Annotated in this window: 42 protein-coding genes, 1 tRNA gene and 1 other RNA gene (2 of these 44 only partly in view); 24 read left to right on the plus strand and 20 right to left on the minus strand. The window is 73.0% G+C overall.

Features of this window, described 5'->3' with window-relative positions; all coding sequences use genetic code 11:
- Window positions 1-81, plus strand: a tRNA-Leu gene (locus tag WMF34_RS46015); it begins 2 nt to the left of the window's first position.
- A gap of 181 nt (window positions 82-262) precedes the next feature.
- Window positions 263-1027: a DUF721 domain-containing protein gene (locus WMF34_RS46020; protein WP_044967415.1), complete on the plus strand. Its 765-nt coding sequence runs from the start codon at window positions 263-265 to the stop codon at window positions 1025-1027.
- Here WMF34_RS46020 and WMF34_RS46025 read toward each other — a convergent pair.
- From WMF34_RS46025 to purD, 4 genes are all read right to left on the minus strand, one after another.
- Window positions 918-1766: an FHA domain-containing protein gene (locus WMF34_RS46025; RefSeq protein ID WP_012241622.1), complete on the minus strand. Its 849-nt coding sequence runs from the start codon at window positions 1764-1766 to the stop codon at window positions 918-920. The two genes, WMF34_RS46020 and WMF34_RS46025, sit on opposite strands and share 110 nt — an antisense overlap.
- A gap of 3 nt (window positions 1767-1769) precedes the next feature.
- Window positions 1770-2648 carry an FHA domain-containing protein gene (locus tag WMF34_RS46030; RefSeq protein WP_012241623.1) on the minus strand — a complete coding sequence of 293 codons (879 nt, stop codon included), beginning with the start codon at window positions 2646-2648 and terminating at the stop codon, window positions 1770-1772.
- A gap of 199 nt (window positions 2649-2847) precedes the next feature.
- Window positions 2848-3297, minus strand: coding sequence for a hypothetical protein (locus tag WMF34_RS46035; protein ID WP_012241624.1), 450 nt, complete (start codon window positions 3295-3297; stop codon window positions 2848-2850).
- A 9-nt stretch (window positions 3298-3306) separates the two neighbouring features.
- Window positions 3307-4599, minus strand: coding sequence for a phosphoribosylamine--glycine ligase (purD, locus tag WMF34_RS46040; RefSeq protein ID WP_437991788.1), 1293 nt, complete (start codon window positions 4597-4599; stop codon window positions 3307-3309).
- A gap of 320 nt (window positions 4600-4919) precedes the next feature.
- Here purD and WMF34_RS46045 point away from each other — a divergent pair, with 320 nt between their 5' ends.
- Entirely contained in the window at window positions 4920-5360 is a 441-nt protein-coding gene (locus WMF34_RS46045; protein WP_044967417.1) for a deoxycytidylate deaminase, read from the plus strand.
- An 89-nt stretch (window positions 5361-5449) separates the two neighbouring features.
- Here the strand turns inward: WMF34_RS46045 and WMF34_RS46050 are convergent, their stop codons facing one another.
- Window positions 5450-6949 carry a sigma 54-interacting transcriptional regulator gene (locus tag WMF34_RS46050; protein ID WP_437991789.1) on the minus strand — a complete coding sequence of 500 codons (1500 nt, stop codon included), beginning with the start codon at window positions 6947-6949 and terminating at the stop codon, window positions 5450-5452.
- Window positions 6950-7249: 300 nt separating this feature from the next.
- Between WMF34_RS46050 and WMF34_RS46055 the strand changes: the two genes are divergently transcribed.
- Together WMF34_RS46055 and WMF34_RS46060 are read left to right on the plus strand one after the other, a co-directional pair.
- Window positions 7250-11617 carry a serine/threonine-protein kinase gene (locus WMF34_RS46055; protein WP_437991790.1) on the plus strand — a complete coding sequence of 1456 codons (4368 nt, stop codon included), beginning with the start codon at window positions 7250-7252 and terminating at the stop codon, window positions 11615-11617.
- A 55-nt stretch (window positions 11618-11672) separates the two neighbouring features.
- Window positions 11673-13154, plus strand: coding sequence for a hypothetical protein (locus tag WMF34_RS46060; protein ID WP_437991791.1), 1482 nt, complete (start codon window positions 11673-11675; stop codon window positions 13152-13154).
- Window positions 13155-13247: 93 nt separating this feature from the next.
- On the opposite strand, the gene ffs is transcribed toward WMF34_RS46060, so the two are convergent.
- Window positions 13248-13337, minus strand: an RNA gene (ffs, locus tag WMF34_RS46065) — signal recognition particle sRNA small type.
- Between the two features lie 305 nt (window positions 13338-13642).
- Here ffs and WMF34_RS46070 point away from each other — a divergent pair.
- Window positions 13643-14431: a hypothetical protein gene (locus WMF34_RS46070; RefSeq protein WP_437991792.1), complete on the plus strand. Its 789-nt coding sequence runs from the start codon at window positions 13643-13645 to the stop codon at window positions 14429-14431.
- Window positions 14432-14518: 87 nt separating this feature from the next.
- Here WMF34_RS46070 and WMF34_RS46075 read toward each other — a convergent pair whose 3' ends face one another.
- A complete protein-coding gene (locus WMF34_RS46075) occupies window positions 14519-15442 on the minus strand; it encodes a hypothetical protein (protein WP_437991793.1) in 924 nt (307 codons plus the stop codon).
- A gap of 104 nt (window positions 15443-15546) precedes the next feature.
- On the opposite strand from WMF34_RS46075, the gene def reads away from it, so the two are divergent.
- A complete protein-coding gene (def, locus tag WMF34_RS46080; protein WP_437991794.1) occupies window positions 15547-16122 on the plus strand; it encodes a peptide deformylase in 576 nt (191 codons plus the stop codon).
- A gap of 168 nt (window positions 16123-16290) precedes the next feature.
- Here def and WMF34_RS46085 read toward each other — a convergent pair whose 3' ends face one another.
- From WMF34_RS46085 to dnaK, 3 genes are all read right to left on the minus strand, one after another.
- A complete protein-coding gene (locus WMF34_RS46085) occupies window positions 16291-16716 on the minus strand; it encodes a TraR/DksA C4-type zinc finger protein (RefSeq protein WP_044970476.1) in 426 nt (141 codons plus the stop codon).
- A gap of 227 nt (window positions 16717-16943) precedes the next feature.
- Complete coding sequence (locus WMF34_RS46090) at window positions 16944-18971, minus strand: hypothetical protein (RefSeq protein ID WP_437991795.1); 2028 nt, start codon at window positions 18969-18971, stop codon at window positions 16944-16946.
- 235 nt (window positions 18972-19206) lie between these two features.
- Window positions 19207-21126, minus strand: a complete 1920-nt coding sequence (gene dnaK / locus WMF34_RS46095) for a molecular chaperone DnaK (RefSeq protein ID WP_012241636.1) — start codon at window positions 21124-21126, stop codon at window positions 19207-19209.
- A 450-nt stretch (window positions 21127-21576) separates the two neighbouring features.
- On the opposite strand from dnaK, the gene rpmE reads away from it, so the two are divergent.
- The 5 genes from rpmE to WMF34_RS46120 all read left to right on the plus strand — a co-directional run bounded on the left by rpmE (window position 21577) and on the right by WMF34_RS46120 (window position 25315).
- Window positions 21577-21783 carry a 50S ribosomal protein L31 gene (gene rpmE / locus WMF34_RS46100; RefSeq protein WP_012241637.1) on the plus strand — a complete coding sequence of 69 codons (207 nt, stop codon included), beginning with the start codon at window positions 21577-21579 and terminating at the stop codon, window positions 21781-21783.
- A 264-nt stretch (window positions 21784-22047) separates the two neighbouring features.
- On the plus strand, window positions 22048-23223 hold the full coding sequence (locus tag WMF34_RS46105) for a DUF1385 domain-containing protein (protein ID WP_012241638.1): 1176 nt from the start codon (window positions 22048-22050) through the stop codon (window positions 23221-23223).
- A gap of 62 nt (window positions 23224-23285) precedes the next feature.
- Window positions 23286-24380, plus strand: a complete 1095-nt coding sequence (gene prfA / locus WMF34_RS46110) for a peptide chain release factor 1 (RefSeq protein WP_012241639.1) — start codon at window positions 23286-23288, stop codon at window positions 24378-24380.
- Entirely contained in the window at window positions 24380-24967 is a 588-nt protein-coding gene (locus WMF34_RS46115; RefSeq protein ID WP_437991796.1) for a hypothetical protein, read from the plus strand. Before prfA ends, WMF34_RS46115 begins: the two co-directional genes overlap by 1 nt.
- A 9-nt stretch (window positions 24968-24976) precedes the next feature.
- Window positions 24977-25315, plus strand: coding sequence for a histidine triad nucleotide-binding protein (locus WMF34_RS46120; protein ID WP_012241641.1), 339 nt, complete (start codon window positions 24977-24979; stop codon window positions 25313-25315).
- A gap of 49 nt (window positions 25316-25364) precedes the next feature.
- Here WMF34_RS46120 and WMF34_RS46125 read toward each other — a convergent pair whose 3' ends face one another.
- The 3 genes from WMF34_RS46125 to asd are packed head-to-tail and all read right to left on the minus strand — an operon-like array spanning window position 25365 to window position 30546.
- Window positions 25365-27419 carry an FAD-binding protein gene (locus WMF34_RS46125; protein WP_437991797.1) on the minus strand — a complete coding sequence of 685 codons (2055 nt, stop codon included), beginning with the start codon at window positions 27417-27419 and terminating at the stop codon, window positions 25365-25367.
- Between the two features lie 20 nt (window positions 27420-27439).
- Window positions 27440-29827, minus strand: coding sequence for a methyltransferase domain-containing protein (locus WMF34_RS46130; RefSeq protein ID WP_437991798.1), 2388 nt, complete (start codon window positions 29825-29827; stop codon window positions 27440-27442).
- The gene (gene asd / locus WMF34_RS46135) at window positions 29824-30546 is read right to left on the minus strand and encodes an archaetidylserine decarboxylase (protein WP_437991799.1); all 723 of its coding nucleotides are present in this window, start codon (window positions 30544-30546) and stop codon (window positions 29824-29826) included. The genes WMF34_RS46130 and asd overlap by 4 nt, the downstream gene beginning before the upstream one ends.
- Window positions 30547-31098: 552 nt before the next feature.
- On the opposite strand from asd, the gene WMF34_RS46140 reads away from it, so the two are divergent.
- Window positions 31099-31944 carry an MBL fold metallo-hydrolase gene (locus tag WMF34_RS46140; protein ID WP_012241645.1) on the plus strand — a complete coding sequence of 282 codons (846 nt, stop codon included), beginning with the start codon at window positions 31099-31101 and terminating at the stop codon, window positions 31942-31944.
- Between the two features lie 56 nt (window positions 31945-32000).
- Window positions 32001-33482, plus strand: coding sequence for a sigma-54-dependent Fis family transcriptional regulator (locus WMF34_RS46145; protein ID WP_437991800.1), 1482 nt, complete (start codon window positions 32001-32003; stop codon window positions 33480-33482).
- A gap of 98 nt (window positions 33483-33580) precedes the next feature.
- Here the strand turns inward: WMF34_RS46145 and WMF34_RS46150 are convergent, their stop codons facing one another.
- The 4 genes from WMF34_RS46150 to WMF34_RS46165 all read right to left on the minus strand — a co-directional run bounded on the left by WMF34_RS46150 (window position 33581) and on the right by WMF34_RS46165 (window position 40112).
- Window positions 33581-34186, minus strand: a complete 606-nt coding sequence (locus WMF34_RS46150) for a hypothetical protein (RefSeq protein WP_437991801.1) — start codon at window positions 34184-34186, stop codon at window positions 33581-33583.
- Between the two features lie 143 nt (window positions 34187-34329).
- Window positions 34330-35895 (minus strand): hypothetical protein, encoded by a 1566-nt coding sequence (locus WMF34_RS46155; protein ID WP_437991802.1) that lies wholly within the window; start codon window positions 35893-35895, stop codon window positions 34330-34332.
- Window positions 35892-38747, minus strand: a complete 2856-nt coding sequence (locus WMF34_RS46160; protein WP_437991803.1) for a DUF4175 family protein — start codon at window positions 38745-38747, stop codon at window positions 35892-35894. The genes WMF34_RS46155 and WMF34_RS46160 overlap by 4 nt, the downstream gene beginning before the upstream one ends.
- 78 nt (window positions 38748-38825) lie before the next feature.
- A complete protein-coding gene (locus tag WMF34_RS46165; protein ID WP_437991804.1) occupies window positions 38826-40112 on the minus strand; it encodes a GNAT family N-acetyltransferase in 1287 nt (428 codons plus the stop codon).
- A gap of 170 nt (window positions 40113-40282) precedes the next feature.
- Between WMF34_RS46165 and WMF34_RS46170 the strand changes: the two genes are divergently transcribed.
- The 3 genes from WMF34_RS46170 (at window position 40283) to WMF34_RS46180 (ending at window position 45124) form a co-directional block, all read left to right on the plus strand.
- A complete protein-coding gene (locus WMF34_RS46170; RefSeq protein ID WP_437991805.1) occupies window positions 40283-42280 on the plus strand; it encodes a DsbA family protein in 1998 nt (665 codons plus the stop codon).
- Window positions 42281-42443: 163 nt separating this feature from the next.
- Window positions 42444-43649, plus strand: a complete 1206-nt coding sequence (locus tag WMF34_RS46175; protein ID WP_437991806.1) for a hypothetical protein — start codon at window positions 42444-42446, stop codon at window positions 43647-43649.
- A 143-nt stretch (window positions 43650-43792) separates the two neighbouring features.
- Window positions 43793-45124 carry a phosphoribosyltransferase family protein gene (locus WMF34_RS46180; RefSeq protein WP_437991807.1) on the plus strand — a complete coding sequence of 444 codons (1332 nt, stop codon included), beginning with the start codon at window positions 43793-43795 and terminating at the stop codon, window positions 45122-45124.
- Window positions 45125-45205: 81 nt separating this feature from the next.
- On the opposite strand, the gene WMF34_RS46185 is transcribed toward WMF34_RS46180, so the two are convergent.
- On the minus strand, window positions 45206-46621 hold the full coding sequence (locus tag WMF34_RS46185; RefSeq protein ID WP_437991808.1) for a hypothetical protein: 1416 nt from the start codon (window positions 46619-46621) through the stop codon (window positions 45206-45208).
- Window positions 46622-46981: 360 nt separating this feature from the next.
- Here WMF34_RS46185 and WMF34_RS46190 point away from each other — a divergent pair, with 360 nt between their 5' ends.
- The 6 genes from WMF34_RS46190 to WMF34_RS46215 all read left to right on the plus strand — a co-directional run bounded on the left by WMF34_RS46190 (window position 46982) and on the right by WMF34_RS46215 (window position 55197).
- Window positions 46982-47524, plus strand: coding sequence for an inorganic diphosphatase (locus WMF34_RS46190; RefSeq protein WP_012241655.1), 543 nt, complete (start codon window positions 46982-46984; stop codon window positions 47522-47524).
- Between the two features lie 409 nt (window positions 47525-47933).
- Window positions 47934-48062, plus strand: coding sequence for a hypothetical protein (locus tag WMF34_RS46195; RefSeq protein ID WP_269454222.1), 129 nt, complete (start codon window positions 47934-47936; stop codon window positions 48060-48062).
- 143 nt (window positions 48063-48205) lie between these two features.
- A complete protein-coding gene (locus WMF34_RS46200) occupies window positions 48206-49945 on the plus strand; it encodes a DUF1592 domain-containing protein (protein ID WP_437991809.1) in 1740 nt (579 codons plus the stop codon).
- A 51-nt stretch (window positions 49946-49996) separates the two neighbouring features.
- A complete protein-coding gene (locus WMF34_RS46205; protein WP_437991810.1) occupies window positions 49997-51328 on the plus strand; it encodes a DUF1552 domain-containing protein in 1332 nt (443 codons plus the stop codon).
- A gap of 100 nt (window positions 51329-51428) precedes the next feature.
- Entirely contained in the window at window positions 51429-52718 is a 1290-nt protein-coding gene (locus tag WMF34_RS46210) for a DUF1552 domain-containing protein (protein WP_012241658.1), read from the plus strand.
- A gap of 130 nt (window positions 52719-52848) precedes the next feature.
- A complete protein-coding gene (locus WMF34_RS46215) occupies window positions 52849-55197 on the plus strand; it encodes a methyltransferase domain-containing protein (protein ID WP_437991811.1) in 2349 nt (782 codons plus the stop codon).
- A 12-nt stretch (window positions 55198-55209) separates the two neighbouring features.
- Here WMF34_RS46215 and WMF34_RS46220 read toward each other — a convergent pair whose 3' ends face one another.
- Complete coding sequence (locus WMF34_RS46220) at window positions 55210-55662, minus strand: nuclear transport factor 2 family protein (RefSeq protein WP_437991812.1); 453 nt, start codon at window positions 55660-55662, stop codon at window positions 55210-55212.
- Window positions 55663-56124: 462 nt separating this feature from the next.
- Between WMF34_RS46220 and WMF34_RS46225 the strand changes: the two genes are divergently transcribed.
- Window positions 56125-56856, plus strand: coding sequence for a hypothetical protein (locus tag WMF34_RS46225; RefSeq protein WP_193790771.1), 732 nt, complete (start codon window positions 56125-56127; stop codon window positions 56854-56856).
- 69 nt (window positions 56857-56925) lie between these two features.
- On the opposite strand, the gene miaA is transcribed toward WMF34_RS46225, so the two are convergent.
- Window positions 56926-57671 carry the 3' portion of a tRNA (adenosine(37)-N6)-dimethylallyltransferase MiaA gene (miaA, locus tag WMF34_RS46230; RefSeq protein ID WP_437994713.1) on the minus strand. Its footprint extends 133 nt past the window's final position, so 746 of the gene's 879 nt are visible here — the last part of the coding sequence; its start codon lies off the right edge, out of view; it ends in the stop codon at window positions 56926-56928.

Consider the following 57671-nt stretch of genomic DNA (forward strand, 5'->3'; position numbering starts at 1 on the left):
CGAAGTGGCGGAATGGCAGACGCGGCGGATTCAAAATCCGCTGTCCGCAAGGGCTTGTGGGTTCGAGTCCCACCTTCGGTACCGAAAGCGCCCCTCACGATCGTTCGCCGCCAGGCAGCCGAGGGCGGGTGGTCCGTTCTGGCGGGCGATCGTCGTGGTCATAAGGCGGCGCCGTAGAGGCTGACCGTCCGTGACGCTGGGCGAGCCCGGACGGCGCGCTCTGCCGGAGCATGGCGCTGTCAGGCTGCTACGCTCGGCGCGCATGTCGCGTCGGAGCGGAGGTGGGATCGAACGGCTGGGGGCGCTGATCCAGCGCGGGTCCTCGCTCTCGGCGCCGGCGGAGGTCGACACCTCGCCGATGCCGTTCCGCGAGTGGGAAGCGGCCGTGGGGTCCCGGATCGCGGCGCGCGCGCGGCCGCTCAAGCTGGAGCGCGGCGTGCTCCACGTCCGCGCGGCGAGCTCGATGTGGGCGCAGGAGCTCTCGCTGCTCGGCGACACCATCACGGCGCAGCTCCGGTCGCGCGGCCTCCCGGTGCAGTCCCTCCGGTTCCGCGTGGGCAAGGTGGACCCGGTCGCGCGGCCGCCGTGGCGCGAGGAGGTCCGCCCGACCCCGAAGGAGGCGCCGCTCCCGGTCGAGGTGCGGCGAGAGCTCGGGAAGGTCGCCGATACCGAGCTGCGCGAGGCGATCGCGAAGGCCGCCGCGAGGAACCTCGGCTGGCAGGAAGCCGAGGCGGGCGCGCGTCCCCGCAACGCGCCGCCGCCGCTCCAGCCCTCCGCGGCGCCGGCCCCACGTGTGTCGCCGCCGCCTGCACCGCACGGGGCCGCTCGCCCGGCGCAGCCGGCTCCGCGCGTGTCGCGCGTGTCGCGCGCGTCGCCAGAGGCCGCCGCTCCCGCGACGCCCGGCGGCGATGCCGAGGCTACTTCGCCGCGACGAGGCGCTCGAGACCCTCGATCCGCTGCATCAAGAACCGCTCGGTCGGACCGAACGACGGAGCCATCCGGCGCAGGTCGTCGAGGTAGATCCTGAGCGGCTGGATATCGAGCGTCTTGACGCGCCGGACGACGGTGTAGAGCTCGTCGACGACGGGGCCGGGCAGCGGGCGGCGCGCGATCGTGAAGAGCTCGAACGCGTAGTTGACCCACGTCCCCTTGGTCGTGGCGCCCGCGAGGCGAGCCGCGTAGCGCGCGGCGAGCTCGGCGGCCGGCATCTCCAGCGGCACGTTCGTCCGCGCGCGGCTCAGGATGTCGATCAGCACCGTCTGCAGGATGCGCTCGGCCTCCTCGCTGCGGCCCATCGCCAGCGCCTTGTCCGCGAGGCTCGCGAGCAGGCGCAGCGACTGGAAGCCCTTGGATCCGCCGTCTCCCGTCGGGCTCGTGAGCTCCGTCGGGTCGTCCGACATCTTGCGCATCTCGGTCAGCGCCATCGCGCCGAGCGTCGCCGTCGCGCGACGGAACTCGACCCCGTAGGCGTCGTGGGGGCGCGACTCCTCCCCGCCGTAGAGCAGCATCTCCTGGCTGCCGATGATGATGCGGTCGCCGTCGGTCAGCTCGCGCTGGCCGGAGATGCGCGTGCCGTTGACGTACACGCCGTTCCTGCTCTCGAGATCGTGCAAGGCCACGCCGTCGTTGCGCACCTGCAGCGTCGCGTGGCGCCGCGACACCAGCGGGTCATCGAGCGAGAGCTGGCAGTCGCCGCTCCGGCCAATCACGAAGGGCCCTTCGGGGAGCTCGAAATCGTGCGCCAAGTACCGGAGGCGGAAAGGCATGGTCTATTTCAGTGCGCCGAGGCGCTCGAGCCCTTCAATGCGCTGGAGGATGAACCGCTCCGCCGGCGTACGCTCACCAGCGCGCTCGCGGAGCCGCTTCGCATAGCCACGGAGAATGGACATGTCGACGGCCTTCACCTTGCGCAGGACACTATACAGCTCATCGACGAGGTAGGCGGGGAGGAGGAGCTCGAGCCGGGTATTCAGCTCGAAAATATAGTTGATCCACGAGCCCCGACCCGTCGCCGCGGCGAGGCGAGCCGCATACATGCTTGCCTTCTCGACCAGCTCGGGCTGCACGGCGCCGACGCCCCCGTCCCGCGCCTTCGTGAGGATGTCGCTGAGCGAGCGCTGGAGGATGCGCTCGGCCTCGTCGACGCGCCCCAGGGCGAGCGCCTTGTCGGCGACGCTGCCGATGAGGCTGAGCGCGTGCACGCGCTTGTCCGGGTGCTGGGGGACGAGCCCGGGGAGCGACCTCCGGGAGGCGATGGCCGTCGCGCCGTCGTCCTCGCCTGCGGGCATCTCGCTCATGTCGACCGTGCGCGCGTTCTGCTGCCTCGTCCAGAGCGGCGCGCTCCGCGGCGAGTGCGCCGAGCTCGGCTCGATGGCCCCGAGCAGGAACATCTCCTGCCCCCCGATCGCGATCTTGTCGCCGTCCGACAGGACCTGGCGCCCCGCGATCCTAGCCCCGTTGATGAGCACGCCATTGCGGCTGCCGAGATCCTCGATCGCGACGCCGCCCTCACCGACGGTCAGCAGCGCGTGCCTGCGCGACACCAGCGGGTCGTCCAGCGACAGCTGGCAGTCCGCGCTCCGTCCGATGAAGAACTCGCCGAGCGGCACCTCGAGATCGTGGGCGAGGTAGCGCAATCGGATGCCCATGATCGAGCCATACCAACAGCCCAACAGGCCGTCAAAAGACAGCTTTCGGGCCGGGTAGCATTGGTTTGCAAGCCCACAAGAACGGCCGTGCAATCCGGACGGGACGTCCGCTTTCGTCTTACAGTATCACACCAGTTCTCGTCGTCGCATCGTCGCCGCATGGTGTCGCGCGGCGTTGCTACCGGCCTGGGCGAGGCCCTCAGGGGAGGCGAGAGAGGACCCGGAGCAGCCTGAGGAGGAGCCTTGGGTGCGCGACGAGGCCGTAGATCTTGAGCTCCCCGCGGGCCACGAGTCGCGCGAGGTCGCGCAGGGGGCCGCTCTGCCGGCGGTGCAGCACCCCCAGCTTCGGGAGGCGCAGCCAGCGGTGGAACGCGACGTCGGGGAGCCGGCGGAGCGCCGACTCGTCGCCGCAGAACGTGACGGACGGGATGCCGATGGCGCCGTCGTGGATGGTGAGCCGCCCGTGGTCGAAGCGCATCGTCATGGACGTATCGGCGTCCTGCGCGACGACGAGCACCGATCCGCGCAGCGCCCGGAAATCGGAGGCGCGCTTCGGGTCGCGCGCGAGGTGCTCGCGGATGAGCTGACCGAGGTAGGTCGCGAGCGGGTTCTCCTCAGCCCCTGGGGCGAGATCGACGATGGGTTCCATGGTGCCGCCTCACCCGGCCGCGCGCGCTCCGTCCACCCCGATGTCGCGGCGGAGCACCTTGCCGTCGAAGTCGATGGCGCCCGCGGCGCGGAAGGCGCGCTCCCGCGCCTCGGCGAGCGAGTCGCCCGCGGCGGTGACGGCGAGCACGCGGCCCCCCGCGGTCACGACCGCGCCGTCCCGCTCGGCCGTGCCCGCGTGGTTCACGAAGGCGCCCTCCACCGCCGCCGCGGCGTCGAGGCCGCGGATGACGTCGCCGGTCACCGGCGCCGTGGGGTAGCCGCGCGCCGCGAGCACGACGGTGAGCGCGTGGCGGCCGGGGGCGACGCGCGCCGCCCCGGGAGCGAGCGCGCCCGCCGCGGCAGACGCGCAAAGCTCGGCGACGTCGCCCTCGAGCAGCTCCATCAGCGCCTCGCACTCGGGATCGCCGAAGCGGACGTTGTGCTCGAGCAGGATGGGGTCCCCGGCGGGCGTGATCATCAGGCCCGCGAACAGCACCCCGCGGAAGGGCCTCCCTTCCGCCCGCATGCCGTCGATCGTCGGCCGGAGGATCTCGCGCTCGACGCGCGCGGTAAGGGCCGGGGTGACGCGGGCGCTCGGCGCGAACGCGCCCATGCCGCCCGTGTTCGGCCCGGTGTCGCCCTCGCCGACGCGCTTGTGATCGCGCGCCGCCGGCAGGACGAAGATCGCCTCGCCGTCGCTGATGGCGTGCACGCTGGCCTCCTCGCCCTGGATCGCGTCCTCGAGGATCACGGTCGCGCCGGCGTCGCCGAAGCGGCGATCCACGAGCATGTCCTTGGCGGCCGCGAGCGCCTCGTCGACGGTCGTCGCGACGACGACGCCCTTGCCGGCGCAGAGCCCGTCGGCCTTCACGACGATGGGCGCGCCGCGCTCGCGGATGACGCGGGCCGCCTCGTCGAAGGAGCGCACGATCCGGAACGGCGCGGTCGGGATCCCGTTGCGCGCGGCGAACTCCTTGAGGAACGCCTTCGACCCCTCGAGGCGCGCCGCCTCGCGGCTCGGCCCGAAGACGGCGACGCCCTCGGCGGCGAGCGCGTCGGCGACGCCGGCGCAGAGCGGCGCCTCGGGGCCGACGACGACCAGGTCGGCGCGCTCGCGGACGGCGAGCCGGCTCGCCTCGGCGGGCGACAGGGACGGGAGGTCGACGCGGCGGATCGGGGCGCGGCCGGCGCCCGCTCGCGCGTGGGTCCCGGCGTTCCCGGGCGCCACGATCACCTCGGCGACCGAGGGCGATCGGGCGAACGCACGCGCGAGGGCGTGCTCGCGCCCCCCGGAGCCGAGCACGAGGATGCGGCGATCTGACCTTCGGGGGGCGGCGGAGCTCACCCCCGCGCGCTACCACGCGCCGGGCCTCGCTGTCGAGGCGCCTCGCGCGGTCCCGTGCCCGCGGGGGGCTCCGCGGCGCCCGGCGTCGTGATAGAAGCGCCCGCTGGGCGCGCGGCGCGGCTCGGCCGGGGCCGCGGGCGCGCGCCGCCGGGCCCTTCGCGAGGGGACCGGAGGGCGGATCCCTGGACATTCTGGAGGGATCGGCGAGCGCGGGTCGCTCGGCGTCGAGGGGACGTCGAGGGGCGGCGGGCGCGGATCCCCCGTCGTGGAGGTGAGCGATGACGCATCGGGCTTCGTGGGATGAATATTTCATGCGCATCGCCGAGGTCGTCGCGTCGCGGGCGACCTGCGATCGGAAGCACGTCGGCGCGGTGATCGTGCGCGACAAGAGCATCCTCGCGACCGGGTACAACGGCTCGATCCGGGGGCTGCCTCACTGCGACGAGGACGGGCACCTGATCGAGGACGGCCACTGCGTGCGCACGATCCACGCGGAGGCCAACGCCATCATCCAGGCCGCGCGGAACGGGGTGCGGATCGACGGCGCGACGGTCTACGTCACGGCCTCGCCTTGCTGGGGGTGCTTCAAGATGATCGCGAACGCGGGGCTCTCGCGCGTCGTCTTCGGCGAGTTCTACCGCGACGAGCGCATCTTCCGGTTCGCCACGGAGCTCGGGATCGAGCTCGCCCCGCTGGAGCGGCGTGAGACGCCCGCCTGAGGTGTTGCGCGGGCGGCCGCTCGGTTGAGCGAGCCCTCGCGCAATCGACGCCAGATCGACGCCAGGTTGCGCGGCGATCTGCGCAACGCTCAGGCCTTGCGCGGCCGCGGCAGCCCGTAGACGCGGATCCGCTCGACCAGCGTGCGCCGTGAGATCCCGAGCAGCGCCGCGGCGCGCGTCTGGTTCCCCATGCACTGCTCGAGCGCCTGGACGATGCGCTCGCGCTCGTGGGCCTCCATGGCGTCGCGCAGCCGGGTGGGGCCCGGGTCCACGCCGTCCGGCGCGCTCTTCGCGCCGTCGGGCACGCTCCTCGCAATCGGAGATGCTGATGCTGACGCCGACGCCGACGCCGGCTCCGGCGCACGCGCGTTCGAGGGCGTCTGCGGCGGGCGCGCCGGAAGGGGCATGGCATGCGATGGACGGGTGGGATCGGCCAGAGAGGAGAGGAGCAGGTGCTCCGGCCCGATCGGCGCCCCGTTGGCGAGGATCACCGCGCGCTCGATCACGTTGCGCAGCTCCCGGATATTGCCTGGCCAGCTGTGGCGCTGGAGCGCGGCCAGGGCCGCGGGCGAGATCGGAACGAACGCGGCGCTCGCCTCGCCGGGGAAGAGCTCCTTCGCCGTGCGCTCCGCGAAGAGCTGCGCCAGCGCCGCGACCTCCCCGGGCCGCTCGCGCAGCGGCGGGATGGAGAGGGTCACGCCGTTCAGCCGGAAATACAGGTCCTGCCGGAACGCGCCGCGGCTCACCTCGGCCTCGAGGTCGCGGTGCGTGGCCGACACGAAGCGGACGTCGATCTTGATGGGGGTCAGCCCGCCGACCCGCATCACCTTCCGCTCCTCAATGACCCGGAGCAGCTTGGCCTGGATCGAGGGCGGCAGCTCGCCGATCTCGTCGAGGAACACGGTGCCCCCTTCGGCCGTCTCGAGCAGCCCCGGCTTCGCCCGGACGGCGCCGGTGAAGGCGCCGCGCTCGTGGCCGAACAGCTCGCTCTCGAGCAGCGACTCGGACAGCGCGACGCAGCTCAGGCGCAGGAGCGGGCGGCTCGCGCGCGGCGAGGCCCTGTGGATCGACTCGGCCAGCACCTCCTTGCCGGCGCCCGTCTCGCCGAGCAGGAGGATGTTGATCGGGCCGTTCGCGACGCGCTCGGCGAGCTCGTAGACCGCGCGCATCGCGTCGTCCTTGACGATGACGTCCTTGCCCGCGTCCCGCTCGCCGCCCTTCTGGCGGAGGACGACGCGCGCGGCGCCGAGGTAGATGACGTCGCCGGGCGAGAGCTCGACCGCAGCGCCGCGCGCGGGCGCGCCCTTGCCCACGTCGATCAGGCGCTCGGTCGCCGCGCTGCAGTGCCGGGCGCGCACGCGGGTCCCGTTGCTGCTGCCGAGGTCCTCGATCCGGAGCGGCGGGCCGAGGTGCAGCACCGCGTGCCGGCGCGACACCGAGGAGTCGGGGACGCAGATGCCGGCGTCCTCGTCCCTGCCCAGGACGACGCTGCCCGAGCCCGGCAGCTGCCGGGTGCTCATCGAGCTCTGGGTGATGATCAGGAGCTCGAGGGAGCCACCATCGCGGGAAAGGATCTCCGGCTCAGCCACATCGCACCCCAGAGTCGCGCCGGACGACGAGCGACGCCCTGCCGCTGCGCGCGTGCGATCCGTTCCGGGGACCGTTGCGGCAGCGTTCGCGGGACGGTCGCCAGGACCGAGGGCACGCCCAGCAGCCGGCTGCGTAGCACGGACGCGGGCGCAGGGCGACCGCCGTCGCGCTCGCCTCGCGCGCGCGGGGCCCGCGGGGCGTGGCGGTCGAGGTGGTCCAGCGCGCGCGGGGCAGCGATCGTCATCGCTGCGAGGCGGCGCGCTCCCGGCGCCGGGGCGCGGGCAGTAGAATTTCCGCGGATGATCGCGCGGGACCCGTTCGGCTGGGTGGGCAACACCATCGGCGGCAAGCTGCTGGTGGACGCCGTGGCCGGCGAGGGGACGTTCGGCGTGGTCTACCGGGCGACCCACCTGGGATTCCAGGAGCAGGTGGCGGTCAAGTGCCTGAAGATCCCCGCAGATCTCCTGCCGGAAGAGCGGCAGTCGCTGCTCGACACGTTCGAGCGCGAGGCCCGGCTGCTGCACCGGCTGTCGCGCCGGACGACGGGCATCGTCCAGGCGCTCGACGTCTCTGCCGCGACCTCGCCGGAGGGCTGCTGGACGCCGTACATCGTCATGGAGTGGCTCGAGGGAGAGACGCTCGCGCAGCACATCGAGGCGCGGCGGGCCTCCGGGCGCGCGCCGTACTCCGTCGACGAGGCGATCGAGCTCCTGGCGCCCGCGGTGGGCGCGCTCGCGATGGCGCACGAAGAGCGGGTCTCTCACCGCGACGTCAAGCCGGCGAACCTGTTCCTCGTCGAGACTCCCGGCGCGACGACGATCAAGGTCGTCGACTTCGGCATCGCCAAGGTGATCGACGCGTCGATGCCGCTGTCGAAGGCGCTCGCGGAGACGAGGCGAGCCGTGGCCGCGGCGCGGGGCGTGAGCCCCAGCGACACGACGCAGGTGCTCGCGACGTCGCCGACGTTGCACGTGTTCACGCCGCTCTACGGCGCTCCGGAGCAGTTCGAGCCGAAGCTCGGCGCGACGGGGCCCTGGACGGACGTGTTCGCGCTCGGGCTCGTGCTGCTGCAGCTCGCCTCGGGGAAGCAGCCGATCGACGGGCGCGATTGGGCCGAGCTCTACCTCGCCGCCGTGGACCCGCGCAGGCGGCCGTCGTTCGCGGGGCTCGGCGTCGAGGCGAGCCCCGCGCTCGAGGCCGTCGTCGCGCGGGCCGTCGCGGTCGAGCCCGCAGCGCGCTTCCGGGACGCGCGCGAGCTCGGAGAAGCGCTCGCGTCCGCGCGCGCCGGCTCCGCGCTCCGGCCGCCGGCGGCCCCGCTCTCCGCGATCTCGCCGAGGGCCGACAAGGCGTCTCCGCGGGGTCCGAGCGCGGCGCTCCTCGCCGCCCCGGAGCCCGCGGACGCCACGAAGGTCGCGGCGCCCGCGGGCGGGGCGACCTTCGCGGCGCCCGCGGGTGAGTACCGTGTCTGCACCGTGCTCTCCGCGGGGATCGTCGCCGGCGACGACGGGCAGGAGCCGCTCGATCCCGAGCAGGAGCTGGAGCTCCGCGAGGCGTGCCGCGAGCTCGTCCGCGAGCGCGTCGAGGCGCTCGGGGGCGTCGTGCAGGGCAGGAGCGAGGGCGTCGTCACCGCGCTGTTCGGCGCGCCGCGCGCGAGCGACAACGACGCCGAGCGCGCCGTCCGCGCCGGGCTAGAGCTCGCGTCGCTCGACGCCGGGTCGCTCCCTGTCCAGCTGCCGCCGCGCTGCCGGCCGAGGTTGCGGGTGGGCATCAGCACGGGGCGGCTGTTCGTGAGCGGCGCGACCGGGCGGGGCGCCCCGGTCGACGCCTCCGGCGAGGCCTTGAAGGCGGCCGCGCAGCTCCAGCAGGCCGCCGTGCCCGGCGCGGTGCTGATCGCGCAGCCCACGTTCCGGCAGGTGGCCGGGCTCTTCCAGGTCGAGCCGCAAGGCGGCGGCGCGCCGGGCTTCCGTGTGCTGAAGCTCGCGAGCGGATCGGGCGCGGGATCCGATTTCCTCGGCCTCGACACCCGCTTCATCGGGCGAGCGGGGGAGGTGCAGCGGCTCTCCGAGGCGCTGGAGACGGTCATCGCGGAGCGGCGCGCGATGTTCGTCTCGGTGATCGGCGCGGGCGGCGTCGGCCGCAGCCGCCTCCTCGCCGAGGTCCGGACGAGGGCGCTGTCGCAGGCGGAACCGTGCGCGGAACCGTGCATCGTGCTCGGCGCGGCGTGCTCGTCGCTGTCGATGGATGCGAGCTACCACCTCGCCGCGTCGCTCCTCCGCGCTCATTTCCGCGTCCAGGAGGGCGACGCGCGCGACGTCGTGCGGAGCATGCTCGCGAGCGGCGTCCTCGGCGTCGACGCCGGAGGCGAGGCCAGCGGCGCGCCGCACCCGCTCGCCCTGGAGGACGCGCTGGCGGAGGTCGCGGCCGTGCTCTGCCCGCGCCCGGCGGCGCAAGCCGCGCCCGCGACGGCGATCGTCCCTGACGAGGGCGGCGCCGAGGTGGCGAAGCGGGTGGCCGCGGCCGTCGCGATGCTGCTGCGAGCGATGGCCGCGCGCGGAGCCGTCGTCGTGCTGCTCGACGACATCCACTGGGCGGACGACGCCAGCCTCGACCTCTTCGACGATCTTGCCGTGCGCCTGTCGGACGCGCCCCTGCTGCTCGTCGGCGCGGCCCGGCCCGAGCTCTACGAGCGGCGGCCGCACTGGGGCGAAGGGAAGGCGAGCCACGCGCGCCTCGATCTCGGCCCGCTGCCGCGGCGGCACATCGAGGACATGGCGCGCGAGCGCCTCCGCCTCGTCGCGCGCTGCTCCGCCGAGGCCATCCGCGCCCTGGCGGAGCGCGCCGAGGGCAACCCGCTCACGCTGACCGAGACGCTGTACCTGCTCATCGACGCCGGCGCGCTCGAGCGGCGCCTCGGCGAGCCCTGGATCCTGCACGAGGAGCAGCTCGCCCGGCTCTCGTTGCCGGCGACGATCCAGGGCATCGTCCAGGCGCGGCTCGATCGGCTCGACGGCGAGGCGCGCGCGGTCCTGGCGCAGGCGGCCGTGGTCGGCAGGACGTTCTGGAAGGGCGCGATCGACCACCTCCGCGGCGCCGTGCCGCTCGACGGCGGCGGCTCGAGCACCGCGGACGTGCTGCGGCGGCTCCGGGATCAGCAGATCATCCAGGCGCGTGACGCGTCGACGTTCCCCGAGGACTGCGAGTACGTCTTCGCCGAGGCGGCGACCCAGGAGATCGCCTACGAGACGCTCAGCCTCAAGGTGCGCCGGGCCATGCACCGCGAGGTCGCCGCCTGGATCGACGGCGTCTCGGCGGGGCGCTCCCCTGCGCGCGCGCCGCGGGGGCTCGGGGAGGCGCTCGCGGCGCTCCACCATGATCGCGGCGGCGACGCGCGGAGCGCGGCGCTCGCCTACGCGCGCGCGGCGGCGAGCGCGTCGTCGCTCGGGCAGAACGCCGAGGCGCTGCGGCACTTCGAGCGGGCCCGGGAGATCCACGCGAGCGCGGCGGACGGCGCCCCGGCGAGGGGCTCCGCGGCGCGCGCCCCGTCGGCAGCCGCGCCGGGGGGCGACGAGCGCCGGCTGTTCGCCTGGCACGAGCGCGCGGCGCTGTTGCTCGACGTCGGCGACGCCCTCCGCAGGGCGGGCCGGCTCGACGAGGCGGAGCGCGCGTACCTCGAGGCGCGGGCGCGGATCCTCCGCGTCGAGCGGCGCGCCTCCGCCCCGCCCGGACAAGGCCCGGAGGCGGCGCTGTTCTGGGATGCGCGCGTGGATTTCCGCCTCGCCCTGGTGCTCAAGGTGCGCGGCGCGACGGCCGACGCGCGCGCGCTGGTCGAGCGCGCGATCTCGCTCGCGGAGCGCGGCGGCGCCGCCCCGGAGACGCTCCCCATGTACGGGCTGCTCGCGGCGCTCCACCGGCGCGCCGGCGATCTCGACGCGTGTCGCGCGGTCGCGCTCCGGAGCCTGCGCATCTGCCGGACGCTGCATCGAGGCGACGACCGCCGCCGCGCGGCGGCGTCGCAGCTGCTCCTCGCGCTCGGGACGGTGTTCTACTCGCGCGGTCGGCTGGCGCAGGCGGAGCGCTGCTACCGCCAGGCCGCGCGGGCCGTCGACGAGCGCGCGTACCCCGAGGCGCTGGGCTTCGCGCTGAACGGCGTCGCGGCCGTGCTGTTCGCGAAGGGCGATCTCGGCGGCGCGCGGGAGGTGTTCGCCCGAGCGCTCGCGCTGAAGGAGCGGCTCGGCGATCTCCAGGCGATCGCGTCGGGCCACAACAACCTCGCGGAGGTCGAGCTCCGCCTCGCGCGCCCGCACGCCGCGCTGGAGCACGCGCGGCGCGCCGTGAGGCTGGGCGAGCAGGCCGGCGCCGGCGCCGATCTCCCGGACGCGTACCGCAACCTCGCCGCCGCGCTGCTCGCGGCCGGCCACGTCGGCGAGGCGCTCGAGTCCGGCTGCGCGGCGCTGCGACTCGCCGAGGGGGGCGGCGGGCGCGTGTACCTCGCGGACGTCGCGCTCGGCCTCGCGCGGATCTGCCGCGCGGCCCGCCGCGACGCCTCGATCCGCACTCGCGCCGAGGCGGCCGTGGCGCAGCTCTCCGCCTCGCTGGCGGCGCATTTCGGGGACGGCGAGCTCGCGGCGCGGGCGGCCGAGTGCCGCGCGCTGCTCTCGGATCCCTGAGGCGCTGACCCTTTCTCGTCAGGTAGCGCGACGTGCCGCGCGGGAGACGTTCGTCATGATCAAGTCTTGGAATCAGGCAGCTATCGTTCTGACCGCCGCGGCGGCGCTCGGCTCGGCGGCGCTCGGGTGCGCGTCGGATCCCGCACCGCCGGGCGGATGCCCTGGCGCGCGCGCGGCGTCTGGCGCGTGCATCGGTGTCCCCGCGGGAGCGCTCTGCGACGGGGACTCCTGCGCCGCGTCGGTCGATTGCGCCGAGGTCATCGAGGTCTCGAGCGCCGCCGCGCTCTCGCAGGCCACCGAGGCCGCTCGACCTGGGGCGTGCATCGCGCTCGGCCCTGGCGCCTACGGCCCGATCGACCTGCCCCCCGGCGTGAGCCTGCTCGGCCGCGGCGCTGGCTCCGTGAGCGTCGCGGCGGTCTCGCTCGCGGCCGGCGACGGCGCCGTCCTCCGGGCGTTGACCGTGGGCGAGGGCGGCGTGCGGATCGCGGCCGGCGCCCGGGCGCGGATCGAGGCGGTGCGCGTCGTCAGCAGCGCGTCCGACGGCGTGACGCTCGGTCTCGGCGCGTCGCTCGACCTCGTCGCGTCGGAGATCGAGGGCTCCGCGCGGTACGGCCTGAGCGCGTTCGACGCCGGCCGCGTCTCCGTCGTGCGGTCCGTCGTCTCGGGCTCGCAGGGGCCGGGCCTGTGGGCGCAGTGCACCGGCGGCTGTGGCTGCGAGGCGCCGGTGGAGCTCCATGTCGAGGACGCGCTCGTCCGCGACAGCAAGGTGGTCGGCGTGTCGCTCGTCGGGGTGCGCGCCACGATGTCTTTCGTCGAGGTCAGCGGCAATGGCCTGAGCGGGTTCGATCCGAGCGGCGGCATCTCCGTGTCCGGCTGCTCGAGCCTCGACGCGGCGGCCCTCAAGGTCGCCGACAACACCGGGTTCGGTCTCCTGATCGATCGAGCGGACGCAGCGCTCGGCGAGAGCGGCGAGGGCTTCGAGGTGAGCGGCAACCAGCCCGGGATCTGGATCCAGCACACGACGCCGGAGCAGACCGTCCAGCTCACGGGAGGCCTGCTCGAGAAGAACCGGGCCATCGGCCTGGGGATGAGCGGCGACGCGCGCGGCATCATCATCGACGGCATGCGCATCGCCGGGACCTTCGCGGACTCGGCGGTGGTGAGCGCGGACGGCGGGCTCGCCCAGGAGGTCGTCGGCGACGGCGTGAGCTGGCAGGAGCGCGCGCAGGCCGCGATCTTCGGGCTCGTCCTGAGCGGCAACGGGCTCGAGTCCCTCAACCCCTCCATCAGCCCCTCCATCAGCCCGTCGCGCCGCGCGAGCGTGCTCATCGACGGCGACGTCGGTCTGGACAGCCGCCTCTCCGCCGTGACGCTGGAGGGCGGCGACGAAGCGGCGGGCATCGTGCAGCAGCGCCTGCCCGCTGACGGCATGAGCCCGCTGCGCGACGCGGATGTCCCGCGCATCGTGACGAGCCCGGAGGCGCTGTTCTCCGTGCCCGTCGCGCCCATCGCGCCGGCGGCGCTCGACGCCCCTTGAGGCCTGCATCCGCGCGGCGACGGCCCGGCTCTTCTGGGACCGCGCCCGAGGTGAGCGCGGGAGCGCGTCGGGCCCACAACGGGACCGACAAAAAGTAAGTGGGCCCGCCACACTCGCTTTCCGCTACCGTTGCTCCCTTCCGGGCCTGGCGGGGTTCACGGCGCGCTGTCGGCGGACCCATGAGGTCCAGGCGCTGTTGCCTGACGCAGGGACTTCGTAGTCGAACCTCGTCCCCATGTCGAGCCCCACGGCGCGCGCGGCGGCGATTCGTGGGCCATGGCGCCTCGACTCCCTCGCGAACGCGGCGCCGTCGCCCACGTCGCCCACGTTTGGTTCCCTCCTCGGAGCCATCGGGGGTGAGCGCGGTGCGAGCGTGAGCTGCGATCGGGGTGTGCAAAGGGTGGTGGTGTGAGCGCGGAGCGATCGACCCGGAGCGGCATCGGCCGGGACTTGCCTCGTTCAGGAAGCCCCGTACGCTTGGAGGTGTCGTGAATCCGTTCGATTCCGAGGACGAGGGACGGGGCAGCCGGCTGATTCCGGTGCTTCTCTTCATCGGCTCCGCGGCGCTGGCAGCGGCCGCGCTCCGGTTCGCCTGGCAGCAGCCGGTGATCATGTCGGCGGTGCTGAGCGTGGCACTCGTGTTCGCCGCGGCGCGCTGGCTCGCGCGCCGCAAGCTGCGCCGGCTGCTGCGCTCGGGCGACGTGGGCTCGGTGCTGCGGCGCTGGTCGACGTCGCTTCACCGCATCCCGCACCCCGCCACGATGGCGCCGCTCATGACGGCGACGGCGTTCGCGGCCTATGGTTGGGTCGAGAAGGCGCGCGCGGCCATGGCCGCCGCCGAGCGGGGGCCCGCGTGGGAAGCGGCCCTCGAGCACCGCCTCTTCCTCGACACGCTCCTCTGCACCTTCGAGGGCGATCGCGACATGGCGCTCGCGCAGGCGGGTCGCCTGGCGCGCCTCCCTCTCCCGGACATCAGCTCGCCCTTTCGCAGCCGGGTGGTCACCCTGCGAGCGGCGGCCGGCGCGCTCGCCCGCGCCTTCGCTCACACGAGCGTGCCGGGCGACCGCGCGCTGCTGGAGCGCGCGAGCGAGGCCAGCCCGCTCGTCTTCTGGGCCATGCGCTACGCCGCGGCCGTCGTCGCCATCGACGAGGGCGAGCTCACCCGCGTCGAAGAGCTCCTCGCCGACGCGCCCTCATGGCCCCAGGAGTCGACGTTCCGCGCCTTCCACGACGAGATCGCCGATCGCGCCGGCCTCCCCCGCACGGTGAGCGCGTAGCGGGCCGGTCATCGCGCGCGCCGCTGCGCGCGGCGTCGACCCGGAAGGCCGGTCCAGAGGGCGCGGCGTCGTCGCGTTCGCGCCGGCTCAGCCCTGGAACAGCGTGCGGAGGTAGCAATAGGCACGCGCCCCGGGGGCTGCGCTGGCCGGGTCTTCCGGCGCTTCCGGCACGAACGCGCCGAGCGCGCCGAGCGCGCCGCCGAGGGTGAACGTGCGCAGCATGATCCTCGCCTGCGTGCCCGCGAAGCACGGCTTGCGGTAGGCGACCTCCACCCTCCGGGCGAGCACCGCCGTGCTGTGGCCCTGCGCCGAGAGGCGTCGCAGCGCGGCCTCCGCGAAGAGCCGCGGGTACACGAGCGAGTTCACGTGCTGGTTCCCGTCCGTGTGATCCAGGCCGAACGCCACCGGGATCGGATCCAGGGTCGGCTTCGCGTCGAGCGGCTCCGCGCCCTCGGGCAGGCCCATCAACGCCTCCGGCGAGCGAAAGTCGTAGCGCTCGGGCGGCACCGCCGGCAGATCCGGGGACTCGAAGCGCAGCACCTTGCGCGCCTCCGGCGGCGCGAAGGGCCGCGTGAAGACGTGCTCCGCGAACACGCGACCGACCTGGATCGGCTCGCCCGCGCCGGGCGGCGGCGGGCCGTAGGTCCGGCTGCGGCGCCCGCTGGCCGAGAGCCACATGGCCAGGATCAGCCGGTTCACCTGGGAGGTGGCGTCCTCCGTGTGCGCCAGCTGGTAGCGGCCCTGCAGCTCCAGCGGCTCCCGCGTCGCGATCGGCCCCTCTCCGCCCTCGATGATGAGGCGGGTGAGGATCGGGACGATCCCTTGCGTGAGCATGAGCGCCTCGACGGGGCTCGCCCGCAGGAGCTTCACCCAGACCGCGGGCCCGAGGCCGTGCGGCAGCGCGTCCAGCATCACCTGTCCGTTCTGGCTGACGTCTTCGAAGCGAAGGTGCATGACGGCGGTCGCCTGCTGCTGCTCGGGGACGCAAGGCTCGTCAGGGAAGTAGTGCATGCCCCGTCTCCATAGCTGACGCCGCCGCGCGCCGCATGGACCAGCGCCTGGGCGCCGCCATGGCCGGCCAGGCCGGCGGCGCGCGTCCATGGTACGATCGCCGCGTGACGCTCCTGAAAATCGCCCACATCGGCAACCCTGTCCTCAGGCAGCGAGCGCGTGAGGTCACGGAAGAAGAGCTCTCGTCCCCTGCGATGCAGGCGTTCATCGACGATCTGGTGGAGACGATGCGCGACGCGAACGGCGCGGGCATCGCCGCCACCCAGGTCCATGTGCCGGTGCGCATCTTCGCCGTCGAGGTGCAGGACAACCCCCGCTATCCGTACAAGCCGAACATCCCGCTCACCATCGTGGTCAATCCGGTGATCGAGCCGCTCACGCAGGAGACGTTCGAGAACTACGAAGGGTGCCTGAGCGTCCCGAACCTGAGGGGTGTCGTCGATCGCACCACCGAGATCCGGCTCACCGGCCTGGATCGCGAGGGGAGGCCGATCGACCGCGTCGTGCGCGGGCTGTCGGCGGGCACCTTCCAGCACGAGAAGGATCACGTCGACGGCGTGCTCTTCGTCGATCGCGTGAAGGATCCACGGACGCTCTGCACCTGGGCGGAGTTCGACCGCTATCACAAGCAGCCCTTCGTCGAGCGCATCGTCCCGTTCATCCAGCGGATGGGCGGCTGAGGTGCGTCGTCGCGCGGGCCCTGCTCGCGCGTGTGATCGCTGCGCGGACCAGAGCGCTCGGCGCGAGCTCGAGCGCCCCCGTGGACATGCGCCTCCGCTAACGCGGGCCGCACGCCTCTCGCCCGCGCTGGCGGGGAGGGACGTGCGGTGCCTGCTGGCGGGGAGCGATCAGGCGCCGCCGCCGGTGCGTTCTTCGCGCTCGATCTGCTCCTGGTAGGCGACGCTGTAGCGCGCCCAGGGACGCAGCTTGAGGCGGCGGTAACCGATGGGCTCGCCGGTGCCCTCGCACATCCCGTAGCTCCCCTCCTTCATCTTCGCGAGAGCACGGTCGATCTCGGCGAGCACGCGGACGTCGCGCTCCAGGAGCTTCGACGTCAGCGACGTCGCGCCCTCGGCGTTGGCCTCGTCCATCTCGTCGCCCACCTCGCGCGAGATGTCGCGCTCCGCGTGCTGCCGCTCATCGATGTTGGCGACGAGGCTCGCCCGGCGCTCCTCGAGCGCCTGCCTGAGCTCGCCGAGCTGCTCCGGCGTCAGATCGGGCAGATCGGAGTCGTCCGTTTCGGGCGCCGCGCGGCGCACGGGCGGCCTCGGCATGGCGGCTGCCGTCGTGGCGGACGTCTCCGGCCGCGCCGGGCTCATTCCGTCGCGACTCGCACCTTCACGGTTGTTCATTGTTTCCTCTCATCTTTTCGGTGGCAATTCGCGTACCGATCTTGAACGTGGGCGGACGAAGCACGCGCGCGGCGCGGTGACCAGGGAACACGAACGAGCAGGAGCAGCCGCGCCAGCTTACTGGCTGTGGTGATAGCGCATCCACGAGCCTATGGCTTCGTGATGCCGGCCATTCGAAGCCCTGCCGCCACGAGCGCGCCGATGTCCTCGAGCACGGGCTTCGACACGTTGATCGAGATCTCGGCCCGCGGCGCGGCGCCGCCCTGCTGCTGGGTCGTGACGAACATCAGCCCTTCCCCTTTGTGGGGGAGCTTTGCCAGCGCTTCGCCGAAGATTCGGGCTTCCTGAGGCAGCGCCACCGGCGCCGCCCCGGGCTGATCCAGCGTCGAGAGCACGTTCTGGAACGTGCGGGTGATCGGGGCGAGCGTCGAGAATCCACCCCAGGCGAACTTCCCGGTCTTCAGCTTCTCGAGCCCCGGACGCGACGCGAGCGTCGCTGCGGCGGGCGCGCCCGCTTTCACCATGGCGAGCCGCCTCAGCAGGTCGCCCTTGTCGTGTCCGAAGGCGACCCACGTCGTCTTCTCCTCACCCATGACGAGGAGGTGGAGCGTCATCGTCAGCTTGGGCCTCTGCTTGCCCTTGGCGGCGGGGGTCGAGCCCGCGTCGTCGTCGAGCCGCGGTAGATCGCGGACGATCTGGATCTCGACGGCGAGCGACGTCTTCCCGAGCTCCTTCGGCGCCTGGACCGCCTTGACCGTCGGCAGATCCTTCGGATCGATGTCGATCTCCGGGAGCCGCTTGCGCAGCCCGGGCGTGTTGTAGGCGGTGACGGCGTTCTTCACGTACTTGATGAGCGCGTCGGGCGCCTCCTCGAACCCGAGCAGGTTCCAGCCGACGAAGCCCCCCATCATCTTGTCGAGCGCCTCGTTCGGCGTCGGCTTTCCGGCCTGGGCAGCGGCAGGAGGCGCGTCCGGGTACCCGTGGGCGGACACGCTCGGCCCCTGGTTGATCGGCAGCGCGAGGAGGTCGGCGAGCGCCTTGCGATCGGCGGGCTTGCCGATCTTCTCCTTCTCCAGCCACCCTTCGAGCATCTCGCGCAGCGTCTTCAGGATGCCGCCGTAGTGCGCCGGGTCGTAGCCGTGGTCGAAGAACGCGCCGGCGCTGTCCTTCGGCGCGCGCCAGTACAGCGCCGGCGCGGCCCCGGCGCGCTTCGCCCTGTCGGCCATCGTCTTGGCGATCCACGACGACTGGCCCCGGAGCTCCAGGGCAGCCGTGAAGTTCACGCAGGACTGGTTGTCGACCTGGAGATCGACGACCGCCTTGCTCGCGTCGTTGATGAGCGCCTCGAGCTCCTGCTGAACGGAGGTCGCCGCGTCGGTGAGCGCCCGGTCGAACTGGGGCTGCCCGATCGAGAGCTGGCTCTGCGCGAGGATCGGGAGCCCGCCGAGCTGCTGCTTCGCCATGCCGCCGAACTTCGTGCTGAGCGGGACGAAGCGGACCTCGCCGTGGAGGTCGCGCGCCTCGGGCGCGAGCGTCGGCAGCGTGCGCGCGAGGTACGGCCCGAGCGTCGTGACGTCGCGGTCCCGATCGCCGCAGAGGAGCCGCGCGGGCGCCGAGCCGGCGGACGCGGCGAGGAAGCAGCTCGATGACGAGGGCTCCTTGCCGCCGATCTTCCACATGCCGGGCTTCACCTCGGTGAGCGCGGCGCCCGCCTCGAGCGCGCCCCTCGCCCGCTCGAGCGACGTGAGCCCGAACGACACGGCCGCCACGGGCTTGCCCCGCTTCGAGCTGTCATCGAGCGCGACGATCAGGTGCACCGGCGCGTCGAGCGCGAGCACCGTGGCGAGCTGGTCCGTGTCGATGGAAGGGCTCACGAGCTCGCTCAGCACACCCGAGGAGAACGCCTGCGCGCCCGTCTCCGCGAGCGCCGGAGGCAGCCCCGCGCACGTCGCGATGCTCGACAGCGTGGCCGCGGGGTTGCTCCAGCGGAGCACGCCGACGATATCGGCCGGCTCGGCGACGGGCGATAGATCGAACGCCGGGCTGGTAGCGACCTGGGCAGGTCCGGCCTTGACCTCGCCCTGTCCTGCTGTCGGCGCGACAGGCGCGGGGGACGGCCCGCAGGCGAGGGAACCGGCCATGAGGACCAGGGGGGCGATCGGCAGGAGAGTTCGCATGAGCGCCGGTTATACGGCTCCCGGACATCCGAGTCGACGCCCAAGGAGCGCGCCGCGCAGGCGACGGCCGCGTGCGCCGCATGGCGCGCGGCGGTCGCTCCAAATGCGAACGAGCGCGGACGAATCCGCGCTCGTTGCGTTTGGCGCTTGCCGCTTGGCGCTTGCCGCTCGGCGAACGAGCGCGGAGGAATCCGCGCTCGTCGCACGCCGTCGAGGAGCGGGCTCCTCGCGGCGATCAGTTCGACTCTTCGAACTCCGCGTCGATGACCGAATCCTTCCCCTTGCCGCCGGCGGGGGGCGGCGGCTGGCCTCCCGGCGCGCCGCCGGGCGCGGCGCCGCCGCCGTCCTGCGGCGGGCCGGCCTTCTCGTACATGACGCTCGCGATGCGGTGCGCTTCCTTCTCGAGCTTCTCCAGCGCCGCGCTCACGGCCGCGTCGTCCTGCTTCTCGATGGCCGACCGCCCCTCGGCGATGATCCCGTTCAGCGCCGAGACGTCGCCCTCCGGCAGCTTGTCCTTGTTCTCGCTGATCGTCTTCTCCAGCGTGTAGCAGAGGTTATCGAGCTTGTTGCGCCGCTCGATCTCCTCGCGCCGGCGCTTGTCCTCGGCCTCGTGCGCCGCCGCCTCGTTGACCATCCGGTTGATCTCGTCCTCCTTCAGGCCGCCCGACGCGGTGATCGTGATGCGCTGATCCTTGCCGGTGGCCGTGTCCTTGGCGTGGACCGAGAGGATGCCGTTCGCGTCGATGTCGAACGTCACCTCGATCTTCGGCACGCCGCGGGGCGCCGGCATGATCCCTTCCAGGTGGAAGCGGCCCAGGGTCCGGTTGTAGCGGGCCTCGGTGCGCTCGCCCTGGAGCACGTGGACCTCGACGCTGGGCTGGCTGTCGGTCGCGGTCGAGAAGATCTCCTTCTTCTGGGTCGGGATCGTGGTGTTCCTCGAGATCATCACGGTCATCACGCCGCCGAGCGTCTCGACGCCGAGCGAGAGCGGCGTGACGTCGAGCAGCACGAGATCCTTCACGTCGCCCGAGAGCACGCCCGCCTGGACCGCGGCGCCGACGGCCACGACCTCGTCCGGGTTCACGCCCTTGTGGGGCTCCTTGCCGAAGAACTTCTTGACCGTCTCCTGCACGAGCGGGATGCGGGTCGAGCCGCCGACGAGGACGATCTCGTCGATCTGCTGCGGCGACTTCTTCGCGTCGGCGAGCGCCTTGCGGGTCGGCTCGAGCGTGCGGTCGATGAGCGGCCGGATCATCTGCTCGAGCTTCGCCCGGGTGAGCTGCTTCTGGAGGTGCTTCGGCCCCGAGGCGTCCGCGGTCAAGAACGGCAGGTTGATCGTCGTCTCCTGCACGTTCGACAGCTCGATCTTCGCCTGCTCCGCGGCGTCCTTGAGCCGCTGCACGACCATCTTGTCGTTCGAGACGTCGATGCCGGTGTCCTTCTTGAACTCGGCCGCGAGCCAGTCCATCACGAGGTGGTCGACGTCGTCGCCGCCGAGGTGGGTGTCGCCGTTGGTCGAGATGACCTGCACGACGTTGTCGCCGACCTCGAGGATCGAGATGTCGAACGTGCCGCCGCCGAAGTCGTACACGGCGATGACCTGCTCGTTCTTCTTGTCGAGCCCGTACGCGAGCGCGGCGGCCGTGGGCTCGTTGACGATGCGCTTCACGTCGAGCCCGGCGATGCGGCCCGCGTCCTTGGTCGCCTGGCGCTGCGAGTCGTTGAAGTACGCCGGCACGGTGATGACGGCCTCGGTGACCTTCTCGCCGAGGTAGTCCTCCGCGGCCTTCTTCAGCTTCTGGAGGACCTTCGCAGAGACCTCGGGGGGCGACATCTGCTTGCCGCGCACCGCGATCGAGGCGTCGCTGTTCTTGCCCTTGCTGACCGTGTACGGGACGCGCTTCGCCTCTTCCTGCACCTCCTCGAAGCGGCGCCCCATGAAGCGCTTCGCCGAGTAGATGGTGTTGGTGGGGTTCGTGACCGCCTGGCGCTTGGCGATCTGACCGACGAGCACCTCGCCCTTGTCGTCCCAGGCCACGACGGACGGCGTGAGGCGCGAGCCCTCCTCATTCACGATGACCTTGGGCTCCTTGCCCTCCATCACCGCGACGACGCTGTTGGTCGTGCCGAGATCGATGCCGATGATCTTGCCCATGACGTTGAACCCTCCGAGAACTGTTTGCGCGACGGCCTGATGACCACGGGGGGCGAGAAGACCCGACCGGCCAGCAGGGCTCAGCTGACAGCTGCCGCGAGCCACCGCTCCAGAGCCGTCAAAAACCGCTGGGAATCCGGATACTTTCGCCGAGTTTTCGCGAGCTCGCTGGCTCGCGACCGCGAAACTAACCATGTGCGCCCGAGCGTCAACGCCGCCTCTAGCAATTGCCGTGCGCGCGGGCTGGGGCCGCCCGGACCTTGACCGGAGCCCGGTCGCGCCGCACCTAAGGTGTCCGCGCTTCGCACCGCCAGCGGCGCAAACGATGCCGAGCGGGCCGGACCTGAACCGGACGAGAGACAGAAGAGCGGGCGCGTCCGAGGGGCTTCTTGCGGTCCAAGACGCGCTGAGCTATAGGCGCCCTCCCTCGCAACACCCGAAGGACTCACCATGAAGCCCGGCATCCACCCCGAGTACAAGGCCTCCACGATCACCTGCGCGTGCGGCGCCGTCGTCGAGACCCGCTCCACCCGCGGCAGCTTCACCACCGACGTCTGCTCCGCCTGCCACCCGTTCTACACGGGCAAGCACAAGATCATGGACGTCGCCGGCCGCGTCGACCGCTTCCGCAAGAAGTACGCGACCGCAGGCAAGTAGCCGGGCCGATCGTCCCTCTACCCCCGAACTCCCTTCTTTCACCGGATTCGCCCGTCACGCCGCGCCCGCCCGGGGCGTGGCGGATGGGTTGGTTCGCCTAGCGCCCGCTGGCCCTGCGCGGAGCGTGAGCGGCCGAGACGTCGCGCGCGGCGCACGCGGACCCGGACGCGAATGCGAACCTGACGACGTCGGCACATTCACCTGTGCGGCGCTGGTCGGTCGGGCCGATGCGCTGGCCGTGTTATGCGCTAGATTGGAACGCGTATGAGCGATCAGCCTGCACGTCCGTATATCGGCGGCCAAGCGGTCATCGAAGGGGTCATGATGCGGTCGCCGAGCTCGGTCGCGATCGTCTGCCGGCGCCGCTCGGGAGAGCTGGTCGTGCGCGAGCAGCCGATGACCGCCGTCTCGAAGGGGCCGCGCACCTGGCCTTTCGTGCGGGGGGTTGCGACCCTCGTCGAGTCGCTCCGCCTGGGATCCCAGGCGCTCCGCTGGTCCGCGGACCTCTACGAGCAAGATCTGTCGGCCGAGGAGGCGGGCTCGGCCAAGGGGCCCGAGTCGAAGCGCCCGAGCGCGGGGCAGGCGGGCGGGGTGAACCTCACCTCCCTGGCGCTCAGCATGGCGGCGATCGCGGCGCAGGACGTGGAGCCCGCGCAGGTCACGGGCGGCCCCGCCCCGGGCGGCAGCGCCGAGGGGAAGAAGCGCGGAGGAGGGATGGGCATGATCCCGATCCTCTTCGCGGTCCTGCTCTTCGTGGCGGCGCCCCAGGCCGGCGCCGAGCTGGTCAACAAGCTCCTGGGCCTCGGTCTCGAGGTCACGTCGCCGGCGTTCCAGGCGATCACCGGCGTGGCGAAGCTCGCCATCGTCGTCGGCTACCTCCTCCTGATCCGCCAGATCCCCGAGGTTCGACGCGTTTTCCAGTACCACGGCGCCGAGCACAAGGCGATCTCCACCTACGAGGCGCACGAGGTCCTCGAGGTCGAGAACGCGCGCCGGAAGACGGCCATGCACCCCCGCTGCGGGACGACGTTCCTGGTCATGGTGGCGCTCGTGTCCATCGTGGTGTTCTCGGTGGCCGGGGCGTCCCTCGGGGCGCTCCTGCCCAAGCTGCCCGGCGGCCGGCTCGTCGAGAGCGTCACGTTCTTCCTGATGAAGCTGCCGTTCCTCCCGCTGATCGCCGCGGTCACCTTCGAGATCCAGCGGATCTTCGCGCGTTATTGCACCACCGGCCCGCTCCGCGCGCTGCTCTGGCCGGGGTTCCTGGTCCAGAAGATCACGACGGCGGAGCCCGACGACGCGCAGCTGGAGATCGCCCTCGCGTCGCTCCGTGCGACGCTCTGGCGCGAGGCCTCGGTGGCCGCTCCTGTCCAGCCCGATCGGGTGTTCGCCGACTACTCCAAGCTGCTGGCCGACCCCGGCTACGCAGGCGCTCACGGCTAGCGCGCGCCGGCTCCGCCGGGCCCCTCGCCGCCGTCCAACCCCGCGTCGTCTTCGGATTGCAGATGCTACCTATCGCGAAACTCGAGGCGGTTCAGCGCCGCTTTCAGGAACTCGAGCACCTCATGTGCAGCCCGGCGGTGCTCGCCGCGCCGGCCGAGCTCCAGCGGCTCAACCGCGAGCGGACCGAGATCGAGCCGGTGGTCGTCGCCTTCGCCCGGATGCGGGACGTCGAGCGGCGCATCGCCGAAGATCGCGAGGCGCTGAGCGATCCCGACCTGTCCGAGCTCGCCCAGGCGGAGCTGCCTGAGCTCGAGCTCGAGCGCGAGCGGCTCGCCGCCGAGCTCGAGGTGCTCCTCCTGCCGAAGGACCCCAACGACACGCGAAACACCGTGATCGAGATCCGCAGCGGCGAGGGCGGCGAGGAGGCGGCGCTCTTCGCCGCCGATCTCTTCCGCATGCTCTGCCGCTACGCGGAGACGAAGCGGTGGAAGGTCGAGGTGCTCAACCTGAGCGAGGCCTCGGCCGGCGGCTACAAGGAGGTCGCGGCGCTGATCACGGGGCAGGACGTCTACTCCCACCTCCGGTACGAGGGCGGCGTTCACCGCGTTCAGCGGGTCCCCTCGACGGAGACGCAGGGGCGGATCCACACCTCGACCGCCACCGTGGCCGTGCTGCCCGAGGCCGACGAGGTCGACGTGCACATCGACGAGAAGGACCTGGAGATCTCGATCGCCGCGTCGGGCGGCCCCGGCGGCCAGGGCGTCAACACGACGAACAGCGCCGTGCAGATCAAGCACCTGCCGACGGGCATGATCGTGAAGTGCCAGGACGAGCGCTCCCAGCTGAAGAACAAGGCGAAGGCGATGAAGGTCCTCCGGAGCCGGCTGCTCGAGCTCGAGCAGCGCCGGCAGGAAGAGGCCCAGAGCGCCGAGCGAAGGACCATGGTCGGCACGGGGGAGCGGGCGCAGAAGGTGCGGACCTACAACTTCCCGCAGAACCGCGTGACGGATCACCGGATCGGCCTCACGCTGCACAAGCTCGACAAGATCATCGAAGGGGACCTCGAAGAGCTCATCGGCGCGCTGCGCACGCACCGCCAGGCGGAGCTCCTGCGGCGCGGCGGGCTCTCGGGGCCCGCGCTGGAGCCCGCCACGTGATGGGGGCGCCGTCCATCGAGAGAGGGGCGCCGCCCGTCGATCTGGAGGCGCTGCTCGTCGCGCTCGTGCTGGCGCCGTCGACCTTCTCGCGAAACCGCTTCTTCTCGCTGTACGCCGACCCGGAGGCGCGCCGGGTGCGGCGGCGGGCGGCGCTGCTCAGGAGCATCGTGCGGCAGCTGGTCGCCGGCGCGGACCGCGCCGGGCTCGCGCCCGCCGCGAGCGGCGGCGCGCTGCTCACCTACGACGTGCCGTCGCTCGGGTTGAAGCGCACCGCCGCGCTCGACGCCCTGGAGCTCGCCGTGCTCCGCATCGCGGTCGCGCGCGGGGCGGTCCCGCGGGCCGAGCCGCCGGGCGGCGGGGACGCCGCGCCGAGCTCGGCGACAGGCGCCGCCTTGCCGGATGAGCTCCTCCCCGAGCCGGCGGACACGTCGCGGATCGAGCGCGCGCTCGCCCGGCTGCTGCCCGAGGGGAAGCCCGGCGGAGCGCTGGAGTCTCCGGGCGAGGGGGAGCCGGCAGAGCCGGACCCCGGGACGAGGGCGATGCCGCGTGACCGGGCGCGGCGTGACTCGCAAGCACCCTGGGAGTAGGAGGCGGCCATGTGCATCTTCTGCAAGATCGCGAACAAGGAGATCCCGTCGAAGGTCGTGTTCGAGGACGAACACGTCATCGCCTTCCACGACGTGAACCCGCAGGCGCCCACGCACGCGCTCGTCATCCCGAAGCGCCACATCGCGGGCATCGCCCAGGCCACGCCCGAGGACGAGGCCGTCCTCGGCCGGCTGCTCCTCGCAGCGCGGCGGGTCGCGGAGCTCACCGGCATCGCGGAGAGCGGCTTCAGGACCGTGGTGAACAGCGGCGCGAACGCCGGCCAGACGGTCTTCCACATCCACGTCCACGTGATGGGTGGAAGGCCGATGGCCTGGCCTCCCGGCTGAACGCCGTCCGCGCCGTCCACGCTCCGAGTGAGCGCCGCGCCGACCGCGCTCAGCGGACGCCGCGGGCCGCGCTCACCGCCGCGTCGAGCCACGCCGCCTCGTCGTCGCGGAGCGACGGCTGCCTCGGCAGCGCGGCCGGCAGGGCGCGGGGCCGCGACGCGCCGTGGGCGCGGAGGTGCGCGGACGTGATGGCGCCGACGCGCCCACCGACGCCGAGGAACAGCGCGAAGAGATCCGGGCCCACCGCGCGCCGCGGGGCGGGCCGCACCGCGAGCTCGGCGCCGGACGCGAGCCGCGCGGTGAACCCGGCGACGAGGTGATCGACCGGATCGCTCCACGGATCCGGGGCGCCGGGCGCGCCCGCCGCGATCCACGCGTCGAGCGTCAGCTCGGGCGAGGTCGCGCCGAAGTCGATCGCCAGCGTGAGGCCGCGCTGCTCGAGGGCGCGCTCGATCTCGCCGAGGCGAGCGGTACCGGCGGCGTGCACGAGCATGGAGTCGCCGTCGAGCACAGGCGCCGCGGGCGGCGGCGGCAGCGGGCGGCGCGCGGCGGAGGACGCCTCGCGCGGGAGCAGGTTGCCAGGGTTCATGATGCCGGCGGGGTCGAAGACGCCGCGGAGCGCATGGATGACGTCGGCGCCGAGGCCGAGCTCGGCGCCGAGCCGCGGCGCCTTGCTCCGGCCGACCCCGTGGTGATGCGAGAGCGTCCCGCCGGCGTCGATCGCGGCGTCGAGGGCCGCCCGCCAGGCCGCGTCGTACTTCGCCTCGGCCGCCGCGACGCTCGGCGCGCTGCCGGCGAAGGTGAAGTAGATGCTGCAGCCGTCCGGGTACGCGTGGGACAGGTGCGCCATCACGAACACGTGGCGCCCGAGCGCGCCGCGCACCGCGCGGTAGAGCCCGTCGAGGCGCGACCAGGGCGCGGCGACCTCCATGGTGTCGCTGAACGCGCCGGCCATGAACACGGGCGCCTGGCGGTAGCTCACGCTGTAGCGGTGCGCGAGCCAGTGGCGCGCGGGCTCCTCGCCGAGCGGCCTGGCCCCGCCGCGCTCCGCGATCGCCGCGGCGCGGGCGAGGTCGTCCGCGCTCGCGCGCGCCGTGCCCTCGAAGATGAGGATGAGCGTCGCGCCGCGGAGCACGCGCGACCCGACGCCGTCGACGATCTGGTTGAGGAGCCCCGGCGCGCGCAGCAGGCCGCGCAGCACCGCGGCGCCGGCCCCGGGGCCGCGCGCGCCGTGCGCCCGCGCGGCCGCCCCGCCGGAGGATTCGTCGGCCGCGCCGGCGTGGGCGCGCTGCCGGCGCACGGCGCCCAGCCGGGCCATGAAGGAGTCGAACGGATCGTAGAGCCGAGAGACCGCCGGGCGGAGGCCGGCCTGGAACATCGCCCGCATCGCGTCCCATCCGGCCTCGACGCTGGGGAACGAGAACGCGGCGAACGCGCGCGCCGGCGGCGCCGGGTGCAGCCGGAGCGTCGCGGCGGTGACCACGCCGAGCACGCCCTCGCTGCCGATGAGGAGCGGCGTGAGATCCGGGCCTCGCGCGCGCCGATCGAAGCGGACGATCTCGCCGCGGCCGACGACGCACTCGAGCGACGCGACCATGTCCTCGATCTTGCCGTAGAGCCCGGAGCACTGGCCGGCGCTGCGCGCCGCGACCCAGCCCCCCACGGTCGAGCAGAGGATGGACGACGGAAAATGGCCGAGCGTGAAGCCCTCGGCGTTGAGCTCCTCCTCGAAGCGGATGCCGAGCGCGCCGGCCTCGATCTCGACCGACGGGGCCTGACGATCGAGCGAGCGGCGGCGGGAGAGCCGCTTGAGGTCGAGCACGACCGTGCGCTCGTCCGGCAAGACGCCGCCGCACACGCCCGAGCCCGCCCCGAAAGGCACCAGCGGGAGCCCCTCGTCCGCGCAGAAGCGCACCACCTGGGCGACCTCCTCCGCGGAGGACGGCCAGACGATCATCCCGGGCCGGTGCTCGGCGATGCGGCCCTCCGTCACCGCGAGGTGGTGCCGCGGCCAGAGATCGCGGGCGTAGGCGATCTGATCGACGGGGGAGGCGCTGCGCGGGATCCCCGGCAGCGCGCGCGCGATCGCGGCCTCGAAGCTCATTCGCGGGGAGCCCTAGCGCCTCAGCTCCGCTCGGCAAGGACGATGAGCCGCGGCGACTCGGAGCCGAAGAAGACGCCGGGGTGCGCAGGGTGTCCGGTCACCTCGGTGACCTTGAAGCCCGCCTCGTGGAGCACCTTGCCGAGCTCGTGCAGCCCGTAGAGGCGGAGCGAGTAGTCGAGCTCGCGCGAGCGGCCGTCCTCGAACATGACGGTGCGCTTCACCTTGAGCCTGCTCGTGAAGAAATCCACGTGCATCTCATCCATGCAGACGCAGCCGTCCCCCTCGAACCAGACAAGGCTCGGCTGGCGGGACGCCACATAGTCGCGGTTGACGATGTCGAGCAGGAGCATCCCGCCGGGGCGGAGGGCGCGGCGGATGCGGGCGAGGACATCCGCGTTCTTCTCGTCGTCGAAGTAGCCGAAGCTCGTCGACCAGCAGTAGACGCCGTCGAAGGTCTCCTCGAACGTCATCTCGCGCATGTCGCCCTGGAGGAAATTCAGCTTCTGGCCGCGGTCCTGCGCTTCGTCGGCGGCGCGGGCGAGCATGGCGAGCGACAGGTCGTAGCCGACGACGCTGTAGCCGCGGCTGGCGATCTCGATCGCGTGGCCGCCCGCGCCGCACGCGAGATCGAGGATCACCGCGCCCTTCTCGACGCCGAGCCGCTCCTCGATGAAATCGACCTCGCGGCGAACCACCTTGCTGTCGATCTTGTCGAGCGTGCGCAGGAAGTCGTCGCCGAAGAGCTCCTCCCACCACGGGCGCTTCCGGCGCGCGGCGGGCTCGGTCGACGGGCCGGAATCGTGCTCGGCCTGCTTCGCCGCGGGCGCCGCGGCGGGAGCGGCGGGAGCGGCGGGCCGCGCGGACGCGGACGGCTCGCCGTGCGACGAAGGCGCCGACACGGGCGGCGCAGACGCGGGCGGCGGCGGCACCGAGCTCGTGAACGTCGCGAGATCCGGCGATGCCAGCGCCTGCGCGCGCGGGCGCCGCGGCGGCAAGGGAGGCGGCGGTGGCTTCTTGGGGTGCGCGGCGTGCGGATCGGCCTGCGCGGCCGAGCCCGCGTCGGCGAGCTCGGCGTCGCGCTCGGGCTCGACCTCCTCGAGCTCGACCTCGGTGCTCCTCGGCGGCACGGTGATGCGCGTCGCGTCGCCCTGCGCCTGCTGGCCTTCGCCGCCCGCGGGGGAAGCGCTCGATGGCTCGGCCTTCGCCTCGTCGACGGGCTCGGACTCGGGCTCGACCTCCGCGACCTCGTCCGCGCCCGCCCCCAGCGGCCAGTCCAAGGGGCGCGCGTCGATCTCCGGCGCCGAGGCTTGCCTCCTGGACCGCCTTCGAGGCGCCGGCTGGAGGGCGTCGAAGGCGGCGTCGCGCGCCGTCGGCGGGCCCTCGGAGAGGCCTTCCTGGAACGAGTCGAGGCCCATCCCGGTCGGGACGTCGTCCGGCCGGATCCTGAACTGGAGCGGCGGCCACTCGTGCTCCGCCGGATCGGTCAAGAGCGGCGGTCTGGCGGGCTCGGGGGCCGAGGTGACCGGCGGCACCGGCGGCAGGTCCGACTCGATGCTGACAATCTGGAGCGGTCGGATCACCGCGACCGAGTCGGGATCGATGATGAGCCCGCTCGGCGCCGGCATCGGCGGCATGCTCGAGGATTTCGGCGACGGGCGCGGGACCGCACGGGGCGCGACCAGCTCGGCCAGGTTCGTCGCCGCGGCCGTCGCCGCCGCCGGCTTGCTGGGGGGCCTGGATCCATCCAGCGCGGGCTCGCTGGGATGCCTGGGCGCCTCGAGCGCCGGGTAGCTGGGCCGCCTCTCGGAGGCGCTCGGCCACCCGTCGTCGTCCGCCTCGTCGAGCGCGCGCGAGCGCTGCGCCGCGGCATCCTCGGGCACGGTGGCGCGGTCGTGCGTGGCGACCTGATCGTCGCCCTGCTGCGCTGCGTCTCCGGACACGTTCACGAGCCGCCGCGAGCGCCGTCGTCCGGTCTTCGCGCCCTCGCCGCGCTCCACCTCCGCCGCCCGCTCCACCTCCGTCGCGAGCGACTGCCAGGACCGCCTGGAGCCGGGGCTCATCGGCAGGGGAGCGCCGTGCCGCGAGCGCTCCGTGGGCGGTCCGGCGATCCGCGGGTCGAGATCGAGGTCCGGGATCTCCGCGATCTGCCCGCTGGAGCCCCCGTCCGCGATGCCCGCGACGACATCGAGGCGCGGCAGCGGCGTCGTCGTCGCGAGCTGCGGGCGCGCGCTGGGCGAGCGCTCGGGCCGTGGAGCGGACGCTCGCGCGGGGAGCGAGCCCTGCTCTCCCTGCGGCGCCGGTGCGGCCGCGTTCCCTGCCTCGCCCGGCAGCGGCGCGCCGGGCTCTCCGGAGGCGCCGCCTTCCTGGGCGGGCGTAGCCAGGGGGTTGCGCGGCCGCTCGCTCGTCATCGCTGGCCCCCTCCGTCCAGCGGCTCTCCGTAGAGGATCGGCCCAGGAGCCCTGCTCCAGGGCGGCGCCACCCCGCGCTCCACGAACATGACCGCGGTGGATCCGAGGTGGAACTTGCCGATCTCCTCGCCGCACGCCACCGGAAGGGCCGGCGAGATCGTGTGCAGGCCGAGCGGCACGTCGCGCGCATCGACGGCGCTCACCGTGATCCGTCCGACGATCATCGCGCCCACCATCACCACCGTAACGCGCCCCTGGCGCTCCGTGTCGATCACGATCGCGACGCGCCGGTTGCGCGCGAAGAGGCCCGGGACGTGGCGTTCCCCGATCGCGTTCACCGGGAACAGCTCCCCCGGCATCGAGCGGATGAGGCTCACCCGCCCGGCGACGGGCGAATGGACCCGGTGGTAGTCGCGCGGCGACAGGTAGACGATCGCGAACTGCCCGCCGTCATAGCGCGTGGCTTCCGCGGGGTCGCCCACGAGGTCTTCCACGCGGTAGGGCTGCCCTTTGATGGTCAGCCGCCCGCCCTCGGTCACGGGGCCGATGTCTTCGACCCGTCCGTCGGCAGGGCTGGTGATGGCTCCGGGATCGGAGCAGACAGGGCGCATCCCCTCGCGGAGCTTGCGCGTGAAGAACGCGTCGAAGCTCTCGTAAGGGCTCGTCAGCACCTCGGCGGCGTCCATGTCGACGCGGTACGCGCGCGCGTAGAGCTTCACCACCGTGTTCAAGACGGCGGCGGGTGCCCTGGCGTCGCAGAGGCGGCCAACGGCCCGGGTAATGCGCTCTCGCGGAAGCACCCGCAACAGCTGTGCGGCGGCGTAGGTGGCAACGGTCATTGTGCGGAGCAGCGGTAACGATGCGGGAAAGAGAGCGGTGCAGGAATGCTAGGCCTCAGGAAGGACCTTGGTCAACGCTCGGGTCAGACGAACCTTCCAGCGTTGGCGCGGTCCCCAACCAGCGAGGGAGCTCAGCCTTGACGCGACGCACAGCGCGATCCGAGGCGCGACGCCAGGCCCGTCCCCCGCGACCCACGTTTCTCCACGTCGCTGCGAGCGCGTCAATCGCGAAGCGCCGCTCCGCGCAAATGGGGGCGCGAGGGCCCGCAGGCCGTCCCCTCGACGCGCTCCATTCTGAAGCGGCGATCCGGACCTCGCGCTGCAACTTCGATCGACCTCCGCGGGCACAGCAGAAAAGTGAAGCGATTTCAAGAGCCTGCGTCCTGGCACGCCGCTCGCTCTCGCTGAAGAGCGCCGAGGAGGCTCGCAACAATGATGGAGATCAAGTTCTGGGGAGTTCGCGGGAGCATCGCTTCGCCTGGGCCGGAGACGGCTGCGGTGGGCGGAAACACAAGCTGCGTGGAGGTTCGCTGCGGATCGTCGCGGATCATCCTCGATGCAGGGACGGGCGTACGCAAGCTCGGAGATGCGCTGCTCCGGGAGGGACCGGTCGAGGCGACGGTGCTGCTGTCGCACCTGCACTGGGACCACATCCAGGGCCTGCCGTTCTTCGTGCCGGCGTACCTGCCGAGCTCGCGGCTGTCGATCGTGGGCAGCGCGCACGGGGTCGGGAGCCTCCGCGAGGTGCTCTCGACGCAGATGGCCGCGCCGAGCTTCCCCGTCCGCATGGACGAGCTCTGCGCGCAGATCGCCGTGCGGGAGGCGCGGCCGGGCGAGGCGTTCGACGTGGGCGAGGTCCACGTGCGGATCGCCAAGCTCAACCACCCGGGCGGCGTCCTCGCCTACCGCGTCGAGCACGAGGGCCGCAGCGTCGTTTACGCGACCGACACCGAGCACTACGCCTGCGTCGATCCGGCGCTGCGCGCGCTCGCGGACGGCGCCGACGTGCTCATCTATGACGCGCAGTACACCCCGGAGGAGTACCGCGGCGACGGCGGGCGCTCGAAGGTCGGCTGGGGGCACTCGACGTACGTCGCGGGTGCGGAGATCGCGCGGGCGTGCGGCGCGCGGAAGCTCGTCCTGTTCCACCACGACCCGCAGCGGACGGACGCCGGCGTCGCCGAGATCGAGCGCCTCTCCCGCGAGCTCTTCCCTGGCTCGGTCGCCGCGCGCGAGGGGCTCTGCATCCACGTCGAGGCCCTCGCGCGGGCCGCGTGATGACCCGGATGACGACAAGCGCGGCGCCCTCTATGCTGGATGCTGCTCCGCTATCCATGTCGCGCCTCTCGCTGCTCGTCGATCTGGCCTCCCTCCTCGCCCGGGAGGTCGACTTCGACGCCCTCCTCGGCACGGCGTGCGAGCGGCTCGCGAAGGCGCTCCGCGCCGACCGCGCGACGATCTGGCTCGTCGACGCCGAGCGCGGCGATCTCGTGACGCGCGTCGCCCTGCTGCCCGAGCTCCCCTCGCTCAGGCAGCCGCTCGAGCGCGGCATCGCCGGGCACGTGGCCACGACCGGGCAGGTCGTGCGCGTCGACGACGCCTCGCGCGACCCGCGCTTCGATCCGTCGGCGGACCGGGCGACGGGCTACACGACGCGCTCGATGCTCGTCGTGCCCATCCGCGAGGACGGCGCCGCGCCGGTCCGCGGCGTCGTCCAGCTGCTGAACCGCGCGGGCGCGCCCTTCGACGAGGAGGACCAGCGCTACCTCGTCGCCCTCGCGACGCAGCTCGCCCGCGCCCTCTCGCTGACGACGCTCCGCGCCGCCGAGGGCGGCGGCCCGGGGGTCGTGCTGCAGGGGCCGTTCAACCGGATCGTCGGCCGGAGCGAGCGGCTGGCCGCCGTGTACGAGAAGGTCCAGCTCGCGGCCCAGACCGACGCGACCGTGCTGCTCCGCGGGGAGACAGGCACCGGCAAGAGCCTTTTCGCCCGGGCGATCCACGTCAACTCGCGGCGCCAGACGAGGCCCTTCGTCACCGTCGACTGCACGACGCTGCCGGCGCAGCTCGTCGAGAGCGAGCTCTTCGGCCACGAGCGTGGGGCGTTCACCGGCGCGGACCGGCGCGTGCCGGGCAAGGTCGAGCTCGCCGAGGGAGGCACGCTGTTCCTCGACGAGCTCGGGGACCTGCCGCTCGACATCCAGGGCAAGCTCCTTCGCTTCCTGCAGGACCGCTCCTTCGAGCGCGTCGGCGGTCGCCAGTCGCTCCGCGCCGACGTGCGCGTCGTGTGCGCCACGCACTGCGACCTCGAGCGCGCGGTCGCCGAGGGGCGCTTCCGGAAGGACCTCTACTACCGCGCGCGCGTCGTCGAGATCGATCTGCCGGCCCTGCGCGAGCGCGGCCCCGACGACGTCGAGACGCTGGCCCGGCACTTCGCGGACGTCTACGCGACGAGGTACGGCAGGCCGTCGCCGGGCTTCGATCCGGACGCGCTCCGCCACCTCCGCGCTCATACGTGGCCAGGCAACGTGCGCGAGCTCGAGCACTGGGTCGAGAGCGCCATCGCCCTCGCGCCGGACGGCCGCATCTCCGCGGGGCACCTCCCGACGCGCCGGGGCGAAGGCGCCCCGCCGCACGCAGCCGCGGCGCCCGAGGGCGACGCGCGGGTGGCGCTGCCGCTCGGGCTCACCCTCGACGAGGTGACGCGGCGCTACGTCGAGGCGATGGTCCGGGCGTGCGAGGGGAACAAGACGGAAGCGGCGAAGCGGCTCGGCGTCGGCAGGAACACGCTGGCGCGCGCGCTCCGCGCGAAGCACTGAGGCCGCGCGAAGCACTTAGGCCGCGCTGAGCGCGCGACCTCCTCCGGCCCGGCGCCCGCGCCGCGCGCGGCCCGCAGGCGCGACGCTCTTCACCCGGGTCACCCCGGGTCCACCGGGAACGTCAGGCCGATCCCGGCGATCGCCGCGACGGCCGAGGTCTTCCACCTCCCGGCCGGGCCGGCCGAGAGCAGAGGGCGCGCCAGGACGAGGTGCAGCTCGAGGAAGCTGCGCAGCTGGAGGTGCCGCGCGATGCGCCACTCGGCGCCGCCGCGCGCGCCGGAGGTGAGCAGCCAGAGGACGTCGCCTTCCGCCTGGGTGACGCTCTCCGGGACGGCCGCGCGGACAGCGCCGAGCTGGAAGACGTTGCACAGGAAGACGTCGTCCCGGTGCCTGCAGAGCGACATGACCCCCAGCCCGGCGCTGATGCGCCGCGGCCCGGCGCTCGGCAGATCGCTCGGCGGGCCGCCCAGCGCGACGAGCGCCCGCGCCTCGAGCGACATGGACAGGTCGGACCAGCGGAGAGCGGCGGCGGGCGAGAGGCCGAGGCCCGCCGTCGGTGTCAGGCCAAATGCCAGCACGGAGGACGCGCTGAACTCGCTGTGCACGCGCGGCTCTGGCGCGCGCTGCGCGCCGTGGGCGTAGGCCGGGGCCGGCAGGGCGAGGCCCAGCGCGATCATCAAGGGGATGCGACCAGGGTTCGGCATCCCGCGCACCGTAGGAGCGCGCTCCGGTGCGACGGAATCCGGAGCGGGCACCCTCGCGAACAAACCGCCGCTCGCGCGCCATTGCGTCGAGCGGCGCTATTTCCTCGGCTGGCCGTCTTTTTTTGGATCTCGGATGCGACGGGCTAGCGCGCCCTGCGGCGCGCGGCCTCGCAGAGGGCCGAACGGAGGGGATCGCCGGGGAGATCGGGCGGCAGCTTCTCCTCGCAGGCCACGTCGGGGTTCAGCGGATCGAGCGCCGTGCCCGCCGAGAAGGCGCGGTCCCCGTCGGGGCCTCCGTGGAGCAGCCCGTGCAGCGACCACCACCGGCCGTAGCGGCTGTGCACGTCCTCCACCCGCTCGACGAGGGGCGAGGCGCTCGCGCGCTCGCCCGACGCCAGCAGCGCGGCGGCGAGGAAGCAGCGCACCGCCGGCTCGTGCGGCGCGAGCGCCTGCGCGCGCGCGTGCTGGACCGCGGCGGCGGTGTGGTGGCCGCGGTCGTGGAGCAGCTGGCCGAGCCGCACCCGCTTGCTCACCTCCTGCCGGTGCGGCATGTCCGCGCCGGGCGCGAGGTCGGGCGGCACGTCGGCCGGCACGCTGGCGAGGTAGGCGCGCCAGCGCTTGTCCCAGGCCGCGAGGTCCGCGCCGGAGATCTCGGCGATCGCCCGCTCGAGGTCCGCGTCGCTGCTCGCGTCCTTGAGCCGGCGCAGGAGCTGCGGCAGCGCCGTGTCGCCCGCCTCCCTCGTCCAGTAACGGATGAAGCTCGCGACCTCGGCGAACACGACCGCCGCCTCCTCCGCGCTCGGGAGCATCGCGATCGAGGGGCCGATCTTGTCGAGCGGACGCCCGAGGCCCCTCTGGATGCCCAGGAAGGCGATCGCGTCCGCGGACGGTACGTCGTCCAGCGGGTCGGGCTCGCGCCAGCGGACCTCCTCGCGCTTGGCCACGCCCTCCTGCAGCCACAGCGGGGCGTTGTCGCGCGTCCCGCGCGACAGGGCGAGGTGCGTTATCTCGTGCGCGAGCGTGTCCAGCCAGGGGTAGCCGCTCGGCGGGGCGCGCGGCGAGAGCATCGTCACCCGCCCCCACTTGGCGATGGCGACCGTGCCCGTCGTCCGCGCCGCCTCCTCGGGCAGCCCCGTCATCGCGGAGAGCGTGAACTGATCGCGGACGAGATCGATCCGCAGCGGCCGGAGGAGCTCGACGCCGAGGTCCTTCGCGAGCACGTCGCGCGTCCTCGCCGCGACGTCGACGAGGAGCGGCACGAGCGCGCGATCGTCGTCGTCCTGGAGCCGCACCCAGACGCCGCGCTCCTCGTCGTTCACGACGACCGTCGCCGCAGTGGCCCGGGCGCAGCCGCGCGCGATGTCCCCGAGCGCCGCGCCCTCGGCCGTCGCCGCGAGATCGGGGCGCGCGAGGATCGCCGAGGCGGCGTCGCAGTCGCCCTCGTAGATGGCGAGGCGGCCGCGCTCGAGCGCGAGCGCGAGGTCCGCCGGATCCGCGTCCTTCAGGGCGTCCCGCGCCGCGGGGACGTCGATCTCCAGGATCGCGGCCCGGGCCCGCGCCGCGCGATCGAGATCGCCGACCGTGAGGCGCCCGGATGCGGTCGCCGACGCCGTCGCGAGCCCGGCGAGGATCGCGGCCCGGAGGCCGCGCCTCGCGATCGCCGCCGCCCCGCGCCGAGCCGAGGCCGCTCCGCCGCCTGTGCGTGTCATTTCAGGAGCCCCTCCGCGTAACGCTTGACCGCCTCTCGCAGCCGCGGCTCCGAGGTCCCCCCGAGCCCCTCGAGCACGCGACGGCGGAACTCCTCGGGGCCCTTGTGCTTGTCCTTGTCCGGGATGTCGGCCTTCCTCGCCATGTTCCGATCCCCTTCCGACTCGGCGTCGCCTTCCTGACCCTGGTCCTCGCTGCGCGACATCTCCAGCAGCCGCTGCGCGTCGCGCTGGCGCTCGTTGCCGCCCTCGCCGTCCCCCTCGGCGAGGGCGCGCTGGGCGTCGCGCATCGCCTGCTCGGCCTCGTCGAGGCGATCGAGCATCTCCTCGGGCATGCGGCCGTCGCCACGCTCGCCCCGCTTGCGGAGATCGCGCGCGCGGTCAGCGAGCGACCCCTCGCGCTGGCTCGACTTCCCGAGGCCGTCCCGCGCCCGCTCCGCCGCCGCCTGCCGCAGCTTGCGCAGCGCCTCCTCGGCCCAGGCCAGCTCCTCGGCGAGCGCCTGCTGCGCCTCGCCGGCCTCGCGAGCGGCGCGCTCCTCGGGGAAGAAGCCGCCGGCCTGCGCGCCGAGCCGCTTCGCGTCGCCCAGCGAGCGCATCGCGCCCCGGCCGCTCGTCACCGCCTCCTCGGGGCGGCCCTGCTCCAGCGCGCCGGCCATCGCCTCGGCCTGCTCCCGGCCAGCCGCCGCGGCGGACTCGGCCGAGCCCGGCGCCGCGCCCGGCTGCGGCAGGTCCCGCACGGCCTCTCGGATCGCCTCCGCGTGCTTCTTCGCCTCCTCCCGGAGCGCCGCGATGTCCTCGGGCCGCGACGCGCGCGAGAGCTCCTCGGCGACCGCGTTCGTCTCGGCGGCGTGATCGCGCGCGAGCTCCTCGAGATCCCGCTCGCTCTGGGCGACGCTCTCGTCGGCGTTCGACGCGTCCCCGGGGTCAGGCCCGCGCGGCGCGCCCGACTCGACGCCGCCGCGGCCGCCGCCGCCGAACGAAGGCTCCGGCCGCCTGAGGCGCGCCGCGAGGTCGCGCGCCGCAAGCTCGGCGTGCAGCCAGTCGCTGGCGCCGCGGGCGCGCGCGATCCGGCGCAGGTCGTTCGCGACGATCTCGCCGAGGTCGAGGCCGAGCTCGCCGAGCTTGCCGAGCTCGACCCCCCCGCCGCCCAGCACCGCGACGGCCGCCTCCAGGCGGACCTCGCCGCCCTCGCGGTCGCCGTTGTCCAGGAGCTCGGCCGCCGCCGCCGCCTCGTCCGCGACGTCGGCGAGCCGCTGCGCGACGGCCCGGGCGTCGCGGTGGCCCAGGCCGCGCAGGCCGGCGTCGAACGCGAGCAGCGCGCCCTCGGTCTCGTCGAGCAGCTCCTGGTGCGCCGCGCGGGTCGTCGACTTCCGCTCGGCGGCGAGCGCCGCGTCGAGCCGGGCCAGCTGACCTCGGGCGAGCGACGCGATGCGCCCCCGCACCCGCAGCCCGCCGTGATCCGCGGCGAGCGCCGCCTCGACCGCCGCCTTGGCCGTCGCCTGCACCTCGGCCTCGCGCGCCGCGTGTGCTGCGGCGCCGCCCGCCTCCGGCGTCCTCTGGCCGATGCGGTCGGCGAGCAGGTCGGTGAGGGCGTCGCGGGCCTTCACGAGCGCGGCGTAGCGCCGCGCCTCGGGCTCGCCGACCTGCGGCGGGACGACCAGGATGGCCTCGCTCCTGCCCCACTTCGGGCCCTCGATCGGATCGTTGTCCCGCGCCTCGATCCGCACCTCGACGGGCACGTACGTCCTGCGGAAGAAGGGATCGCGCGCCCGGAGCTCGTAGCCTCCGCGGTCGACCTTCGCGTCCGCCGCCGGCCGTGAGAGCACCCGCCGCTCCTCCTTCGCTCCGGCGCGCAGGACGAGATCGACCTCGCGCAGGCCGTGATCGTCGGTGATCTCGTAGCGGAGCGGGATGCTAGGCTCGTCGAGGAGCTTCACCGTGCGCGGCGCGCCCTCGAGCGTGACGCGCGGCGCGTCGTCCGGGATCGACACGACGCGCTGCGCGTCGGCCTGCCGGACGCGCACCTGCCCGAAGCGCGCGGCCGCCTGGAGGGTCGTCGACTCGCCGAGCGTCCAGCGGGCGACCACGCTGCCCTTGCCGTCGTCGACGAACGGCACCTCGGCGCCGCCGTCCGTCAGCACGAGCGCGCGCCCCGCGCGGACGGGGCGGCCGCGCACCGTGATCACGGTCCCTCGGGGCTGCATCGTCGGGGCGAACGGCAGGAGCTCCTCGGCGCCCTGGTGCAGGTACTCGGGCGGCGCCGCCGTCATCTCGACCTCCTCGATCCACGGCAGATCGAGGGGAGCCTCGCCGCGGCGGGCGGCGAGGACGTCCAGCCCCTCGACGACGCGCGACGGCTCGATCGCCGCCGCCGCGAGCGCCGCCGCGCCGAGGGCGAGGCCCGCGCTCGCCCACCGCGTCGCTGCCTGGCGCGCGCGCTCGACGACGCGCGCCTGCGAGGCGCGGCCGAGCAGCCGCCGGAGATGCAGGCCGGCGAGCTCCGGCGAGCCGACGCGATCGTCGGCGGCGGCGCGATCCGCGAGCGTGAGCGCCCGCAGGGTGGCGGCGCCGAGCGCCTCGTCCGTGCGACCGATGATCTCGCGCACCGTGCGCCGGGCGTCGCCGCGCCGCCGCCGCACGAGGATGGCCCGCGCGGCGATGGCCGCGAGCAGCAGCGCGAGCCCGGCGCCGGCGAGCCCGCGGGCGAGCGGCGACCCGACGCGCGCCACGTGCGCCGCGCCGAACAGCCCTGCGCAAGCGGCCGCGGTGAGCGCGCGGCGCGCGGAGGGGCCCACCTCCGCATCCCAGACGGAGCGCAGCCGCGCGATGGACAGGGCCGGCGCCTCGTTATCCATGAAGAGGCAAGGGTAACCGGCGGGAGGAGGTGGTCCAGCGGATCGGTGGGATCCCCCGGGAGGCGGGAGCCCGGGCGATCAGACGTCGAGCTCGCCGTCGGTCATGAACCAGCTCTCCGCGTCGAGCAGCACGCGCCGCAGCTCGTCGGGGAAGGCGGGATCGAGGTGGACGATGAGCCACCGCGAGCCGACGTTCGGCGGGTGGGGGCGGGAGAAGAACCCGAGCGCCCGCAGGCGGGCGCTGAGCGAAGGGGGCGTCACGAGGAGCATGCCCACGGAGACGTGCCCCTCTCGCCGCATCGCCTGGCAGAACTCGAGCAGCAGGGCGTCGAACGTGGGGCCGTTGTCCTCGCAGAACAGGTCGCAGAGCTCGACCTTGTTGTTCCGCACCGAGTAGACGGCGTAGCCGAGCAGCCGCCCGTCATGCCTGTCGAGCATGCAGAAGAAGCGGTATCGGACGTCGCCGAGCTGCGCATAGCGCCAGTTCAGGAACCGGGCGCTCCGCTCGCCGGCGACCGGCCAGGGCTTCGCCCGCGACCACAGCCCGTCGAAGCGGTGATCGGCGGCGTCCACGAGCTCGGTGCGCACGCGGCTCCCCTTCGCGAGCAGCGCGGCGGTGTCCCGGAGCGCCATCGAGGCGTCGAGGGCGCTGCCCGCGGCCCGGACCAGGAGGTTGTCCGGCTTCACCGTCGCCCGCTGGACGGCGCGCTCCGCCGCGGTCGACAGCGCCTGCGCGAGCGGGGCGGGCGGGGCGCCCGGCTCCGCCGCCTCCCAGAGCGCGCGCCAGCGAGGGTGGGGGACCGCCGACGCGGCCCGCTCGGCGACCCGCTGCACCACCGCGCTCACGGTGCTCCGCTGCTCGCCTGCCGACGAGGCCGCGAGCTCGTTCAGCTTGTACGCGGCCATGAGGGGCCGGACCCAGATGATGGAATCGGCGATCTTCTTGTAGCCGGCGCGCTGGAAGATCGGGAATGAGGCCTTGTTGGGGAAGCCGAACACGAAATCGACCCCGGCGTCGCGGCAGCCCCTCGCGAGCTCTCGCTGGATGCTCATGGCGGCCCCCGCGATGCGGTGCGCCTTGGTCACGCCGAAGTCGCCGAGGACGCCGGCCTTGAGCTTGCGCCCGTCGACGACCAGGTCGCGCGGGTAGAACGAGCCGCTCCCGATGATCTCCCGCTCCGGTCCGTGAAAGCCCATCCAGGTCCGCGGGGGGCCGGCCGGGTTCTGCTCCTGGAACCAGCGCATCCGCCGCTCCACGAGCTCCTGCGACACCTCGCCGTGGGCGAGGTTCTCTTTCCAGAGCTGCGCGAGGACGTCCCTGTGCTCTTCCGGCTGGACGCGGGCGGCGCTGTAGACCTTCTCCATGGCTTTCCGGTGCGCTCTCCTGGCGCGGCAGAGCGGCGCGCCGCGCCCGTCATGGCCGAAGGCGGCGAGGGCGTCAATCGCGCCTGGCGGCGCGGCGAGGCGTTCCGCGCTGGGCACAGCGACGCCCGCGCGGCGAAGGCGTCATCGCGGAACCGGAGTACACTCGCGCGATGTCTCGCCGCGCCATCGCCGCCGTCGCCTGGCTCTCGTTGCTGTTCGTCCTGGCTTGCAGCTCCGCGCTGCCGCCGCCCCCTCCAGACGCTTCGCAGGCGAAGAGCAGCGGCGCCCCAGCGCGGCAGCCGGGCCCAGCCGCTGATCCGGGTGCGACGCTCGATGACGAGGTGATGGTCGCGGACGGCGACCCCGGTCCTGTGCCGGTGACCCGCGCGGACCCGGCGCGCGGCAGCCGGCTCGCGCCCGTGACGATCGTCGTGTTCTCCGACTTCGAGTGCCCCTTCTGCAAGCACCTGGGCGGCACGCTGCGGCAGCTGGAGCAGCGGTACGGCGCGGAGCGGCTGCGGGTCGTGTGGAAGAACTTCCCGCTCGCCTTCCACAAGCAGGCTCGGCCGACCGCCGAGGCCGCGATGGCGGTGTTCGCGCACGCGGGTCCCAGGGCCTTCTGGGCGTTTCACGACGCCATCTTCACGGCCGACGAGCGGCTCTCGCCGGAGGTCCAGGCCACCGCGCTCCGGCGGGCCGGCGTGACCCCCGGCCAGATCCCGCAGCTCGTCCAGCAGAGCGGGGCGGCGCAGAAGGTCGCCGCGGACATGGCGCTCGCCGGGCGGCTCGGCGTGAACGGCACGCCGGCGTCGTTCATCAACGGCGTCCTCCTCGTCGGCGCGCAGCCGGCGGAGCGGTTCGCCGAGATCATCGACGCGCAGCTCGCCGCGGCGCAGGCGCTCCGCGCCGAGGGGACGCCGCCGGAGAAGATCTACGCGGCGCTCGCGAAGAAGAACTTCGCTCCTCCTGCCGAGGAGCACGACGACGCCGATGATGAAGAGAGCGACGGCGGCGTTGTGCACCTCGTGCCCGTCGGGGACTCGCCCGTGCGCGGCGCGGACACGGCGCTCGTCACGATGGTGCTGTTCAGCGACTATCAGTGTCCGTTCTGCAGGCGGGTCACGCCGACGGTCGAGAAGCTCAGGGCGCAGTACGGCGACAAGCTGCGCGTCGTCTGGAAGGACCACCCGCTCCCGTTCCACCCCCGGGCCGAGCCCGCTGCAGAGCTCGCGCGCGAGGCCCGCGCCCAGAAGGGAAACGACGCCTTCTGGCAGGCCAACGATCGCCTCCTCGCCGGCGAAGCCGCCCTCGACGACGCCGCCCTCGAGGCCGTCGCCGCGGACCTCCGGCTGAACGTCGCCGCGGTGAAGCGCGCCGTCGCCTCGCACAAGCACGCCGCCAAGATCGAGGCCGACGTGGATCTCGCCGACGATCTCGGCGCCCAGGGGACCCCGCACTTCTTCATCAATGGCCGCAGCCTCGTCGGCGCGCAGCCGATCGAGAAGTTCCAGGCGATCATCGACGAGGAGATCGCCAAGGCGGAGGCGATGGTCGTGGCCGGGACGCCGCGCGCGAAGGTGTACGAGGCCATCCAGAAGCAGGCGGTCCCGCCGGCGCCGCCGCCGAAGGTGTCCGTGCCGCCGGCGCCCAAGGGCCACCCCAGCAAGGGCGCGGCCGCGGGCAAGGTGGTCATCCAGGCGTTCTCCGACTTCCAGTGCCCTTTTTGCGCGCGCGCCGCCGCCACGATGGACGAGCTCATCAAGGCGTTCCCGGGCAAGGTCCGTGTCGTCTACCGCCACCTGCCGCTTCCCTTCCACCCGGAGGCGCAGCTGGCCGCCGAAGCGGCCATGGAAGCGCTCGCGCAGAAAGGGCCGGCCGGCTTCTGGAAGATGCACGACCTGCTCTTCAAGGTGAGCGACGCCTCGAACCTCGACCGCGCGGCCCTGGAGCAGCACGCCGCGAGCCTCGGGCTCGACGCGGCGCGCTTCGCAAAGGCGCTCGACGAGCACACCCATCGCGCCGCGGTCGAGGCCGACGCGCAGGCCGCGCGGAGCGCCGGCATCACCGGGACTCCCGGGTTCGTGATCAACGGTTACCTGGTCAGCGGAGCCCAGCCGCTCGCGAAATTCAAGAAGGTAGTTCGGCGCGCCCTCAGCGAAGCGAACTGAACACGACCTGAACACGCGCGACACCCGCGTCCCGGCGGCGCGCGCTCCGGCTCCGGGCTCCAGGACCTGCGCTCCGAGCGAGATCTGGCGCTCGGCTCACCATGTCCGTTTCCCGGGGCGCCTCCATCGATATCGCGCTTCGAGCTCGTGATAGCCTGTCGCAATGCCCAAACCGCGCGGTCGAGGGACATCGGCCGAACCCAGGCGCACCGTCAAGGTATCGAGCGGATCCGCGCGCGCGCGGCGTCATGGCAAGGCGGGCGAGCGCGCGGGCGCGAAGGCGGGCCCGCCGGCCGCGCTGCGCGACGGGCAGGAGCGGGCGCCCGCGAGCTCGCGCGCCAGGCCCAGGAAGGCGAAGGGCGCGACCTCGCTCGTGGAGGCCGCCGTCGCGAAGCGACCGGCAGCGCCGGGCAAGCGCGCGGCGGCCGAGCCACCGGCGGCGCCGAGGATGCGCGCCGCGAGGGCGCGCGCCGGCGAGCAGGCCAGCGCCGCGCCGCCGAAGCGCCGACCCCGGAACGCGAAGGCGAAGAGCGGAGCGGACGACGCGGAGTTCTCGCCGCCCCGGCCGCCTGAGCTCGACTGGGACGACACGCCGTCCGAGGGCGCCGAGGAGGCCCTCGCCCAGCGCTGGGCGGCGCGGGGGGAGGAGCTCTTCCAGCAGCTCGAAGGTCACGGCGCCGCGCTCCACGAGTACCGCGCCGATCTCAAGGAGGGGCGCTTCGTCTGGATCGCGCCGAGCGGGCGCGTGTCCGCCGAGGCGAGCGCGCGCCTCCTGTGCAGCTGGTCGTGCGCGACCTCGGTCCTGATCATGGCGTGGGCCGACCCGCTCGCCAGCGGCGCCGGGATCGCGCGCATCGACGGGATGCCCGCGGAGCAGGACGGCATCGACGAGCAAGGCGCCTGGCAGATCGCGATGAGGGCGGCCGACGCCTGCGACGCCGCCTACCTCTATCGCGTGTCCTCGCCGCAGGCCTGGTACTTCCTTGCGCTCGACGGGCTGACGTTCTCACCGAAGCGCACCTCGTTCCATCCGGGCGCGCCGGTCTGCCTCGTGCTGCGCGCCATCGGCGAGGTGCGCGAGGCGATCGCGTCCCGCGCCGAGCCCGCCGACGTCGTGCGCGACAGGATCTCGGCGCTCAGCGACTCGCTGTTCCACCAGGCCAGATATGCCTATCGCGACACCGATTGGGTCGCGCGCCTCGATCGGACCGGCTCGTGCCTCTCGCACCTCGCGAAGCGCATCCCACGCGCGGGCTTCAGCGCGATCGCCGCGGGCCAGCGCATCGACGAGTGGCTCGAGCGCGAGCTCGCGGTCGAGCTGATCAACGCGCTCTCGCTGATCGAGGACGAGTGGAGCCTGTTCGGTTGATGGAGCGCTGACGGGCGCGGCCTTGCCCGTATCGCGGTCGACCCCCGCCCCTCCTCGCGTCGCGCGCGGCCGAGCCCGCGCCGCGCGCACCTCGCGGCACCGCTCTTGAAGGGTCTCAGGAGCGGACGTGAGGGGAGGGGGCGATGGGGCGAGCGAAGCTGTTCGAGGATCGGAGGGACGCCGGGCGCAGGCTCGCGCAGCTGCTCTCGGGGTACAGGAGCGAGGCGCCGCTCGTGCTCGCCCTGCCGCGCGGCGGCGTCGAGGTGGGCTACGAGGTGGCGCGCGCGCTGGGCGCGCCGCTCGATGTGTGGATCGTGCGCAAGCTCGGCGCACCCGGGCAGCCGGAGCTCGGCGTGGGCGCGATCGCCGAGGGGGGCGAGGTGTACATCGATCGGGGCCTCGTCGGGCTGCTGGGGATCTCCGAGGCGGAGCTCGCCGAGATCGCGGAGCAGCAGGCCGCCGAGGTGGAGCGCGGGGTGCGCCGGTACCGGGGCGACAGGCCGATGCCCCGCGTCGAGGGGCGGACGGTGATCGTCGTGGACGACGGCATCGCGACCGGCGGGACCGTGCGGGCCGCGCTGCGCGACCTGCGCAAGCGCTCGCCGAGGCGGCTCGTGCTCGCCGTGCCGGTCGCCGCGCCGTCGAGCCTGTCGTCGCTCAGCCGCGAGGTCGACGGCGTCGCTTGCATCGAGGAGGACCCGGGCCTCCAGGCGATCGGCGCCTACTACGAGGATTTCTCGCAGACGTCGGACGACGTCGTCGCCACGCTGCTCGCCGAGGCGCGGCGCGAGGTCCCGAGAGCGGAAGGGGCGGAGCGGCCCCTCTTCGTCGAGGCAGGGACGGCGGCGCTGCCCGGGGACCTCGCGATCCCGGAGAGGGCGGGCGGCCTCGTGATCTTCGCGCACGGCAGCGGCAGCAGCCGCAGGAGCCCTCGCAACCGCTCGGTCGCGGAGGCGCTCTGGAGGTGGGGGCTGGCCACGCTGCTCTTCGACCTGCTCACCGACGAGGAGGAGGCGGAAGATCGCCGGAGCGCCCACCTCCGCTTCGACGTCGATCTGCTCGCGCGGCGGCTGCTCGGGGCGACGGACTGGGCGCTCGCGCGCCCCGAGCTCCGTCACCTCGCGGTCGGCTACTTCGGCGCGAGCACCGGCGCGGCGGCCGCGCTCATCGCCGCGGCGGCGCGGCCGCGCGTCGTGGGCGCCGTCGTGTCGCGCGGCGGCAGGCCCGACCTCGCGGGCGCGGCCCTGGCGATGGTGCGCGCGCCGACGCTGCTCATCGTGGGCAGCGCGGACACCGAGGTGCTGGCGCTGAACCAGGCCGCCCTCGAGGACCTCGCGGGCCCGCGCCGCCTCGCCGTCGTGCCTTCCGCGACGCACCTGTTCGAGGAGCCGGGCGCGCTCGCGGCGGTCGCCCGGCTCGCCGGCGAGTGGTTCGCGCAGCACCTGATCGCGCGAGGAGCCGAGGCGAGGGCGTGACGCGCCGGCCGGCGGCCCGCGCAGGCCGAGGCGAGCGCGCCGCCGGCCGCCGCCCGGCGCGAGCGCTGGCCGGTGCGGCGCCTACCTGGAGAGCCAGACCGTGTACGCGTGCGGCATGAACGGCGCGTCGTCGGGATCGAAGGGGAGGCTCCGGATCATGCTCCCCGCGTTGACGCCCACGACGAGCAGCCCCGAGAGCCCGTCGAGCCCCACCACCGTGCGCTGCGCGCGGCTGCTGCCGAAGACGCCGGCCACGTCGACGCGGCCGGCCTCGGCGCCCTGCGCGTCGACCTTCACGATCGCCCAGCGGAACAGCGCGGGCAGCTCCCAGTCGGCCACGAAGGTGATCTCGGCCGTCCTGAGATCCGGCCGGGCGGCCGCGTTCTCCGCCGAGAGATCGAGCCAGAGGTACGTCGCGCCGGTCGGCTCGATCGGGCGCAGGGGCGCGACCCGCCGCGGGAGCGTGGCGTAGGGCAGCGACCACTCGAAGCGAACCCGGCCGAAATCGCCGAAGCGCGCGGCGTCGGAGAGGTGCGCGCCGTCGCTGCGGCTGCCCAGGAACGCTCGCGCGATGGCGAACTCGAGGAGCAGATCGTCGAGGTCCTCGCCGCGGGATCGCAGCGACGCCCGGAGCGCGTCGAAGGTGTCGGGCTCGGCGTGGAAGCGCGCCGCGCCCGCGGGCGTGGACTGCGCCGCGATCGCGAGCAGCGACGTCGCGACCTGCGCCGGCGTCCCGGTGCCGTACGCGTCGTCGAGGTACCACGGAAAGAGCAGGCCGCCGTCGAGCGCGCCGAGCGCCGCGCCGGTGAGCGCCCGCTCGGGCGCCCGCTGGAAGGCGTCGACCGCGGCGAGCTCCTCGGCCGCGCAGGGCGCCGCGATGGCGGCGAGGTAGCTCGCCGTCATGGCGATCGCGCCCTCCTCCGCCCCGGCGTCGAGGCGCATCGCGACGGCGGCTCCGAGCGCGTAGGCCGCGTCGGACGCGCTCGCGCACCCGCCGCGCCCCGGCGCTGCGACGATGGCGAACGCGCTCGCGGCGTCGAACCGCTCCCCGAGCGCCCGCAGGTCGTACCCCACGCGCGTCGGGCCGCGGCGCGGGCCGCGCTCCAGGTAGAGATCGTACGCTGGGCCGCCGCCCCGCGCGCCATCGGGGAGCGGGCGCGGCAGACCGAGCGCGTCGTAGGCCCGCATCGCGGCCTCCAGGTGGGTGAGGCTCTCGAGGAGGGCGGCGCCGGGGACGTCCGCGGGCGCGTGCACGCAGACGGGCAGCGTGAAGGAGCAGGCGCGTCGTTGAACGTCGCGCTCGCCCGGGCGCTGCACCGGCGAGACCACGGGTCGGCCCTGAGCCGGCGGGGCGGCGGCCGCCGAGGCGCCGTCGTCCGAGGGCGCCCCGGCCTGCGCGCTCGCGACGGGCGAGGGCGGCTTGGCCGGCGGCGCGTCCGGCGCGCGCGCCGCTGCCGCTGGGGGGCCGCCGAGGGCCGCGCCCAGGGCGAGGACCAACAGCGCCCAGGGCGCCGTGCGTCGCGGCGCGGGCGCTCGCCTTGGTCGCGCGGCTGGGGCGCGTGTGGGGAACGGTCTCATGGGGAGCGCACCTGGTATCCGGAGATCCGCCGGCGAGTCTGCCCCGGCGGCTTCGCGCTAGCTCATCGCACGAGCGACCGCCCTTGCCCATGCTCGCCAGCGTCGATCCTGCGCCCCCGCCGGCCCGCGCCGGGAGGGCCCCGGCGGCGGCGTGGCTCATCTCGCTCCAGAGCGGGAATCCGGGGGTGTCTGGAGCACGATCTCACCGAATCGAACTCCTGGTATCCTGTCCGCCCCTCGCCCGCCTCCCGGGCGGGGGCGAAAGCCCAGGACGATTCAATGACCCATCCGCTCCACGACATCTTGCTCCCCGACAGCCGACACGACTTCTTCCCCGTGGTGATCGAGATCCCGAAAGGATCGAAGTGCAAGTATGAGCTCGACAAGAAGACCGGGCTCTTGATGCTCGACCGCGTGCTCTACTCGTCAGTGCACTACCCGGCCAATTACGGCTTCATCCCGCAGACGCACGCGGGCGACGGCGACCCGCTCGACGTCCTCGTCCTCATGCAAGAGCCGGTCGTGCCGCTCACGATCGTGAGGGCGCGCGCCATCGGCGGCTTCTTCATGCGCGACGACAAGGGGGTCGACGACAAGATCATCGCTGTCGCCGTCGACGACCCCTCCGTGGCCCATTACCTGACCCACGAGGAGCTGCCGCCGCACGTGACCAAGGAGCTCATGCGGTTCTTCATCGACTACAAGACGCTCGAGAACAAGCTCGCAGAGGTAGATACGATGTACGACAGGAACCGCGCCCTGGAGGTCATCGAGGAGTCCGTCGCGAGCTATCGCTCGATCAGCGCCTGGTCCAAGGGCTGACGCGGCTGGCCCTGGGGGCCCGGTTGCAGCGGCGCACGGATGGATCGCGGAAGCGGTGGATCGCCCTTCCTGGACCCCTCGGCGTCCACCCCTCGCAACCTTCGAAAAAATCCAGAAACCGGGCATGGAGGCGCGAGGTAACCCCGCGAGAACACTCGGCACGAGGGTTGCTTAACCGCTTCCTGTGGATCGCTTCTCGACGCTCATGGACGACGAAGACCTTGCCCAGCGGCTCGCCCAGAGCCCTGAGGTCGAAACGCGCCTGGCGATCCAGCGGCTCCGGTTCGACCTCGGATCCGGTGGGAGGTCGAGCTCTCTGGCGTGGCGGGTGACACCGTGAGTCGGCTCAACGCGGAGCGTCGAACTCGACGTCGCCCCGGGGAGAGCCACCAAGGGCGCACCATGACGCATGCAGGCGATCGGGCAGGGCAAAGACGCTGAAAGCGACGCTGAAAACGATTCGAACGCGGCCAACGCAATCAACGCAAACAACACAAATGACGCGGACGACGCGGACGATTCGGTGACAGGCCATTGAAGCGCGCGGGTATGCGCATGGATTATCGAGGCGACACCGCTTGATCGGGGCTTGACAACATGAGAGACATCAGCTTTTCTCAAGCAATGATGAGCACGCTTAATAGCTTAGTTTCGGCGAAAGCGTGTCGCCGCTACTCCGCAGTGGCGCTTCTCCTCGCCGGCCCGCTCGGTTGCCTGGGCAACCTCGGCAATCCCGACGGGACGCCCTCCGAGACCAGTAGCAGCGGCAACGGCAGCGGCAGCGGCAGCAGCGGCAGCAGCAGCGGCGGCGACGCTGGCGGCCCGCCGATCGGCGACCCGCCGGAGGTGCACACGGAGATCCCGGAGGTGTCGCACTGCGAGGTCGCGGACAAGAGCACCCCGGGCCCGCGCGTGGTGCGTCGCCTGACGGTGGATCAATTCGAGGCCACTGTCCGCGACCTCTTCAAGGACCAGTCCGTCGCCCTCCCGAGCATCTTCAACGACCCGCAGGTGCTCGGGTTCTCGGCCGACGCGAACGCGCTGGTGATCCGCGACCTGACGGCCCAGCAGATCATGGACTGGGCCGAGACGACCGCCGACTGGGCGGTGACGAACAAGCTCTCCAGCATCACCACGACGACGTGCAGGACCCTGGACGCGAGCTGCCGGACCGAGTTCATCCGCGACTTCGGCCGCCGCGCGTTCCGCGACAAGCTCACGGACGAGCGCGTCGCGTCCTACGACGCGCTGTTCGGGGCGGAGAAGTCGTTCGAGGACGGCGCCAAGGTGGTCGTGGGCGCCATGCTGCAGTCGCCGTACTTCCTCTATCGCCACGAGATCGGGACCGAGGCGAACGGCTCGGGCGTCTACGAGCTCACCCCGCACGAGATCGCGAGCAACCTCTCGTACTTGCTGACCGGGACCATGCCGGACGAGGCGCTGCTGCAGGCCGCCGACGCGGCCGCCGCCCAGGGCGCCAACCTGACCAGCGAGCAGATCGCCCAGCACGCGCTGCGCCTGCTGGAGGACTCGGCGACAAGGCCGCTCGCCGAGAAGGAGATGATGCGGTTCATGCGCGGCTGGCTCCAGCTGAACCGCCTCGTCACCGCGGTGAAGGACAACACGCTCTTCGATCTCACGGACGCCATGCGCAAGGACATGATGGCCGAGACGCAGGCGCTCGTCGTGGACACCGCGTTCAACCAGAACGGCACGTTCGCCAACCTCCTGCAGGCGGACTACACGTTCATCAACGCCAGCCTGGGTGCGCACTACGGCATCAACGGCGCCGGGGGCACCGAGCTGACGAAGGTGACGCTCACCCCGGGGCAGCGCGACGGGGGCATCCTGGCCCACGGCAGCTTCCTGACGGGGCATGGCAGCGCGAAGCTGTCCTCGCCGACCCAGCGCGGCAAGATGGTCCGCACGCGGCTCCTCTGCCAGCCGCTCGAGCCCCCGCCGCCCGGCGTGGATCCGAACGTCAAGCCCCTGGAGACCCCGGCGACCACGCGCGAGATGGTCGAGCAGCACACGAAGGCGGAGTACTGCGCGGGTTGCCACAAGTTCACCGACAAGATCGGCGTCGGCTTCGAGCACTACGACACGTTCGGCCGGTGGCGGAACGACGAGAACGGGATCCCCGTCGACGTGACCGGCACGGTCGTCGAGCCGCCCACCGGAGAAGACTACAATTTCAGCGGCGTGACCGAGCTGGCCGACTACCTCGCGGCGAGCGAGGACGTCAAGGCGTGCATGGTCCGTTACTGGTCGTACTACGCGTTCGGCGGCACCTGGGAGCAGGACGGCTGCACGTACGAGAAGGTCCAGGAGGAGGCCGCGACGGACGAGTTCCGCCTCAAGAGCGTGTGGCTCGCGCTGACGCGCGCGCCGCACTTCACCCGCAGAGTTCAAGGTCCGTGACCCCACGGCTGCAACCCAAGAACAGATCGGTAGCAAGTGAAAGGATCGGTCATGCGCAGCCACAGTCGTAGGAAGTTTCTCAAGGGTGTCGGGGCCAGCCTGGGGGCCAGCCTTCTGTTCTCTCCCTTCTATGATTCCATCGCCAACGCGGCTCCCGGGAAGAAGCCGAAGCGGCTCCTGATCTTCTTCACCATGGGGACGGCCCCCTCGATCTGGAAGCCCAAGAGCGTCTCCGGCGAGACCCCCACGTTCAGCGAGTCCACCTCGCCGCTCGAGGAGGTGAAGGAGCACATCGTGATGCTGGACGGCCTCCCCAGCGGGAGCCCCAGCAACAACCACGGGTCCGCCGACGGCCTCACCGGGATGGGCTATTACAGCAACGGCCCCTACGGGCTGATCTCGGTCGACCAGTACATCGTCGAGAAGCTGAAGGGCAGCGGGCTGTCGACGCCCATCCCCTCGCTGCTGCTCGGCGCCGCCGTCGAGGGCGGCAAGACGGGGTTCTACAAGGGGACCAACCTGTCGCCCATCGGCTCCCCCACGTCCGCCTACTCGACCGTGTTCACGGGCTTCACGCCGTCCAACAACCAAGGCAACAACAACGACAACAGCGCCGCCGAGGCCCTGCTGAAGCGGCGCAAGAGCGTCCTCGACAACCTCACGAAAGAGGTCACGTCGCTCAAGGGAAACCTGGGGAAGGAGCAGCAGTACAAGCTGGATCTTCACCTCGAGTCGATCCGCCAGCTCGAGCAGCGGCTCTCGAACACCATGACCCCGGGAGGAGGCGGAGGAGGAGGGACGGGCGCCTGCTCCGTCCCGGGAACGCCCACCGGCGACATGAGCAATGGCTTGAAGGCCAACCTGCTTCATCTGGACATCATCGTCGGCGCGTTCGCGTGTGATATCACCCGCGTCGCCTCGATCCAGTGGGGCTCGGATCAGATGATGAACGCGAACCTGAGCGAGATCGGGCTCAGCGGTGAGGAGCATAACGGCATGATCCACACCGGCGCCCCTGCGCACCTCGACCTGATCAAGCTCGAGAAGTGGCTGCACCAGCAGTTCGTCGGCGTCATCAAGAAGCTGAAGGCGACGCCCGAGGCCGACGGCTCCGGGACGCTCCTCGACAACACGCTCGTCGCCTGGTGCCGTGACATGGGCGACGCGCCGAACCACACCCAGAACGAGATGAAGTTCGTCCTGGCGAGCGGCAACGGCGGCTATCTGAAGACGGCCCCCGGCGGCCGGTTCATCAAGAGCGGCGAGCGGCACGAGCGCGTGCTGCTCAGCCTGTGCGACGCGATGGGCGTCACGGACTTCTCCGGCTTCGGGGATCCGACTCTGGGCAGCAAGTCGCCGCTCCCCGGCATCGCCGCGACCTGACACCGAGGACGCGAGGCCGCTCGCCGCGACAGGTGCGCCCCCACGCACCTGTCGCGGCGAGCTCCGTTGGCGCGAGATCGGTAGCGTGAAAGGGTCGTTCATGCGCAGCCATCGTCGTAGAGATTTCCTCAAGGGGCTGGGGGCCAGCGTCGGGGCCGGCTTCTTGTTCAACCCATTCCTGGACTCCATCGCCGAGGCGGCGCCCGGCCGGAAGCCCAAGCGGCTCCTCTTGTTCTGCACGATGGGGACCGCGCCATCGATCTGGAAGCCCACGAGCGTCTCGGGCGAGACCCCCACGTTCAGCGAGTCGACGTCGCCGCTCGCTGACGTGAAGCAGCACGTCGTGCTCGTGGACGGCCTTCCCACCGGGAACCCGGGGAACAACCACGGCGCGCCCGACGCCCTCACGGGGCTCGGCTTCAGCGACCCCGCCAAGCTGATCTCCGTCGACCAGTTCATCGCGGACAAGCTGATCGCCGCCGGCACGAAGACGCAGATCCCCTCGCTCTTGCTGGGGGCCGAGAGCACGGTGAGCGGCGGGAGATCGCCGTATTATCGCAAGGACAACCTGCCGGGCATCGCCTCTCCGACGTCCGCCTACTCCACCCTGTTCGGCTCGGCGATCCCGTCGAACACGTCGTCAGACGATCTCTTGCGCCGTCGCAAGAGCGTCCTCGATCACCTGAAGAACGAGATCAAGGCGCTCGAGGGGAACCTCGGCTCCGAGCAGAAGTACAAGCTGGAGCTGCACATCGACTCGATCCGGCAGATCGAGGAGCGGCTGTCCAACGCGTCGTCCGGCCAGACCGGCGGCTGCAGCGTGCCGACGAAGCCCGCCACCGATCCGGCCAACCCGCTCCAGGCCAACCTGCTCCACATGGATCTCCTCGTCGGCGCGTTCGCGTGCGACATCACCCGCGTCGGCGCGATCCAGTGGGGCTCGGATCAGGCCATGAACGTCGATCTCCCGGACATCGGGCTGAAGGGCGACGAGCACGGCGCCATGATCCACACCGGCGCACCGGCGCACCTCGACCTGATCAAGCTGGAGAAGTGGCTGTCGCAGCGGTTCGTCGACCTCATCAACAAGCTGAAGGCGATCCCGGAGGCCGACGGCTCCGGGACGCTCTTCGACAACACGCTGATCGCGTGGTGCCGCGACATGGGCGACTCGCCGAACCACAACCAGAACGAGATGAAGTTCGTCCTGGCGAGCGGCGAGGGCGGCTATCTGAAGACGGCCCCTGGCGGCCGGTACATCAAGAGCGGCGAGCGGCACGAGCGCGTGCTGCTCAGCCTGTGCGACGCGATGGGCGTCACGGACTTCTCCGGCTTCGGCGATCCGAACCTGCGGTCCAAGTCGCCGCTCCCAGGCCTTTCGGCCAGCTGAGGCGGCCGGCGCGCCGCTTCCCGGCGCGCTCCGGTTCCCCGCGACCGCCGCGTCGCGCCCGGGCGCCTGCGCGCCCTCGGGCGCACGCCTCCGTCGACCCCCGTCCAGCGCCCGGCGTACACTCGTCACCATGACGACGCGCGCGCCGGCGGGGTACGAGGCAGATCAGCGGCGAGACGACCTGTCCGCGTACGCGCGGTACCTGTCCGCGATGGACGCGTCGATGCGCCAGAAGGTCGCGCTCACGGCAGCGCACCTCCTGTGCGAGGGCCGCGTCGCCGACATGGGCATGGGCTCGGGGCAGGGCAGCGCCGCGCTGGCCCAGCTCTACCCGCGCCTCGAGGTCATCGGCGTCGACATCGATCCGACGGTCGTCGAGCTCGCGCGCCGCGCTCATCAGCACCCGAACCTGGGCTTTCAGCTGGGCGACATCGCCAGGACGGTATTCCCGCCCGAGAGCCTCGACGGGATCTTCGACTCGTCGGTGCTCCACCACGTCACCTCGTACGGGGGCTACCGCCACGCGAACGCCGCGGAAGCGCTGGCGGCGCAGGTGGAGCAGCTCTCGCCGGGCGGGGTGCTCGTGGTGAGGGACTTCGTCGATCCCGGGCCGGAGACGGTGTTTCTGGACGTGCCCGCCGAGGACGGCGACGACGGCCGCGATCCCCGCAGCGCCTCGACGGCGGCCCTGCTCGAGCGGTTCGCGGGTGAGTTTCGCTCGCTCTCGCCGGAGCCGGGGTTCCCGCTGGCGCGCGCCGCGGGCGAGCCCTCCGGCGCGCTCCCCGCGCCGCGCCCGGGGTGGCGCCGGTATCGGCTCGCCCACAAGCATGCTGTCGAGTTCGTGTTGAGGAAGGATTACCGCGCTGACTGGGAGGCCGAGGTCAAGGAGGAGTACACCTATTTTTCTCAAGCGCAGTTCGAGGCGCTCTTCGCCCGGCTCGGCCTGCGCGTGCTGTCGTCGACGCCGCTGCGCAACCCCTGGATCGTGCGGAACAGGTTCGTCGGTCGCTTCGAGCTCCGGGACACCACGGGCGCCCGACTGCCTTATCCGCCTACCAACTACCTGATCGTCGGAGAGAAGGTGAAGGCCGGTCAAGGGGTCGCGTTCCGGCTCGCGCCTGCGGAGAGCGCACGGCAGTTCTTGCGGATCGAGCACCACCAGGATCGGGCGACAGGGCAGGTGTTCGACCTGGCGGCGCGGCCGCACCCCACGCTGGACATCGTGCCGTTCTTCTTCGCGGGTGAGACGGCGTATGTGCTGGCGCGGACCAGCTATCCGCGGCCGATCGCGCGCGCCTGCCGCGAGGAGACGCCTCCCCTCGACGGCAGCGGGCCGGCGGACTACCTGGCCGAGCCGATCGCGGTCGTGCAGACCGAGTTCCCGGTCGGGCACACGGTCGAGCACGCGCTGGAGCGGGCGGCCGGGGTGCGGGCGGCGGCGATCCAGCGCATGATCCCGGGCACGACGTACTACCCGTCGCCGGGCGGCATCCTCGAAGAGGTGCGCTCGATGCTGGTGGAGGTCGAGCCCACGTTCGTGAACGCGCCCTCGGAGAACGTGTCGGGGTTCGGCACCTCGGGGCGCATCCGCGCCATCGAGGCGCGCCAGCTCCTCCGCGCCGCGCAGGTCGGCGGCCTGCCCGACGCGCGGCTCGAGCTGAACGTCTACGACCTCCTGGCGCGCTTCGGCCTGCCGTTCGGGCCGTGGATCGGCGACGAGATCCCGCTCGCGGCGGGCGCCGCGGGCGTCGCTTGCGGTGCCGGCGACGGCGGCGTGGCCGCCGTGCGGCCGACGTCGCTCGCCGCGCTGCTCGGGCGCCCGAGCCGCCGGAGGTTCTCGCGGGTGGACCCGAGCGCCAGCGCGGGGTTCCTCGAGGTGCGGCGCGCGCGCTTCGAGGAGCTGACCGCGGACGGCGGCGTGGTGGCCGCGCGGGAGCTGGAGTACGTGGTGCCTCGGCCGCTCGGGGTGCTCACGGTCTCGACGGCGCTGCTCGCGCGGGCGCCGTCGGGGGAGATCGTGCTCGGCGTGGACGACCACGATCTGCCGGCCGCCCAGAGCTTCTCGGGCGACAGCGGCATCCTTGTCGCGCCGGCGTGGCGGCTGCCGCGGAGCGTGAGCGCGCTTTCGGCCGCCGAGGCGTTCGTGCGCGAGCGCCTGGAGGCCGAGTACGGCGTTCGGGTGGGGGCGGCCGTCGAGCTCGGCGGGGCCTACCGCCCTTCGGCAGGGCTGACCCCGGAGCTGGTCCAGCCGCTCGCCTTCGTCGTCACCGCGGCGCCTGCCTCGGCCGGCGCGCCCGCCTCGGCTGCCGCCATGCCCGAGGTCGCGCCGGGGTCCGATGCCGCTCGGCGGCTCTCGTGGGTGCCGCTCATCGAGCTCGTCGCGGGGCGAGAGCGCCTGCCGGACGGCCACCTCCGCGTCGCGGCCCTGCGCGCGGCGCACGCGCTCGGCCTGGCGATCGCGCCGCCCCACCCGCGGTGACCCGCGGCGGGCTTACCTGAGCGCTTCCTCGAACATGTTCGTGTTGCCTGTCTGGTACGACATCTCGAACCTGACCCTGGAGATCTTCCAGCCGCCTGCGTGCCTGGCGAGCTCATAGCGGTAGTGGCCCGCGACCAGCCAGTCCTCGCCGCCCGGCGCGCGCGCGAACCGATGGTAGGCGCGGACATGGCACTCCACCGAGGCGTGCTCTCCTTTCACCTCGATATCGAGGGGGCCGAGGAAATGTTGTGATGCGTCGATCGCGTCGTGAAACTTGCTCCAGCCCGCGAGCAGATCGTCCGTCTTCTGCTCCTGCGGCTCGCCCCCGAAGACCGACGTGAAATCGGCCACCACGACGTCGGCATAGAGGCCGCGGAGCTCGGTCCAGCGCCGCTTATCGATGTGGTGGGCGATCCGGACTACGACATTCTGGATCGCCTGCACGTCATTCGACTCTCGCGTCATGGTCGTCCTTTCGTCGCGTGGAGCAGGAGGCGCCGTGCTCCGTGGTGAGCTCTCTCGAGCCATTCCTTGTCGGAGGAGAGAGGCGGTTAGCATGGACGTAAAATGGCGAGAAGGGCCCCGCCCCTCGCCGTCTGGGGTTCGGCATCGTTCGAGGGAGGCTGTCGACCCGGAGCGCCGCCGGGGTGGGCCCATGAAGCCCAGCGAGCTGCGGTGTCGATGACGCGCTGGTGGCCCCCTGATGCTTGGACCCCGCAACCGCGCTCGGCGGACGGCGGTTTCGAGGCCTCAGCGGCGCCGCCAGCGGGCGCGCGAACATGCCGTATCTGCGGGCGCCGCCCGCGCGCGCGAGGAGATCCGGGCCTCCGCGGCGGCTGGCACGCCGGGCGCTTACCGCGACGCACATCGCCGGCTCGCCGGCCGCTCCCCGCGGCGCACAGCGGGGCGGAAGACCCCATGGAACTCATGAGCAATTCCCTGAAGATCCCGATGCCCGGCGCCGCGCCGACGGACCTCGCGAGCCGGAGCAGGAGGCTCGGGTGGAGCGCGCGCGCCGATGCCGGGAGGGCCCGATCGTTCGTCGCCCTGCGCGGGCGCATGCTCGCGAGCCCGAGCCTGGCCGGGGCGCTCCATTTCATGCAGGTGACGAACCGCCCCTGGGAGCCCCATGAGCTCAGGGCGTGGCTCGACAATCACGTGATCGCTCCGGGGTGGATGAGGCCCCCGCGCGCGGTGCGCGAGCCGGGCGCGGAGACCGTGGCGCTCGGCGAGCTGGACGAGCGCCCCGAGGCGGTCGCGGTGCTCACCGGGCGCGCGCGCCGGCGCGTGGGGAGCGCGCTGCTCGACTTCGTGGCACCGGACCCCGAGGGGAAGTTTCTTCGTGCAGCGCTGTACAGCGCGCGCGTCCGCTGGGCCGCGGTGGGCGACCGATCCGGCTGGCTGCCGGCGCCGCGCGAGAGCGACTTCCTGAGCGACGTCGTGCTCAGCCTCTTCGCCGCGGCGATCCTCTCGGGCCCGGACATCTATCAGCGCCACATGACCGTCTGCTCGCACTGCGGGCGCGTCGCGTTTGCCCAGGAGGCGCGGCCGTCCACCGCGGCCTGCCCGCGCTGCGACGGCGAGGTCCGGTGGCGCGTCCCCCTGGCCGGAGCGGGCCGGCGCCGCGGCGGCGGCGGGACCGGCGAAGAGCGCGCATGAGCGGCGCCCGCGGCGCCTCGCCAGCGGGTGGTCCTTGTGTAAATTATTGGAATAATTATTGTTTATGGCTCATGGCAGCGCGACGTACGCGACCGCCTGGTCCCTCAACCACGTGCGTTGCCGGCGCACGAAGGTGCGTGTGGCGCGCACGATGGCCGGCGCGAGCTCGTCGGCCGGCAGGCGCCCTTCCAGGTGCTCCCGCACCTGCCGGTAGCCGACGGAGCCCATCGCCCGCGCGTCGCCGTAGCCGCGGGAGAGGAGCGAGCGGACCTCGTCCACCCAGCCCTGCTCGAGCCACCCGGCGACGCGGGCCTCAATGCGATGGTCGAGCTCGGCGCGGTCCCGGTGCACCGCGAGCAGGCGCGCGGCGTGCCGGCGCTCCCGGAAGCCGTGCTCCGCGTGCCACGCGCTCTGCGTCCGGCCCGAGCGCTCGTAGATCTCGAGCGCCCGGCTGACCCGCACGAGGTCGTTGGGCGCGAGGCGGGCCGCGCTCTCCGGATCCACGGCGGCGAGGCGCGCGTGGAGCGCGGCGCGCCCCTCGGCGTCGGCGAGCGCGCGGTGGCGCGCGCGCGCCTCGGGATCGGCGGGCGGCGCGGGCGACAGGCCGAGCACGAGCGCCTTCACCCAGAGGAACGTGCCGCCGCAGACGACGGGGACCCGGCCGCGGCCGCGGATGTCGTCGATCGCCGCCTCGGCGAGCTCCGCGAAGCGCTGGGCGTCGATCGCTTGCAGCGGATCGACCGCGTCGACCAGGTGGTGCGCCGCGCGCGCGCGCTCGGCGGGCGTCGGCTTCCCGGAGCCGAGGTCGAATTCCC

The organism is Sorangium sp. So ce145, from assembly GCF_051525985.1.
GTDB classification, from domain to species: domain Bacteria; phylum Myxococcota_A; class Polyangia; order Polyangiales; family Polyangiaceae; genus Sorangium; species Sorangium cellulosum_B.

Coding starts and splice junctions, on each gene's coding strand:
- WMF34_RS46125 (WP_437991797.1), bottom strand. CDS start 27,419: ATGAGCTTCGAGGCCGCGATCGCGCGCGCGCTGCCGGGGATCCCGCGC.
- rpmE (WP_012241637.1), top strand. CDS start 21,577: ATGAAGCCCGGCATCCACCCCGAGTACAAGGCCTCCACGATCACCTGC.
- WMF34_RS46085 (WP_044970476.1), bottom strand. CDS start 16,716: ATGCCGAGGCCGCCCGTGCGCCGCGCGGCGCCCGAAACGGACGACTCC.
- WMF34_RS46180 (WP_437991807.1), top strand. CDS start 43,793: ATGGGGCGAGCGAAGCTGTTCGAGGATCGGAGGGACGCCGGGCGCAGG.
- dnaK (WP_012241636.1), bottom strand. CDS start 21,126: ATGGGCAAGATCATCGGCATCGATCTCGGCACGACCAACAGCGTCGTC.
- WMF34_RS46025 (WP_012241622.1), bottom strand. CDS start 1,766: ATGCCTTTCCGCCTCCGGTACTTGGCGCACGATTTCGAGCTCCCCGAA.
- WMF34_RS46020 (WP_044967415.1), top strand. CDS start 263: ATGTCGCGTCGGAGCGGAGGTGGGATCGAACGGCTGGGGGCGCTGATC.
- WMF34_RS46155 (WP_437991802.1), bottom strand. CDS start 35,895: ATGACACGCACAGGCGGCGGAGCGGCCTCGGCTCGGCGCGGGGCGGCG.
- WMF34_RS46170 (WP_437991805.1), top strand. CDS start 40,283: ATGTCTCGCCGCGCCATCGCCGCCGTCGCCTGGCTCTCGTTGCTGTTC.
- WMF34_RS46215 (WP_437991811.1), top strand. CDS start 52,849: ATGACGACGCGCGCGCCGGCGGGGTACGAGGCAGATCAGCGGCGAGAC.
- WMF34_RS46120 (WP_012241641.1), top strand. CDS start 24,977: ATGTGCATCTTCTGCAAGATCGCGAACAAGGAGATCCCGTCGAAGGTC.
- WMF34_RS46115 (WP_437991796.1), top strand. CDS start 24,380: ATGGGGGCGCCGTCCATCGAGAGAGGGGCGCCGCCCGTCGATCTGGAG.
- WMF34_RS46090 (WP_437991795.1), bottom strand. CDS start 18,971: ATGCGAACTCTCCTGCCGATCGCCCCCCTGGTCCTCATGGCCGGTTCC.
- WMF34_RS46150 (WP_437991801.1), bottom strand. CDS start 34,186: ATGCCGAACCCTGGTCGCATCCCCTTGATGATCGCGCTGGGCCTCGCC.
- WMF34_RS46055 (WP_437991790.1), top strand. CDS start 7,250: ATGATCGCGCGGGACCCGTTCGGCTGGGTGGGCAACACCATCGGCGGC.
- WMF34_RS46165 (WP_437991804.1), bottom strand. CDS start 40,112: ATGGAGAAGGTCTACAGCGCCGCCCGCGTCCAGCCGGAAGAGCACAGG.
- WMF34_RS46035 (WP_012241624.1), bottom strand. CDS start 3,297: ATGGAACCCATCGTCGATCTCGCCCCAGGGGCTGAGGAGAACCCGCTC.
- WMF34_RS46140 (WP_012241645.1), top strand. CDS start 31,099: ATGATGGAGATCAAGTTCTGGGGAGTTCGCGGGAGCATCGCTTCGCCT.
- WMF34_RS46175 (WP_437991806.1), top strand. CDS start 42,444: ATGCCCAAACCGCGCGGTCGAGGGACATCGGCCGAACCCAGGCGCACC.
- WMF34_RS46220 (WP_437991812.1), bottom strand. CDS start 55,662: ATGACGCGAGAGTCGAATGACGTGCAGGCGATCCAGAATGTCGTAGTC.
- WMF34_RS46105 (WP_012241638.1), top strand. CDS start 22,048: ATGAGCGATCAGCCTGCACGTCCGTATATCGGCGGCCAAGCGGTCATC.
- WMF34_RS46060 (WP_437991791.1), top strand. CDS start 11,673: ATGATCAAGTCTTGGAATCAGGCAGCTATCGTTCTGACCGCCGCGGCG.
- WMF34_RS46160 (WP_437991803.1), bottom strand. CDS start 38,747: ATGGATAACGAGGCGCCGGCCCTGTCCATCGCGCGGCTGCGCTCCGTC.
- WMF34_RS46145 (WP_437991800.1), top strand. CDS start 32,001: ATGTCGCGCCTCTCGCTGCTCGTCGATCTGGCCTCCCTCCTCGCCCGG.
- WMF34_RS46075 (WP_437991793.1), bottom strand. CDS start 15,442: ATGCACTACTTCCCTGACGAGCCTTGCGTCCCCGAGCAGCAGCAGGCG.
- WMF34_RS46045 (WP_044967417.1), top strand. CDS start 4,920: ATGACGCATCGGGCTTCGTGGGATGAATATTTCATGCGCATCGCCGAG.
- WMF34_RS46030 (WP_012241623.1), bottom strand. CDS start 2,648: ATGGGCATCCGATTGCGCTACCTCGCCCACGATCTCGAGGTGCCGCTC.
- WMF34_RS46210 (WP_012241658.1), top strand. CDS start 51,429: ATGCGCAGCCATCGTCGTAGAGATTTCCTCAAGGGGCTGGGGGCCAGC.
- WMF34_RS46195 (WP_269454222.1), top strand. CDS start 47,934: ATGCAGGCGATCGGGCAGGGCAAAGACGCTGAAAGCGACGCTGAAAAC.
- WMF34_RS46225 (WP_193790771.1), top strand. CDS start 56,125: ATGAGCAATTCCCTGAAGATCCCGATGCCCGGCGCCGCGCCGACGGAC.
- WMF34_RS46190 (WP_012241655.1), top strand. CDS start 46,982: ATGACCCATCCGCTCCACGACATCTTGCTCCCCGACAGCCGACACGAC.
- WMF34_RS46130 (WP_437991798.1), bottom strand. CDS start 29,827: ATGACGAGCGAGCGGCCGCGCAACCCCCTGGCTACGCCCGCCCAGGAA.
- prfA (WP_012241639.1), top strand. CDS start 23,286: ATGCTACCTATCGCGAAACTCGAGGCGGTTCAGCGCCGCTTTCAGGAA.
- WMF34_RS46205 (WP_437991810.1), top strand. CDS start 49,997: ATGCGCAGCCACAGTCGTAGGAAGTTTCTCAAGGGTGTCGGGGCCAGC.